We start from the raw sequence: 53,649 nt of genomic DNA on the forward strand, positions 1-53,649 counted from the left end.
GTCGGACCTGATGGCGCGCTGCGCCTTCCAGCTCTTCGGCGACCTGCCGCCGGGCATCGGCCGCGTGCAGGCGATCGTGGACTGGATCCACGACAGCATCACCTACGAGTCGGGCAGCACCGACTCGACCACCACGGCGCGCGAGGTCTTCGTGCAGCGCGCCGGCGTATGCCGCGACTTCGCGCACCTGGGCATCACCTTCTGCCGCGCGCTCAACATCCCGGCGCGGCTGGTGGTGGGCTACGTGGCCTTCGAGGAACCGCCGCAGGATTTCCATGCCGTGTTCGAGGCCTGGCTCGGCGGGCGCTGGGTGCTGTTCGACGCCACGCGCATGGCGCCGGTCGACCGCCTCGTGCGCGTGGGCACGGGGCGCGACGCGAAGGACGTGGCTTTCTGCACCATCTTCGGCAGCGTGAGCATGCGCGACAAGCAGATCGTGGTGACCGAGCTGCAGGACCAGAGCGTGGCACCGCCCGTGGAACCGCCAGCCAGCGGGGCGCTCGTGGGCATCGAGAAGCCGGTGCCGGTGGTGGAGCTGGCCACCTCCGCTTGATTCCGTGGATGGTTTGCTATTAAAAATATAGCAAACTATCGGGTCCCATAGAGGCTTGGCGGACTTTTAGAGTTGCACGACCAGCTTGTCCCCACAGTGGGCGCGAGCAGGGAGGGCCGATTAAAATCATGGCCCTCCTTTGCGCCGCGCACGCGTCAGTGCGCCCCCTCTCATGCTTTATCCCGAAGAATTCGACGTGATCGTCGTCGGTGGCGGCCATGCCGGCACCGAAGCCGCGCTCGCTGCCGCCCGCATGGGCGCGAAGACGCTGCTGCTGTCCCACAACATCGAGACCTTGGGCCAGATGAGCTGCAACCCCTCGATCGGCGGCATCGGCAAGGGTCACCTGGTGAAGGAGGTCGACGCGCTCGGTGGCGCGATGGCGATCGCCACCGACGAGGCCGGCATCCAGTTCCGCATCCTCAACTCGAGCAAGGGCCCGGCCGTGCGCGCCACGCGTGCCCAGGCCGACCGCGTGCTCTACAAGGCGGCGATCCGCCGCCGGCTCGAGAACCAGCCGAACCTGAGCCTGTTCCAGCAGGCGGTCGACGACCTGATGGTCGAGGGCGACCGCGTGGTGGGCGCGGTCACGCAGGTTGGCATCGCCTTCCGCGCGCGCACCGTGGTGCTGACCGCGGGCACCTTCCTCGACGGCCGCATCCATGTCGGCCTCGACAACTACCAGGCCGGCCGCGCGGGCGATCCGCCGGCCGTGAGCCTGTCGGCGCGCCTCAAGGAACTCAAGCTGCCGCAGGGCCGGCTCAAGACCGGCACGCCGCCGCGGCTCGACGGCCGCAGCATCGACTTCTCGAAGTGCACCGAGCAGCCCGGAGACGGCATGCCCGGCGGGGCAGGGCCGATGCCGGTGTTCAGCTTCCTCGGCAAGGTCGAGATGCATCCGCAACAGATGCCGTGCTGGATCACGCACACCAACGCACGCACGCACGAGATCATCCGCTCGGGCTTCGACCGCAGCCCGATGTTCACCGGCAAGATCGACGGCGTCGGTCCGCGCTACTGCCCGAGCGTCGAGGACAAGATCAACCGCTTCGCCGACAAGGACAGCCACCAGATCTTCCTCGAGCCCGAGGGCCTGACCACCAACGAGTACTACCCGAACGGCATCTCGACCAGCCTGCCTTTCGACATCCAGTACCAGCTGGTGCGCTCGATGCCCGGGCTGGAGAACGCCCACATCCTGCGTCCCGGCTACGCGATCGAGTACGACTACTTCGATCCGCGCGAACTCAAGAGCAGCTTCGAATCCCGCGCGATCCAGGGCCTGTTCTTCGCCGGGCAGATCAACGGCACCACGGGCTACGAAGAGGCGGCGGCCCAGGGCCTGTTCGCTGGCATCAACGCCGCGCTGCAATGCCGGGGCGAAGACGCCTGGCTGCCGCGCCGCGACGAGGCCTACCTCGGCGTGCTGGTCGACGACCTGATCACCAAGGGCGTGACCGAGCCCTACCGCATGTTCACGAGTCGCGCCGAGTTCCGGCTGCAGCTGCGCGAGGACAACGCCGACATGCGCCTGACCGAAGCAGGGCGCAAGCTGGGCCTGGTCGACGATGTGCGCTGGGATGCTTTCAGCCGCAAGCGCGACGCTGTTTCACGTGAAACAGAGCGGCTCAAGTCGATCTGGGTGAACCCGCGCAACCTGCCGGCGACCGAGTCGGTGCGAGTGCTCGGCAAGGCGATCGAACACGAGTACAACCTGGCCGACCTGCTGCGCCGGCCCGACGTGAACTACCAGACCCTGATGTCGCTGGACGGCGGGAAGTACGGCGCCGAAGCCCCGCTCAGCGAGACCGAGATCGAGCAGATCGAAATCTCGGCCAAGTATTCGGGCTACATCGAGCGCCAGAACGACGAGGTGGAGCGCGCCGCCCACTTCGAGAGCCTCAAGATGCCGGCCGATTTCGACTATGGCCAGGTCAAGGCCCTGAGTTTCGAGGTGCGGCAGAAGCTTGCGAAGCACAAGCCCGAGACCTTGGGCCTGGCCTCGCGCATCTCGGGCGTGACGCCGGCGGCCATCTCGCTGCTGTTGATCCACCTGCGCAAGGGCGGCCACAAGGCCTTTTCCGCGACCAAGGAAGCAGCCACCGAGCCGCAGTCGGCCGAATGACGGCGACGATCAAACGGCTGCGCGCGGGCGCAGAGACGCTGGGCGTGGCTTTGTCCGAACGCCAGGCCGAGCAGCTCACGGCCTATGGCGCGCTGATGCTCAAGTGGAACAAGGTCTACAACCTCACGGCGCTGCGCGATCCCGACAGCGTGCTGACCCACCACCTGCTCGACAGCCTCGCCGTGATTCCGCCGCTGCAGCGCGAGTGGGCAGGGCAGGGCAAGCTGCTCGACGTGGGATCGGGGGCTGGATTACCGGGGGTGGTCATTGCGATCCTGCGGCCCGATCTCGACGTCACCTGTCTCGATGCGGTCGCGAAGAAGATGGCTTTCGTGCAGCAGGTGGCCGGCGAACTGGTGCTGCCGAACCTGCGCGGGCTTCACGCCCGGGTCGAAAAGCTCGAAGGCCGTTTCGACCTGATCAGCTCGCGCGCCTTCGCGTCGCTGCCCGATTTCTTCTCAGGCTCCTCGCACCTGCTGGCCGACGGCGGCAAATGGCTCGCGATGAAGGGCAAGAATCCGGCCGATGAGCTCGCCGGACTGCCGGCCGAAGTCGCGGTGTTTCACGTGGAACAACTGACAGTGCCCGGCCTCGACGCCGAGCGGTGCATCGTCTGGGCACGAAAACAGGCCTGATCCGTGCCCGGCAAGACGGCCGCGCCCGCCGTCTTGCCAAAAGAAACGCGCGGGCCGCGCAAAACCGGCCGTTCGGCCAATCGCCGCGCCACCTGCCTCGCTTAGACTCGACGGCTCCCCTTTCCCTCTTTCCACGAGGCAATTCCCATGTTCGGCATCGCTGACTACGGCGCGTTCGTCGCCGCCATCATCCTGTTCCTCCTGATTCCCGGCCCGGGCAACCTGGCACTGATCACGTCGACCAGCAAAGGCGGAATTCACGGCGGCCTGGCGGCGACCCTCGGCGTGATTGCCGGCGACCAGGTGCTGATGTGGGCCGCGGTGGCCGGCGTGTCGGCCGTGCTGGCCGCTTATCCGGCCGCCTTCAAGGCGGTTCAGTGGCTCGGCGCCGGCTACCTGGCCTGGCTGGGCTTCAAGATGCTGCGCGCCAAGCCCGGCTCGGCGCCTATCCTCAACATCCGCCCGAGCCACTTCATGCGGCAGGCGCTGATGATCACCTTGCTGAACCCCAAGGCGATCGTGTTCTACATGGCTTTCTTCCCGCTGTTCGTCGATCCGGCCCGCCACCAGGGCCTGGTCACCTTCGGCGCGATGGCGGTCACGATCGCGGCGCTGACCTTCCTCTACGGCCTGACCTCCACCTTGCTGACCCACTTCCTGGCCGAGCGCATCCGCGCCAATCCGCGGATCTCGGCCGTGCTCGAGAAGCTGGCCGGTGTCTTCCTGATCGCCTTCGGCGTCAAGCTCGCCGCCTCGAACTGATCCTCCTCCATGGCCAAGATTTTCTGCATCGCCAACCAGAAGGGCGGCGTCGGCAAGACCACCACCACCGTTAACCTCGCCGCCGGCCTGGCCAAGGTGGGCCAGCGGGTGCTGATGATCGACCTCGACCCGCAGGGCAATGCCACCATGGGTTCGGGCATCGACAAGCGCCAGCTCGAGACCACGGTGTACGACGTGCTGCTCGAGTCGGCCTCGGTGGCCGAGGCGCGGGTCAGGGCCGACAAGCTGGCGGAGGGCGGTTACGCCTACGACGTGCTGGGCGCCAACCGCGAGCTGGCCGGTGCCGAGGTCGAGATGGTTGCGCTCGACCGCCGCGAGAAACGCCTGCGCACCGCGCTGGCCGCGGTCGGTGCCGAGTACGACTTCGTGCTGATCGACTGCCCGCCCAGCCTGAGCCTGCTGACGCTCAACGGCCTGTGCGCGGCGCATGGCGTGATCGTGCCGATGCAGTGCGAGTACTTCGCGCTCGAGGGCCTGACCGACCTGGTCAACACCATCAAGCAGGTGCACGCCAATCTCAACAAGAACCTGCAGATCATCGGCCTGCTGCGCGTGATGTTCGATCCGCGCATCACGCTGCAGCAGCAGGTCAGCGAGCAGCTCAAGGCGCACTTCGGCGACAAGGTGTTCGACACCGTGATCCCGCGCAACGTGCGCCTGGCCGAGGCGCCGAGCTACGGACTGCCGGGCGTGGTCTTCGATCCGGCGGCGCGCGGCAGCCAGGCCTTCATCGCCTTCGCCGAGGAGCTGATCGCGAAGATGCCCCCGGCGAGCGCTTTCGCCTCGGGCGCGGTGGCGCCCAGCACGCCGCCGGCACCGGGCCGCACTTCGCCCGACCTGCCGATTCCCGAGGACGTGCTGGCACCGGTGGGCGAGCCCAAGTCCAGCAGCGAAAACAACGCCTGACCCTGATACAGCTTATATAGTTAGCTATAAAAATAATAGCAAATGAGCACTGAACCTCGTGTCCTTTTGCTGCCAGGCTGGCAGAACAGCGGCCCCGGCCACTGGCAGACCCTCTGGGAAGAAAAGCACCACGACCACCGCGTGGAACAGCATGAATGGATGCGGCCTCTGCGCGGCGACTGGTCGGTGCGGCTGGAGGAGGAAGTGCTGGCTTCGCCCGGCGACGTGGTCTTCGCCGCCCACAGCCTGGGCTGCATCCTGGTGGCCGCCTGGGCCGCCCATTCGCGCCACACCGCGCGGGTACGCGGCGCGCTGCTGGTCGCGCCCGGCGACCTCGAGCGCGAGGACGTGCGCCAGATGATCCCGGGCTGGGCGCCGATCGTGCGCCGGCCGCTGCCTTTTCCCGCCGTGCTGATCGCCGCCAACGACGACCCGTACTGCGAGGCCGCCCGCTCGCGCCAGATGGCGAGCGACTGGGGGGCGCGCTTCGTCGACGCGGGCGCGCGTGGCCACCTGAATGCCGAATCCGGCCTGGGCGACTGGCCCGAGGGCCGGCAACTCCTGAACGACGTGTCGAAAGAAAAGAACTGATGGCGACCAAGAAACCCAAGGGCCTGGGCCGCGGCCTCGAAGCGCTGCTCGGCCCCACGGCCGCCCCTTCCAGCGACAACGCCGGCGACGGCGGCTCCGGCGAGAACGGAGCGCCGCAGAACCCGAGCAGCCTGCGGCTCGACCAGATGGTGGCCGGCGTCTACCAGCCGCGCACCCGCATGGACGAGGGCGCGCTCTACGAGCTGGCCGAGAGCATCAAGGCGCAGGGGATCATGCAGCCGATCCTGGTGCGCCGGCTCGACGAGGAGTCCGCCGCCGCCAAGAACGCCGAGTTCGAGATCATCGCGGGCGAACGCCGCTTCCGTGCCGCCAGGCTGGCCGGTCTCGAGAGCGTGCCGGTGCTGGTGCGCGACGTGCCCAACGAGGCCGCCGCGGCGATGTCGCTGATCGAGAACATCCAGCGCGAGGACCTGAACCCGCTCGAAGAGGCCCAGGGCCTGCAGCGCCTGGTCAGCGAGTTCGGCCTCACGCACGAGGCCGCCGCCCAGGCCGTGGGCCGCTCGCGCAGCGCCGCCAGCAACCTGCTGCGCCTGCTCAACCTGGCCGAGCCCGCGCAGGCCATGCTGATGGCCGGCGACATCGACATGGGCCATGCGCGCGCGCTGCTGGCGCTCGACCGTGGCACCCAGATCACGGCGGCCAACCAGATCGCCGCCAAGAAGATGTCGGTGCGCGAGGCCGAGGCGCTGGTGAAGAAGCTCGCGGCCGAATTCAGCCTCACGGCCGCGCCGCGGCGCAGCGGCCAGAACGGCGAGAAATCGCGCGACCTCGAGCGGGTCGAGGAGGAGCTGGCCGACCTGCTGACCGCCGAGGTCGAGGTGCGGATCAAGAAGCGCAGCAAGCGCGGCGGCAAGATCGAGGAGAGCGGCGAGCTCGCGATCCATTTCGGTTCGATCGACGCGCTCAACGGCCTCATCGAGCGCATCCGCCGAACGGCCTAAGCCGTGTCGCGGCGTCCTCCGACGTCCGCTTGATTGTTCCGGTCATCCATTGCGCGTATCCTCGCCGCAGCTTTTTTCCACCCGACGATCTCGAGAGAGGGAGCCCGCCATGAAGTTCTTCACCACCCGTTTCCCGCTCGCGGCCGTGGCCGTGGGCGCGCTGCTGCTCACGGGCTGCGCCACCACCGACATGCAGATGGGCAGCCAGTCGGCCAAGACCATGGCCACCGGCAGCGCCGCCGGCGGTGCCACCTCGGGCGAGAGCAGCCAGCTCGAGCGCTGCGAATCGCCGCTGGGCACCGTCTCGCTGATCGAGAACGTCAACGCGGGCTGGTACACCATCCTCACGGGCGAATACCGCCTGCCGCCTACTGCAAACCTGTTGCGTTTGCTGGTGCAGCAATCGAACTGCTTCGTGGTGGTCGAGCGCGGCGCGGCCGGCATGAACGCGATGACGCGCGAACGCGCGCTGCAGCAGTCGGGCGAGATGCGCGGCGGCAGCAACTTCGGCCGCGGCCAGATGGTCGCGTCGGACTACGGCCTGTCGCCCGAGATCGTGTTCAGCAACAGCGACGCGGGCGGCCTCGGCGGTTCGCTCGGCGGCCTGGTGGGCGGCAACCGCGGTCGCGCGCTGGCCGCGATCGGCGGCAGCATGCAGACCAAGGAAGCCTCGGCGCTGCTGACGCTGATCGACAACCGTTCGGGCGTGCAGGTCGCGGCTTCCGAAGGCAGCGCCTCCAAGACCGACTTCGGCGCCTTCGGCTCCATCGTCGGCCGCAGCGCCGGCGGCGGCCTCGGCGGCTACACCAACACCGCGCAGGGCAAGGTGATCGCGGCAGCCTTCATGGACGCCTTCAACCAGATGGTCCGTTCGCTGCGCAACTACAAGGCGCAGACCGTGCGCGGCCAGGGCCTGGGCGGCGGTGGCCGGCTCGGTGTGGATGGCGGCGCGGCGCCGTCGCAGACCTACGTGCCGGCCGAGCAGCCGCAGCAGCCGGCGCGCCGCCGCAAGTAATCGGGAGTGGGGCCTTCGGGGCCCGCCCAGCAAAAAAGCCCGGGGCTTCCTTCGAAGCCGCCGGGCTTTTTGCCGGATGCGCGGCGTGCGCTCAGAGCTGGAAGATCTTGCCCGGGTTCATGATGTTCTTCGGATCGAGCGCGCGCTTGATCGTGCGCATCATGTCGATCGCGCCGGCACCGGCCTCGGTCACCAGGAAGTCCATCTTGTGCAGGCCCACGCCGTGCTCGCCGGTGCAGGTGCCCTCGAGCGCGAGCGCGCGGCTCACCAGGGCGTGGTTGAGCGCCTCGGCCTTCACGCGCTCCTCGGGCACGTTGGGATCGAGCAGGTAGCCGAAGTGGAAGTTGCCGTCGCCCACGTGGCCGACGAGGAAGTAGGGGATGCCGCTGGCATCGGCCTCGGCCACCGAGTCGAGCAGGCAGTCGGCCAGGCGCGAGATCGGCACGCAGGTGTCGGTCGAGATCACGCGGCAGCCCGGGCGCGACTGCACCGCGGCGAAGTAGCTGTTGTGCCGCGCGGTCCACAGGCGCGTGCGTTCTTCCGGCGTGCTGGCCCATTCGAAGGCATTGCCGCCGTGGCCGCTCGCGATCTCCTGCACCGTCTCGGCCTGTTCCTTCACGCCCGCCGGCGAGCCGTGGAACTCCATCAGCAGCATCGGTTCCTCGCGCAGGTTCAGCTTGGCGTAGGCATTCACCATGCGCACCGTGTTCACGTCGATCAGTTCCACGCGCGCGATCGGCACGCCGAGCTGGATGGTCTCGATGGTGGTGCGCACCGCGGCCTCGATGCTCGGGAACGAGCAGATCGCGGCCGACACCGCCTCGGGCAGCGGATAGATGCGCAGCGTGATCTCGGTGACCACGCCCAGCGTGCCTTCGCTGCCCACCATCAGGCGCGTGAGGTCGTAGCCGGCCGAGGACTTCTTCGCGCGCGTGCCGGTGCGGATCGTGTCGCCGGCGGCCGTCACCACTTCGAGCGCCAGCACGTTCTCGCGCATCGTGCCGTAGCGCACCGCGTTCGTGCCGCTGGCGCGCGTGGCCGTCATGCCGCCGATGGAGGCATCGGCGCCCGGGTCGATCGGGAAGAACAGGCCGGTGCTCTTGATCTCCTCGTTGAGCTGCTTGCGCGTGACGCCCGGCTGCACCGTGACCGTGAGGTCGTCGGCATTGACCGACAGCACCCGGTTCATGCGCGACACGTCGATGCTGATGCCGCCCTGCACCGCGAGCAGGTGGCCTTCGAGCGACGAGCCCACGCCGAAGGGGATGACCGGCACGCTGTGCTCGCTCGCGAGCTTCACGGCATCGGCCACGTCCTGCGTGCTCTCGGCGAACACCACGGCCGAGGGCGGCGGCGCATCGAACGAGGATTCGTCGCGACCGTGCTGCGTGCGTACCGCGAGCGCCGTGGAACAGCGTTCGCCGAAGCGGGCCTTGAGCGCATCGATCAGCACTGCCGGCACCTCGCGCAGATGAAGCTCCGGCAGCAGGTGCGAGGTCGAGGTCGGGGCGTTCATCGGAGGTCTCCTGGCTGTGGAAGAGGGGAAAAGAGGGGCGGGGGCGAACGGACCATTCTACGAAGCGGGGCGCGAACCGGCATCGGGCCGATCCCCGTACGGCAGTCGGGCGAGGGGGTTAAGCGGCCCTGACCTGGATGCCGATGCCGCAAAATCCTGCTCCCGCCTTTCTCCGCGGCCCGCGATGCACGGGCCGCGTGCCGCGATGACCATCGATCCCACGACCCTGCAGGCACTGGCCGCCTTTCCGGCCCAGCTCGAAGCCCACTACGCCGCGATCCCCGCCGCCGCGCGCGACTTCGCGCCGGCCTCGTGGGAGGGCGTGCCGAGCGAGCCCTTCACGCCGCTGCAGCAGGTCTGCCATGTGCGCGACATCGAGGTCGAGGGCTACCACCTGCGCTTTCGCCGCACGCTCGACGAGGAGCAACCGCTGCTGGTCTCGATCGACAGCGAGGCCGTGAATGCGCAGCGCCCCTACGGCGCGGCCGATGCCGAGCGCGCGCTGGCCGAGTTCCGCGCCGCGCGCGCCCACACGCTGGCGCTGCTGGGCACGCTCGATGCCGCGCAGCTCGCGCGCACCGCGGTGTTCGAAGGCTATGGTCCGCTCACGCTGCGCAGCCTGGTGCACTATCTGTGCAGCCACGACCAGCAGCACCTCGCGGGCCTGCAATGGCTGCGCGGCAAGATCGAGGCGCAGGCCGCCTCCACCCCCTCGGCATAGGAACGAACACACCATGGGCAACCGACTCTCGCAGATCGCCACGCGCACCGGCGACGACGGCACCACCGGCCTCGGCGACAACACGCGCGTGCCCAAGGACCACCTGCGCGTGCACGCCATGGGCGACGTCGACGAGCTCAACTCGCACATCGGCCTGCTGCTGTGCGAGCCGCTGCCCGAGGCGGTGCGCGAGCTGCTGGTGGACGTGCAGCACCAGCTGTTCAACCTCGGCGGCGAGCTCTCGATGCCCGGCTATGCGCTGCTCAAGCCCGAAGCCCTGCTGCAGCTCGACAACGCGCTGGCCGACCACAACGCCACGCTGCCGCGGCTGGCCGAATTCATCCTGCCGGCCGGCACCCGCGGCGCTTCGCAGGCCCATGTGTGCCGCACCATCGCGCGCCGCGCGGAACGGGCCGTGGTCGCGCTCGGCGCCTCGGCCACGCTCAACGACACGCTGCGCCAGTACCTCAACCGCCTGAGCGACCTGCTGTTCGTGCTCGCGCGCGTGCTCAACCGTGTCGATGGCGGCGACGACGTCTACTGGAAGAGCGAGCGCATGGCGCGCGCCGCGGCCGCGGGCGACGAGCCCGCTTGATGACGAACCCGATGCTTCGAGGAGATCTCCGATGACCCTTCGTTCCCGACTCCGTCTCGCGGCCGCCGCGTCGTTGGCCGCGCTGATGCTGCTGCCGGCCGCTTCGGTGCAGGCGCAGAGCGCCGACAACCCGCCGCGCGCGCAGCGCGCCCACACGCTCAAGCCGCCGCCGCGCGACAGCAAGGTGATCGGCGGCGTGCAGCGCGGCACCAACGCCGCGGGCCGTGGCATCGATCGCGCGGACGATGCCACGCGGCGCGGTGTCGACAAGGTGTCGGCACGCGCGAGCCGCCCGGTGCGCAACGTGGGCGAGGCCTTCGGCCGCAAGCTCGCGCCGGGCTCCAGCGGCCGCGCCGCGCCGCCGCCGGTCGGCCCGCAGGGCAACGCACCCTGATCGGCCGCGGCGCTCAGCGCCAGCCGGCTTTCTGCAACTGGTCGGCGATCTGCTGCGCGATCTTCTCGTAGCCCTGCGCATTCGCATGGATGCGGTCGGAGCGCAGCGCCGGATCGGACAGCACGCCCGCATACACCGCCGGAATCAGCAGCGCCTGCTCGGCGGTCGCGACTTCTTCGTAGAGCGGCGCGTCGCCGAGCGCGCCGATGGTCGCGCGCAGCAGTTCGGGCGCGGGCGTGGCGATCAGCGCCACGCGCGGCGTGTGCGTGCGCGCCTGCCGCACGATCGCCGCGATGTTGTCGCGCGTGGTCTGCAGCGGCACGCCGCGCAGCATGTCGTTGCCGCCGATGCCCACCAGCACCGCGTCATAGCTGTCGGCCGCGAGCAGCGCATCGAGCCGCTTCAGCGCACCGGCCGAGGTGTCGCCGTTGACGCCCTCGTTGACCACCTGCCAGCCCGTGAGCGCCGCGAGCCTCGCGGGCCAATCCTCGCCGGGCGGGGCACCGTACCCGAAGGTCAGGCTGTCGCCCAGCGCGAGCAGCCTGGCATCGGCCTTGAGCGCCGGCTCCGAGGCCTTGCGCCGGCCGCAGGCCGCGAGCGTGGAGGCGGCGATGCCGCCGGCGAGGAGCTGCAGCAGGTGGCGTCGGTTCATGGGTGCGTGGGGGTGGGAGTGAAGGCGGGCGCCAGCATAGCGGCGCATTTCGCGCGCGCCCGAAAGACCGTACCGGGCCTGGCGGCAAGCGGGCAGGGCGGGAAGAGGGCGGTCAGCGGCGCAGGTCCACCAGCGCCTCGAGCCGCTTCACGTCGGCCCAGGTCTCGCGCTTGAAGGCCTGGTGATAACGGTCGATGGCCTCGGCCGATTGCAGCGCGACCTGCTGCGCTTTCTCGTGCGAGGCGGCGCGCATGTAGTAGACGAGGAAGTCGCCCTCGGCACTGCTGTCGAGAAACACCGATTCGATCGTGACGCCTTCCGCGGCCAGCGTTTGCAGCGCCTCCTCGCGGTGTTCCTCGATGTAGCGGGCCCATGCGCGCACGCGCTCGAGCGATCCCGGATGCAGGCGCACGCGCGCGCAGACGGCGCTGTCCGCAGGCTGCCGTGCGGCGTCGCTCAATCGTTCGCCTCGCCGCCCGTGGCCACCGTGCGCTCGCGCAGCTGGAACACATTGCCCTCGGTGTCGTGCCCGTCGCAATAGCGATGGCCGCCGAAGGCCCATTCGGCCTCGGCCGGCTTCAAGGCCCCGCCGCGCTCGGCCGCCGCGCGCCGCGCATCGTGCAGGCTCGGGACCGGAAAGACGAACTTCAGCGCCGTGTTCTCGCGCCGTGCCGGCGGCTGCGTCACATGGACCCGGGCCGCGATGTCGCCATGCATCGCGACCACGAACAGCTGCAGCGCGGGCGACTCGAGCGTGTGGAAGCCGCCTTCGGCGTGGGCGAGCGAGAGCCCCGCGACATGGGTGTAGAAGCTGCTCAGCCGTGTCACGTCCTTGGCGTAGACGACGGCTGCCGCGACGGTGTGTTCGCTCATCCGGATCCCCTCGGTGCTGGTTGCTGCGTTGGGGCGGCATTCTGCCAGCGACCCTGCGCACCGCCGGTGACCGGAGGTGACGGCCGTGCTTCAGGCCGCACGGCCCTCGGCATGCGCGCGGCGTAGTTCCGCCTGCAGCTTCTTCCAGAGCGTGGGGCCGCCTTTCTCGAGCGCGGCGGCGTCGGCCGCGCTGTCCTTCGTGACCGGCGTGTGCTTGCGGCCCCAGATGCCGATCTGCGCCACCACCGGCAGCAGGTCGATGCCCATGGGCGTGAGGCTGTAGAGCGCCTTCTGCCGGTGCGTGGGATCGTCGCTCTTGCGCAGCACGCCCTGCTCGACGAGCTTGCCGAGCCGCTCGGTGAGGATGTTGGTGGAGATGCCTTCGTCGGACTGCAGGAACTCGCGGAAGTGGCGCTTGCCCGCGAACATCATGTCGCGCACGATCAGCAGGCTCCAGCGGTCGCCGAAGACTTCCAGCGCGAGGTTGATCGGGCAGAGGGATTTTTCCTGGGATGCCATGGCGCGCTCTCCTACGCTTCTCTTTCGAAACCGCTTGCATTCTTGCACCGGTCGGAAGACACTGCAACCGCGCGCCAAAACCGATTGCGATTCACAAGCGGTCTGGCGCCTCGATTCCTTCACGACCCACCCGGAGAACGCGCATGAGAAAGCTGATCCTTCAGATGCAGATGTCCGTCGACGGCTACGTGGCGGCCGCTCACGCCGACCTGCGCTGGCAGCTCTGGGGCTGGGGCGATCCCTGGCCCTGGGACGAGCGGCTCAAGCAGGACTTCAACACCGTGTTCGACAGCGTGGGCACCATCCTCTTGAGCCGCAAGATCGCGGAGGAGGGCTATATCGACCACTGGGGCCGCGCCGCGATGCGCTTTCCCGCCGACCGCCACTACGCCTTCGCGCAGAAGATCGTCAACGCCGACAAGGTGGTGCTGTCGAACAAGCTCGAGGCTTCGCGCTGGGAGCGCACGGCGGTGGTCCATGGCGACCTCGCCGAGGCGGTCGAGACGCTCAAGCGCGAGGAGGGCGGCGACATCCTCTCGATCGGCGGCGTGGGCTTCGCCTCGGCGCTGGTCGAGGCCGGCGTGGTCGACGAGTTCCAGTTCTTCGTTAATCCGGCCGCGGTGGGCGGCGGGCTCTCGGTGTTCAACGATCGCAGCAAGGGCCACCGGCTCGCGCTGCTGCGCTCCGATGCCTACGAATGCGGCATCGTCGTCAACCGCTACGTGCCGGGCCTGCCCTGAAACGGCACCATGGCGCCGCGCGGCTGTAGGAGCACAGGAGACGCGGATACCACCGCTTACCTTGTTTCACTTCGCGCCTACCTGAGCACCGGCTGACCGACACACGGGCCGCACACAATGGACTCGTCATCACAACAAACGAAGGAGTTCCAGATGTTCATCAACAAGACGAAGGGCATGGCCGTGGCCGCCGCGGCGCTCGCGATGTGCATGGCGGCAGGCAGCGCCTTCGCGCAGGGCCGTGGTCATGACGATCATCGCGGCGGCCCCCCCGGCCATCGGATGGACCATCGCGGCCCGCCGCCCGGCCACTGGGGCAACCAGGACTTCCGCGACGGACGCCAGTTCGATCGCCGCGGCTTCCCGCAGCCGCACGCCGAATGGCGCCGCGGTGGTCGCGTGCCGAGCGAGTACCGCACGCGCAACTACGTGGTCAACGACTACCGCGCCTACCGCCTGCAGCCGCCGCCGCGTGGCTACCAGTGGATGGGCGTGGGCGGCGACTTCGTGCTGGCCGCGATCGCCACGGGCGTGATCGCGCAGATCATCGCTGGCCAATAAGTGCCCACTGCCAGTGGGTTGCGCGAGCAGCCCGCGCAAAAGCCGCCGCAGGCTCAGGCCGCGGCGGCTTTTTCGTTGAGGGGCTTCAGACGAGCGCGGTGGGCGCGAGCTGCGCGCAGACGTTGCGGCCCGTGATCGTGAGCCGCAGGCCGCCGCCGTGCCATTCGAGCCAGTTGAGGTTCACGTAGGCGTCGATGTCGCTGTCGTCGATGCGGTCGGCATGGCGTTGCTGCAGCAGTTCCACCGTGGCGGGCAGCGCGCGTCGCAGGCGTTCGCGTTGTTCGCTGGCTTCGGCGGCCCTGAGGGCCTTGGCTTTCGCCATGGAATTCTGCTGCTGCGAAATCGATGCCATTGCTGATCCGTTCCGGAAAGCTGGGATGAATGCGAATGTACGCTCCTTGTGTGAAGCAACTGGCAGCTTTTTCATGCTTTCGTACGGAAGTCTTGCTGCTTTGGTCGACATCGTGACCAAAGCCTCGCATCCGGCGTGCGAAGTCCACGCGCCAAGCCCTTGTCGGGCCACGCTTTTCAGATTTCGTAGTGCGAAGCCCGGGTTTCGTCGGTCAGTGCCTTTTCCACCACAGCGCGCGTGAGGGTCGGCGCGAAGGACTCGATGAAGGCGTAGACGTACTTGCGCAGGTAGTTGCCGCGCCGCACCGCGAGCTTCGTGAGGTTGATGCCGAAGTGGCGCCCCGCGTCGATCGCGCGCAGCTGCGTGTCGCGCTCGGCCTCGTAGGCCACGCCGGCCACGATGCCCACGCCCATGCCCAGCTGCACGTAGGTCTTGATCACGTCGGCATCCATCGCGGCCAGCACGATGTTGGGCGTGAGCCCGCGCTGCGCGAAGGCCTCGTCGATGCGCGAGCGGCCCGTGAAGCCGGTGTCGTAGGTGATCAGCGGATAGCGCGTGAGCGCGTCGAGCGTGAGCGGCGCGTCCAGCAGCGGATGGCCCGGCGGCACGATCACCGAATGGGTCCAGCGGTAGCAGGGCAGGGCGACCAGCTGCGGGTAGTCGCCCAGCGCCTCGGTGGCGATGCCCACGTCGGCCTCGCCGTCGATCAGCATCTGCGCGATCTGCTTGGGCGAGCCCTGGTGCAGGTGCAGCTTCACGTTGGGGAACTGGGCGCGGAATTCCTGCACCGCCACCGGCATCGCATAGCGCGCCTGCGAGTGCGTGGCCGTCACCGACAGCAGGCCGCTCTGCTGCGCGACGAACTCCTGGCCGGCATGGCGCAGGTTGCTGCTCTCGAGCAGCATGCGCTCGATGATCGGCAGCACGTGGCCGCCGGGCTCGGTGAGGCCGGTGAGCCGTTTGCCGGCCCGCACGAAGAGCTCGATGCCGAGCTCCTCCTCGAGTTCGCGGATCTGCCGGCTCACGCCAGGCTGCGAGGTGTGGAGGGTATGGGCGACCTCGGTCAGGTTGAAGCCGCAACGAACGGCCTCGCGTACCGAGCGCAGTTGTTGGAAGTTCATCTGGCGCGGAAGGGTCATGTCCCGGAGCGGGACGGACCGCGAATTCTCTGCACAACGGCTTATGCGGGGAACGATGCGTTTGTTGGTTTCACATGAGCAAATCATCTTTGGAGCCTCCGACAAGGCCGTTCCCGCGTGGATTGTCATTTCGCACGACTGTGCTAAAGTGCGCCGCATGGACGCCAAGACCCAGAAGAGCGAACTGACCCGCGCCGCCATCGTCGGCGCGGCGATGGACCTCGCGCTGGCCGAGGGCCTGGAGGCGATCACGCTGCAGGCGATCGCGAGCCGGCTGGCCCTGTCCAAGAGCGGCGTGTTCTCGCGCGTGGGATCGCGCGAGGCGCTGCAGAAGGCCGTCATCGAGGAGTACGGCCGCCGCTTCCTGGCCGACGTGTTCGTGCCCGCGATGCAGAAGCCCAAGGGCCTGGCACGGCTGACCGATATCGTCGAGCGCTGGATCGCGCGCACGCGCGACGTCGAGAGCCAGACCGGCTGCCTCTACATGGCCGGTGCCTTCGAGTACGACGACCGCGAGGGCGAGCTGCGCGAGCTGCTGCTCGCCGAGATCACGCGCTGGCGCGCCGCCTTGCGCCGCACCGTGTTGCAGGCGGTGGACAGCGGCGAGCTCAAGGCCGGCACCGATGCCGCGCTGCTGGTGAGCGAGCTCAACGGCCTCGTGATGACCCTGCTGCACGACGCGCGCTTCCTGCGCGATCCGCTGGCCGGCGAGCATGCCGCGCGCAGCTGGCGGCGCATCCTTTCCGACTACCGCGCCTGAGGCAGGTCCCAGGTGCATGCCCTTCGTCTTTGCTCGTTCATATTTCGCACAGTCGTGCGATAAAAAGGAGAAACACCATGCTGATCATCGTCCTCTGCCTGGCCGTCTACGCGCTGGCCCTCGGCATCGAAACCCTGCGCGAAGCCCTGCGTGCGCTGCCCGGCAGCAACCAGGACTGGGTCTTGTACTGAAGGAGCGCAGCGCATGACGAGCAGCGCTACGCCTTCGGCCTCCACCCATGCCGCGCGTTCCGGCTACTACGGCGCCAGCCTCCGGCTGCGTGCCGTGCGCTGGACGCTTGGCGCCATCGAGCGCCTCTGGCCCGCGCTCGGCGTGCGCGCGGCCAGCCGCGTGTTCCGCACGCCGCTGCCGCCCAAGTGGCTCTACCGCGGCCAGGGGCCGGGCGCCGAGTGGCGGCGCGAGACCTGGGCCTTCGAGCAGGGCAGCCTCGGCCTCTACCACCTCGCCTCGCAGGCCTCGGCCGTCGACGAGACGCCCGTGGTGCTGCTGATGCACGGCTGGGGCGGCCATGCGGGCCAGATGCTGCCGCTGGCCCAGGCCATCGCCGCGGCGGGCCTGCGGCCGGTGCTGCTCGAGCTGCCGGCGCACGGTCGCAGCGCGGGCTGGGCCAGCAACCTGCCGCAGTTCGCGCGCGCGCTCGAGTACGTCGCGGCGCGGCTCGCGGCCGAGGGCCATGTGCTGCGCGCGGCCATCGCGCACTCGATGGGCGGCAATGCACTGGCCTACGCGGCGGCGCGCGGACTGCCGGCCGACCGGCTGGTGCTGCTGGCACCGCCCGCCTCGCCGCGCGAATACACGCGCTACTTCGCCCACGTGTTCGGCCTGCGCGAACGCACGCGCGCCGCGATGCAGCGGCGCATCGAATCGCGCGAGGGCATCCTGATGCCGCAATTCGAGCCGCCCGCCGTCGGTCCGCGCATCGCGCGGCCGACCCTGATCGTGCACGACCGCGACGATCGCGTGAACCGCTTCGCCGACAGCGAGGCCTACCGCGATGCGATCGCGGGCGCGCGGCTCGTCGCCACGCAGGGGCTGGGGCACCGCCGCATCCTCAAGGAGGCCGAGGTGATCGAGCGCGTGCTGGGCTTCGTCGCAGGCTAGGGCCCGTTACCAAGCCGGATGCACCGGCACGAACACCGGCCGGAACAGGTGCCGCCGCACGATCTGCCCGTAGCCGCGGTAGTAGAAGTGGCCGTTGGCCGCCAGCACCGCCGCGCGGTGGCGCCGGAAGTACACCGGGATCTCGTACCAGGGCATGGTCGGCGCGCGGTGGTGCACGTGGTGCAGGTTGTTGAAGAGGTAGAGCAGGCCGAACACCGCGTTCGATTCGACGATCGCCACGCGCTCGTGCGGCGTGTCGGCCCAGCGGTGCTCGGTGAAGGTGCGCAGCGAGCCCAGCATCATCCCCGGGTAGACGAAGCACAGCAGGTACTCGCCCAGGCTCATGCCGGCCACGTCGATCACGAAGTACAGCACCGGCGCCACGCTCAGCGCATGCCAGCCCCAGGTCGGCAAGCGCGAGAAGTCGCCGGCCGCGACCCGGCCGGTCTCGAAGCGCACCAGCTTCCACAGCCGCAGGAAGGGCCCCAGCACGACGCGGAAGGCCACCGTCTGGTTCGCCAGATAGATCCAGCGCCAGAAGCGTCCGTAGCCGGCCCAGGCCGGTGCCGAGTGGTAGGCGCTCTCGGTGTCGCGCTCGGGATGCGTGAGGTGGAAGTTGACGTGGTGCGCGCTGTGGCCGCGGTTGTAGAACGGGTACGGCAGCCACAGGTTGAGCGGCGGCCACACCACGGCCCAGCGCAGCCACTGCGGCAGCTGGCGCATCGCGTGGATGCTTTCGTGCTGCAGCGAGAAGTGCAGCTGCGCGAGGTAGCCGCCCGCGACGAACAGCGCCCAGCCCGGCAGCGCCGCATGCCACCAGACCAGCGCGGCCCAGGCCAGGTAGAGCGCGCCCGCGAGCAGCAGGGTGGGCACCTCGTAGTGCCACCACCAGTGGCGGCGGCCCCGCACGGGGGCCACCGCAACGGCGGGCGTGGGTTGCAGCGGCTGGGTGGAGGTGCGGGCGGCGGTGTTCATGAGGAGGCGGTCCGGCCTGCGATGCTAGGAAGCCCCGGCCGCATCGCATGCGCCCATTCCGCATAAGCAAGGGTGCGAAACTTCGTTCGCGCCGCCGCCCTCGCGCCCTAGGCTCGCTGGCTTTTTGCGTCGTCCCATGAACACCCTCCCCTCGCGCGGCCTCGCCGCCTTGCTGCTCGCCCTGTCGACCGTGCTGCCGGCCCGGGCCGCCGCGCCCGACGACTATCCGCAGCGCACGGTCCGCGTGGTCGTGCCCTACCCCGCGGGCGGCATCGCCGACAAGATCGGCCGCGAGGTTGCCGAGCAGCTGCAGCAGCGCCTGAAACAGCCCGTGGTGGTCGAGAACCGCAGCGGCGCGGCCGGCAACATCGGCTTCGACTACGTGGCGCGCCAGCCGGCCGACGGCTACACGCTGCTGCTCGCGCCGGCCTCCAACCTCACGGTGCAGCCCGCGCTGTTCAGGCAGCTGAGCTACGACCTCGCGCGCGACTTCACGCCGGTGTCGCTGCTGGTGCAGACGCCGCAGCTGCTGCTGGTCAATCCCAAGGTGCCGGTCGACAGCCCGCGCGAGCTCATCGACTACTCGAAGAAGAACCCCGGCAAGGTCAACTACGGCATCAGCGTGGGTGCCTATTCGCACCTCGCGGGCGAGCTGCTCAAGTCCCGGACCGGCGCCGACTTCACGCCCATCCCCTACCAGGGCAGCGCGCCCGCCCTCAACGACCTGCTCGCGGGCCAGACCCAGTTCATCTTCAACGAGGTCGTGACCGCGATCCCCTTCGTCAAGGCCGGCACGCTCAAGCCGCTGGCCGTGGCCTACCGCAGCCGCGCGCCCTGGCTGCCCGAGGTGCCCACCGCCGCCGAGGCCGGCCTCGGCGACTTCGAGGTCACCTCGTGGTACGGCGTGGTGGTGCGCAGCGGCACGCCCGCGCCGCTGGTGCAGCGCCTCTCGCGCGAGCTGCGCGAGATCGTGCAGTCGACCGACTTCCGCAAGCGCTACGACGACATCGGCGCCTTCACCGTCGGCAGCTCGCCCGAGGAGTTCGCGCGCTTCATCCAGTCCGAGACCGTCAAGTGGACCGCGGTGGTGAAGCAGGCCGGCATCCAGCCGAACTGACGATGAGCGCGCACGACCGCCCCACCCTCGACGCTGCGGCGCTGCATGCGCTGCTGCTGGCCGCCGACGGCCCCGAGCTCGCGCTGCTCGACGTGCGCGAGACCCGCCACTACGTCGCGCGGCATCCGAACCTCGCGCGCAATGCGCCGCTGAGCGGCCTCGAGCCGCAGGTCGCCACGCTGGTGCCGCGCCGTTCCACGGCGATCGTGCTCTACGACGACCGCGCCGCGCCCGATGGCCCCGCGCACGAGGCCGCGGCCGTGCTCGAACGGCTGGGCTACACCGATGTGCGCCTGCTGGCCGGCGGCATCGAGGCCTGGGCCGCGCAGGGGCTGCCCGTCATCGACGGCTACGGCACGCTGGTCAAGGCCTTCGGCGACCGCGCGCGGCTGCATTTCGGCACGCCCTCCGTCGGCGTCGAGGCGCTGCGCGAGCGGCTGCGCGACGGCCGGCCCATCACCCTGGTCGATGCGCGGCCGCGCGCCGAATTCGAGTTCCTCTCCTTGCCCGGCGCGCGCAATCACCCCGGCACCGAGCTCGCATTGCGGCGCTTCGATGCGCCCGCCGCTGCCGACCATCTCTGGGCCATCAACTGCTTCAGCCGCACGCGCGGCATCGTCGGCGCCACCACCCTGCGGCTGCTGGGCCGCGCGCGCGACGCGGTGTTCGTCGAGGACGGCGTGATGGACTGGGGCCTGCACGGCGGCCCCGTGGTGCAGAACGCCGCGCCGGCCGACCTGCTGCCGGCCGAGTCGCCCGAGCGGCTGCGCGAACTGGCCGACGGCCTGATCGCGCGCCACCGCCTGCCGCTGGCCGATGCCGCGCAGCTCGCGCGCTGGCAGGCCGACCCGCGGCGCAGCCTCTACCTGTTCGACGTGCGCCCGCAGCCCGACCCGGCCTTCGCGGGCACGGCCGTGCAGCAGGTGCCCGGCGGGCAGCTCTTGATGCATTTCGAGAACCTCGTGGGCACGCGCGGCGCGCGCATCGTGCTCATCGACGATCCGGCGCACCGGCTGCGCGCCGCCATCACGAGCTTCTGGCTCACGCAGCTCGGCCAGGCCGAGGTGCATGTGTTCGATGGCCCGCTGCCCTCCCAGGGCCTGCCGCCGGCCCCTTCCACCGCGATCGCCGATGCCCCGCCCGCCATCGAGGCCGAGGCGCTCGAAGGCGCCACGGTGGTCGACGTCGGTCCGAGCCTCGACTACGAGCGCGGCCACCTGCAGTGCGCGCTCTACCTGCTGCCGGCCTCGCTGGCGCCGCTCTCTCCATGGATCGTGCCGGGCCGCACGCTGGTCTTCACTTCGCCCGACGGCATCGCGGCGAGCCGCGTGGCGCGCGATGCGCAACGCCGCTGGCCCGGGGCCGGCGCGCGCTTCGGCTGGCTCGCGGGCGGCACCCAGGCCTGGAAGGCCTCGGGGCGGCCGCTGTCGACCACGCTCGATCCGGCGCGCCTGCTGACCCCGTTCGACGACGACTGGGGCTCGGTGATGCGCGTGTTCGGGCCTCGGCGCGACCCGGCCTGGGCCGACTACCTGGCGTGGGAGCGCGCCCTGTCGGCGCGCGTGGTCGCGGACCCGACGGTCCGCTTCCGCTTCTTCGCGCCGGACTGACTCAGCGCGCCGGCGTGGGTGCCGGGTCGGGCAGCTCGATCTTGATGTCGAGCACTTCGAGGTTGTCCTGGGTTTCCAGGTGGACCTTGATGTCGTCGGGATTGATGGCCACGTACTTCGAGATCACCGCCACCAGCTCGCGCTGGAGCTCGGGCAGGTAGTCGGGCCGCTTCTTGCCGCTGAGGCTGGAACGCTCGTGGGCGAGGATGATCTGCAGGCGCTCCTTGGCAACGCTTGCAGTCTTCTTCTTCTCGCCAAGGAGGAACGAGAGGAACGACATGCCTTATCTGCCTCCGAAAATCCGCTTGAAGAAGCCCGGCTTCTCGGCCTCGACGAAACGCATCGGCTTGTCCTCGCCGAGGAAGCGCGCCACCACGTCGCTGTAGGCCTGGGCCACGTCCGTGTCCTTGTCGTGGATCGCGGGCACGCCCTGGTTGGAGGCATGCAGCACGCTCTCCGACTCGGGGATCACGCCGATCAGCGGAATGCGCAGGATGTCCTGGATGTCCTCCAGCGAGAGCATCTGGCCGCCCGCCACCCGGTTCGGGTTGTAGCGCGTGATCAGCAGGTGTTCCTTGACCGGGTCGCCGCCGTCCTTGGCGCGCTTGGTCTTGCTGCTGAGCATGCCCAGGATGCGGTCCGAGTCGCGCACCGACGAGACCTCGGGATTGGTCACCACCAGCGCCTCGTCGGCGAAGTGCATGGCCATCATCGCGCCGGTCTCGATGCCCGCGGGCGAGTCGCAGACGATGTAGTCGAAGTCCATCGCGGCCAGGTCGGCCAGCACCTTCTCCACGCCTTCCTGCGTCAGCGCTTCCTTGTCGCGCGTCTGCGAGGCGGCGAGAACGAACAGGTTCTCGCACTGCTTGTCCTTGATCAGGGCCTGGCTCAGGTTGGCCTCGCCCTGGATCACGTTGATCAGGTCGTACACCACGCGGCGTTCGCAGCCCATGATCAGGTCGAGGTTGCGCAGGCCCACGTCGAAGTCGATCACGGCCGTCTTCTTGCCCGCGAGCGCGAGGCCCGAGGAGAAACTGGCGCTCGTGGTCGTCTTGCCGACGCCGCCCTTGCCCGAGGTCACCACCACTATCTTGGCCATGGCCATTCCTTCTTGTTTCGATTCGGTTGTTGCTGGATCGCTGCCGCGTTGTCCCGGCTTGCCGTCAGGCAATGGGCTCGATCACGATTTTCTTGCCATCGAGCCGGATCTGGGCCGCCTTCGCGAGCACCGTGTCGGGCAGCGGCACTTCCGAGGTCCGGTAGATGCCGGCCACCGCCACCAGCTGGGCTTCGAGGCAGGTCGAGAAGATCCGCGCCTCGGTGTTGCCGCGCGCCCCGGCGATCGCCTTGCCGCGCAGCGGCGCGTACACGTGCACGTTGCCGTCGGCGATGACCTCGGCGCCATGGCTCACCACGGCCGTCACGATCACGTCGCCGCCACGCGCGTAGACCTGCTGGCCCGAGCGCAGCGGCCGGTCGATCAGGAGCGTGCCGTTGGCCGGCACCGGCACCTCGCGCACGATCTGCGGCGCGGGCGACGGGGCCGCCGGCGGCGGCTCGGCCGGGCGCGGGGCCGGGGCGGCGGGCATGTCGGTCACCACCAGGCCGGCGGCGCGGGCCGCGGCGTGCTGGGCCTCGCTGCCGCCGCGCACCGCGATCGGCTGGGTCTGGTGGCGCGCCAGCAGGCCGCGCAGCGCCTCGAAATCGAGCGCCCCGGCCTCGGCGGAGGCTTCCGGCAGTTGCGAGAGATCGATGACCACCGGTTCCTGCTCGAAGAAATCGGGGGAATCCGCCAGCTGGGCGTCGAGCGCCTCGGCCAGCACGCCCAGATCGGTCGTCTTGAGGATGACCGCGATCAGCGGCAGCGTGGCGCTCTTGAATTCGAATACCGCCTTGGTGCGCGCGGCGGAGACATCGGCCATTGGGGAAACGTCTGGAAAACGTCGGTGCGAAAAGCCTGGGAGTCTAACGGGCGCGGGCCGCGCGGCGGTGGTGCGCCGCGGCCCGGGCCGCCCTGGAAGCACATTTATTGCACGAGGTTTCACTTTGGGGGCTTGCACGGGCCCCCGGAAGCGGCTCAGTTCTTCGTGCGGCCCAGCAGTGCGTAAAGAATGATGGCGCCGAAGGTGGCGGTGCCGATGCCGCCGAGCGCGAAGTCGCCGAACTTCAGCGTGAAGTCGCCGGTGCCGATGATCAGCGTGATCGCCGCCACGATCAGGTTCTTGTTCTGCGAGAAGTCGACCTTGTTGTCGACCCAGATCTTGGCGCCCGCCACCGCGATCAGGCCGAACACCACGATGCTCACGCCGCCCATCACCGGCAGCGGGATGGCCTGGATCAGCGCGCCGAACTTGGGGCTGAAGCCCAGCACCAGCGCGATCACCGCCGCCACCACGAACACCGCCGTCGAGTAGATGCGGGTGGCGGCCATCACGCCGATGTTCTCGGCATAGGTGGTCACGCCGGTGCCGCCGGCCGCGCCGCTGACCACCGTGGCGATGCCGTCGCCGATGAAGGCGCGGCCCATGTAGCCGTCGAGGTTGCGCCCGGTCATGGCCGTCACCGCCTTCAGGTGGCCCAGGTTCTCGGCCACCAGGATGATCGCCACCGGGGCGATCAGCAGCATCGCGTTGGCCGTGAACACCGGCGCGGTGAAGGCCGGTGCGCCGAACCAGGCCGCGGCGGCGATGCCGCCGAGGTCCACCGGCTTGCCCAGGCCCATGCCGTTGGTCAGCACGGCATAGACGACGGTGGCCAGGATCAGCCCCACCAGGATCAGCAGCCGCTGCACCATGCCGCGCGTGAACACCGCCACCAGGCCCACGCAGAGGAAGGTCAGCGCCTGCATCCAGGCGTCGAAGTTGCCGGCCGCCATGTTCTTGATCGGCACGTTCGCGAGGTTGAGCCCGATCACCGCCACCACCGCGCCGGTCACCACCGGCGGCATGAAGCGCTCGATCCAGCCCGTGCCCACGGCCTGCACGATCGCGCCGATCAGGATGTAGACCACGCCGCAGGCCACGATGCCGCCCAGCGCCACCGCGATGTTGGCGTTGGGCCCCTTGCCGGCGTAGCCGCTGGCCGCGATCACCACGCCGATGAAGGCGAAGCTCGAGCCCAGGTAGCTGGGCACCTTGCCGCCGGTGATCAGGAAGAAGATCAGCGTGCCGATCCCGCTCATCAGGATCGCGATGTTGGGGCTGAAGCCCATCAGGATCGGTGCCAGCACGGTGGCGCCGAACATCGCGATCACGTGCTGCACGCCCATGAATCCGGTCTGGACCCAGGGCAGGCGTTCGTCGGGCGCGACCACGCGCCCCTCGGTGGCGGCGACTTCGCGCCAGGTGAATGGATTGCTCATGGCTTGTCTCCTCGTGTCGTGGTCCAGGCTTGTAGGCTGCCGGTCGTGCTCAGCCCTTGGGCTGGAGCACCGCCATTGTGATGCGCGAAACGCAGGTCAGCTCGCCCGTCTCGTTGGTCAGGTCGATCTGCCAGACCTGGGTGCTGCGCCCGCGGTGCACCGGGCGGGCCGTGCCGATCACCCAGCCGCTCGAGGCCGAGCGGATGTGGTTGGCGTTGATGTCCAGGCCCACGGCGCGGTCGCCCTCGGGCGCCGAATAGTGGGCGCCGCACGAGCCCAGCGTCTCGGCCAGCACCACCGACACGCCGCCGTGCAGGATGCCGTAGGGCTGGCGCGTGCGGTTGTCGACCGGGCAACGTGCGCGGATGAAGTCGTCGCCGACCTCGAGGAATTCGATGCCCAGGTGTTCCACGGTGGTGCCGACGTGGCTTTGGGTCAGGGCTTCGACCGAGATGTCTTTCTTCCAGATGCGCATGGCGTGCTCGTCTTTCGTCTTGGTGTGCTTCGAAAAGGGTGGCGGAAACTAGGGCCTGTTAACTCTATAGAAGGGGTCGCGAAGCTTGCCATAGCCCGCCCATCAAGGCGCGCGACGACGCGTGTGCGTCCGCACACGCTAGGAGCGCAACGCCGAGGGGCGGGCTATGGCAAGCTTCCCTCCGGGCTGCTTCTATAGAGTTAACAGGCCCTGGCGACGGCGGCTGACATCGGCAGTCGCCTAGGCGTGCTACGTTGGGCCCATGAAATCCCCCTCCCGGCGCGTCCGGTTCTGGCTCGCCGGCTCGGCCCTGGTGCTGCTGGCGGGCGCCCTCGCGCTGTGGGGCGCGGCGCGCTGGCTGCTGCCCAGCGACGCCGAGGTGTCGCAGCGCATCGCCGAGGGCTTCGAGAAGCACTACGGCATCGGCCTCAGGATCGGCGGCGCCCACTGGTCGCTGCTGCCCATGCCGGTGCTGGTGCTGACCGACGTCGCCACCGACCAGCCGCGCCCGGTCACCGTGCACCGCATCGCGCTGCGGCTGCAGCTCGCGCCGCTGTGGAGGCGCGTGGTCGCCGCCGACACGCTCGAGGTCGAGGGCGCGGTGCTGCCGGGCGAGGCGATCCGGGCCTTCCGCGGCCGCGCGCCCGAGACCATCGAGAAAGGCCGGATCGCCCTGCCCGCGCCCTGGACGCTGGCCGAGACGCCGCTCGAGCGGCTGCGCTGGCGCGACGTGCGCTGGATCGACCGGCGCGACATCGAGCTGGCCTACGACGGCCAGATCGACTTCGACCCCGGCTGGCGCCCGCGCCATGCGCTGGCCGAGCGCGCGGGTGCCTCGCCGCCGGCCCGGCTGCGGCTGGACCGCGAGGGCCGCAACGACCGCTGGCAGACCCGCATCGACGTGGCGGGCGGCAGCTGGAACGGCGTCAGCCGCTTCGAGTCGCTGGACAACGGCCGCCTGCGCGTGTCGGCCGAGCTCGTGCCGCGCGACGTCGACATCGAGGCGCTGGTCCAGACCTTCGGGCGCCGCACCTTCGTCGCCGGCAAGCTGCACGGCCAGACCACGCTGACGGCCGAGGCCGACAAGGCCGGCGCCCTGATGCGCGGCCTGCGCACGCGCACCGTGTTCTCGGTCAGCCCGGCCACCCTGACCAAGCTCGACCTCGCCAAGGCCGTGAGCACCGCCGGCATCAGCCGCGGCGGGCGCACCGTGCTCGACGAGCTCAGCGGCACGCTCGACACCGAGGCCACGCCCGACGGCACCGTGCTGCGCTACACCAACCTCAAGGCGCGCTCGGGCGTGCTCACCGCCAGCGGCAACGTGCGGCTGTTCAACCGGCGCATCCAGGGCGATGCCGCGGTCGACATCGTCGACGGCGTGGTCGGCGTGCCGCTCAAGATCGGCGGCACCATGAGCGATCCCGAGCTCTCGCTGACCGGCGGCGCGCTCGCGGGCGCGGCCGTCGGCAGCGCGGTGCTGCCGGGCGTGGGCACCGCGATCGGCGCGCGCGTGGGGCAGCAGGTGGAGCGGCTGTTCGGGCTCGACGAGCCGCCCGGCTCGAAGAAGAAACCGAAACCCTAGCCGATCGCCTTCAGCACCGCCGGCACCGTCAGCACCGCCGTGTAGTAGCCCATGAACTGCACCCCGGTGTTGAAGCCGATGGCGCGCGACAGCAGCCCGCCGAGCAGGCCCATGGTGAGGATCACGAACAGCCCCAGCAGCTGCCCTTCCCAGACGCTGATCACCACGATCAGGCCGACGAAGGTGGCGATGATCGCCTCGTGGCTGACCTTGCGCGAGACGAACAGCGCCGCGCGGCGCGCGAAGTTCATGGTGAAGGGATAGGCCACCAGCGCCGCGAGGACCACCGCCAGCATGCCGTAGCCCAGGAACTCCCAGTGGCTCAGCAGGTTGTGCAGGTTGTGGGTCTGGCCGGTGGCGGCGTCGATGGTGAACACCGGCGGCGCATTGAACAGCGGCGCGGCCGGCCCCGCGGCCACCGGGCTCAGCGGCAGGCCGATCGCGATCAGCGGGATCAGCGCCTCGGCCACGTAGGTGGCCTCGGTCACGCCGTTGCGCGCGGCCAGCGTGGTGGTGAGCCGGTGGTAGGCATGCTTGATGCGCGAGCCGACCAGCTCGCCGAGCACCACCGTCATCGCGACCGGGCTGAACACGAAGGTGGCGCTCGAGATGGTGGCGGTGGCCAGCGTCCACTTCACCTGGCCGCGGTCGAGCACCTTGAAGGGGTTCGGGAAGTAGCCGCTCCAGCCCTTCACGTCGGGCGCCAGCGAGAAGGTGCGCACCTTCTCGCGCGCCATGCGCGCCCTGGCCGTCGGCGACAGCACCGAGAACAGGTCGGCCACCAGCGGCCCGATCGCGATGCCGAGGAAATAGCTGATGCTGAGCTTCACGCCGTACTTGGCGGTCAGCGACTGCAGCGCCACGATCACGATCACGAACGGCACCAGCGTCGCCACCGAGGCCCAGCGCCCGCTCGAGAACCAGGCGATGGCGACCGCCGCCACCACGAAGATCCACGGCGCCGCCTTGGTGATGGCCGCGCCGTAGGGCGCGAGCAGCACCGCGAACAGCACGGCCAGCGGCACCGCGACGAAGGCCGCGATGATCGCGCCCGACACCATCTTGCGCAGCGCGATGTGCGGCACGCCGAGGTTGCGCAGCATGTTGGCGTCCTGCAGCAGCGGCGTGGCCATGGTGTCGCCCGGAATGCCCAGCAGCGCCGTCGGCACCGCGTGCGTCATGTGCTTGGCCACCGCGGCCGCGAGGAAGAAGGTGAACACGCCCGCGGGCGGCACGCCCAGCAGCACCACCAGCAGGGTCAGCGGCGCGAGCGTGGTGGTCTCGTCGGTGCCCGACACGAGGCCGATGGCGGCGAACACCACGGCGCCCACGAGGCCCATGCCGGTGGCGACGAGGATCTGGTTCAGCAGTGCGGCGTCGATCACGAGGCGGCTCCTTCGGCGGCGGCGCGGGTGCGCGGGCGGTGGTTGGCGAACAGGTCGTGCAGGCCCAGCTCCTGGAGCTCGCGCAGCGCGGCGGGCGGCAGGTCGCTCATCGCGCCGAGTTCGCCGTGCTCGCCGGCCAGTTCGGCCAGCACCTCCTCGCGCCAGTGCGGATCGGCCGCGCCGCCTTCGACCACCTCGCGCTTGGGCGCGAACAGCAGCGCGCAGATCAGGCCCGCGATCACGCAGCCCGCGAGGCCCGCGAGCATCGCGTAGGCGCGCGCCAGTTCGGGCGAGCGCACGGCGCCCGCGAGCAGGCGGTTGGCCAGCAGGAAGCCGGCCAGGCTCACGGCGATGCCGATCGCGATCGCGCCCGCGAGATGGCGCAGGTCCGCCGTGTCGCCCCAGATTTCCACCAGGCGCCATCGCGCCTGCGTCGTGCCGTTCGGGTTCATTGCTTGTCTCCGTTCTTGCTGGTGTGACGGCACGCGCCCCGCGTGCCGCCGCGGTATCGGCCGCGGTCCGTGGTGCGGGACCTTCCCGCGATCCGTGAGATTCAGTTTTTGGCGCGCAGGGCTTCGAGCAGCGCCACCGCGCGATCGGTGCGCACGTCGTGCTCGGTGGCCATCTGTTTGGCGACCGCATCGATCTCGTCGCCCGTGGCACCGGCCACCAGCGCGATGTTTCGCGCATGCAGCGCCATGTGGCCGCGCTGGATGCCCTCGGTGGCGAGCGCGCGCAGCGCGCCGAGGTTCTGCGCCAGGCCCACGGCCACCGCCACCTCGCCGAGCTCCTGCGCCGACTGCACGCCGAGGATCCTGAGCGCCAGCCGCGCCAGCGGATGGGTCTTGGTGGCGCCGCCGACCAGCCCCACGGGCATCGGCATCTCGATGGTGCCGACCAGCGAGCCGCTCTTGTCCTTCTCCCAGGTGGTGAGCGAGCCGTAGCGGCCATGGCGGCAGGCATAGGCATGCGCGCCCGCCTCGACCGCGCGCCAGTCGTTGCCGGTGGCGACGATCACCGGGTCGATGCCGTTCATGATCCCCTTGTTGTGCGTGGCCGCGCGGTAGGGGTCGACGGCCGCGAAGGTGTAGGCGTCGAGCACGCCCTCGACGATCTCCTCGCCGCTGCGCTCCGCGGTCTTCAGCACCGCGGGAGTGAGCCGCACGCGGGCGCGCGCCAGCCGCAGGTCGGCCAGGTTCGAGAGGATGCGCAGCCGTACCGTGCCGCCCGTGAGCTGCTCGACCAGCGGCGACACCGCCTCGGCCATGGTGTTGACCGTGTTCGCGCCCATCGCGTCGCGCACGTCGACCACCAGGTGCAGCACCACCATCGCGCCGCGCGGCGTGTCCTCGAACACGTGCACCTCGATGTCGCGGCAGCCGCCGCCCAGGCCGATCAGCACCTTGTCGCGGCTGTTCGCCACCTCGAGGATGCGATCGCGCGCGCGCAGCAGCGCCAGCCGCGCGCCATGCGGATCGCCCAGGCCCAGCAGCTGGACCTGCGCGCGCATCAGCGGCCCGCTGCTCGAGGCCTCGAAGCCGCCGCCCTCGCGCGCCAGCTTGGCCATGAAGGAGGCGGCGGCCACCACCGAGGGCTCCTCCACCGCCATCGGCACCAGGTACTCGCGGCCGTTGACCGTGAAGTTGCCGGCCACGCCCAGCGGCAGCTCGAAGGTGCCGATCACGTTCTCGACCATGCCGTTGGCGCGCTCGATGCCGAGCGCGCCGGGCGTGGCGAGCAGCGCCTTCTCCTCGGGCGTGAGCGCAGCGGCCTGCGCGATGTGATCGAGGCGCTGCGCGGGTGTCAGGGCTCGGAAATTGGGGAGGCGGGCGTCGGCGACCATCGTTCGTGCTTCGGTTCGTGCAAGGGGTGGATTCGGAAGCGTGCGAATCTAGGCCCGCTGTACCAGCCTCGGCAGGCACAGTTTCGCGGGACAGTCGGGACAGTGCGACGCGTCCAGTGCCCGCTGTGTCACAGTCGCCAGTCATGAGCGCACCCTCCCGAAGCGGCCCGCGCGCCGCCCCCATCGCCGATTCGCTCGCCGAGGCCCTCGCGCGCCAGATCGCCAGCGGCGCCTACAAGGCCGGCGACAAGCTGCCCTCGCTGCGCGAGCTCGCGCAGCTGCACGGCTATGCCAAGAACACCGTGGTGGCGGCCTTCGAGAACCTGGTCTCGCGCGGCCTGGTCGAGCCGCGCCGCGGCTCGGGCTACTTCGTGCGCGCGCAGCCGAAGCCCGCGGGCGCGAAGCCGCCCGAGGACGATGCCGGCAGCCTGGGCCGCGCGATGGACATCGTGTGGCTGATGCGCGAGCAGCTCAAGACCGAACCCGACGCGGTGGCCGTGGGCGACGGCTTCCCGCCGGTCGAATGGCTGGCCGACGTGCGGCTGGACAAGTACCACCCGAAGGTGGTGCGCACGGGGCTTGGCGCGCTGTTCCGCTACGGCAGCCGCTTCGGCTACGGCCCGCTGCGCGAGCACCTGGTGCGCAAGCTGGCCGACTTCGGCATCGGCGCCGAGCCGCGGCAGATCGTGCTCACGCACGGCGCCAACGAGGCCATGGACATCGTCATCCGCTACTTCGTGCCGCCCGGCGGCAAGGTGCTGGTCGACGATCCCGGCTACTACCCGCTGTTCGGCAAGCTCAAGCTCGCGGGCGCGCAGATGCTCGCGGTGCCGCGGCTGGCCGACGGGCCCGACCTCGAGGTGCTCGAGCAGTTGCTGGTGGCCGAGCGGCCGCGCCTGTTCTTCACCCAGTCGCTGGCCCACAACCCGACCGGCTCCGACATCTCGCCGGCCAAGGCCTTCCGCGTGCTGCAGCTGGCGCAGAAGCACGACCTGCTGATCGTCGAGAACGACCCGCTGGCCGACTTCAAGCCCACCGCGCTGCCGCGCCTGGCGGCGCTCGACCAGCTCGAGCGCACCATCTACATCGGCAGCTTCTCCAAGTCCTTCTCGGCCGCGCTGCGCGTGGGCTTCGTCGCCTGCGGCGCCGACCTCGCGAGCGACCTCGCCGACCTCAAGGCGCTGATCCACGTGAGCAGCTCGGAGTACGCCGAGCGCACGGTCGACGTGATCCTCAGCGAGGGCCACTACCAGCGCCACCTGAACCGGCTGCAGAACCGCCTGGGCGAGGCCACGCGCGAGGCACTGCGCTTCTTCGATGCGGTGGGCGCCGAGGTGTTCGCGCGCAGCCCGCAGTCGCTCTACGTCTGGGCCGCGCTGCCGGGCGTGGCCGACTCGCTGGCCTTCGCCAGGGAGCTGCTGCCGCGGCGCATCGTGATGGCGCCGGGGCGCATCTTCAGCGTCGACTCGACGCAGCTCTCGCGCTGGTCGCGCTTCAACGTCGGCGCCATGGCCGACCCGCGCTTCGCGAAGGCGATGCGCGCCACGCTCAAGCGCGTGGGCGGCTGATCAGCCCCGGTGGCGCTCGCGCAGCGCGCGCCGATTGAGCTTGCCGACCGCTGTCTTCGGAATCTCCTCGGCGAAGATCACGCGCTGCGGCTTCTTGTACGAGGCGAGCCGCCCGGCCACGTGCGCGATCAGCGCCGCCTCGTCGACGGCCTGGCCCGCGCGCGGCACCACCACCGCCGTGACCACCTCCACCCACTTCTCGTGCGGCAGGCCGATCACCGCGCACTCGCGCACCGCGGGGTGCGTCATCAGCGCATCCTCGACCTCGCGCGGGTAGACGTTGTAGCCGCCGCTGATGATCATGTCGGAGGTGCGGTCCTTCAGGTGCAGGAAGCCGCGCGCGTCGAACACGCCGACGTCGCGCGTGCGCACCCAGCCGCCCGCGACGAAGGTCTCGGCATTGAGCGCGGGTGCATCGTGGTAGCCCGCCACGGCCGAGGGCGCGCGCACCGCGATCTCGCCCGGCGTGCCGGCGGGCACCTCGTTGCCGGCCTCGTCGACCAGGCGCATCTCGACCTCGAGCGCGGGCTGGCCGCAGGCGCCCAGCAGTTCGTCGACATGGTCCTCGGGCCGCAGCACCGCGAGGCACAGCGGCACCTCGGTCTGGCCGTAGTACTGCCAGAAGCGGTGCCGGCCCCAGGCCGCCATCGCGCGCTGGATCACGCTGCGCGGCATCGGCGAGGCGCCGTAGATCACGTAGCGCAGCGCGCTCACGTCGGTGGCCGCCAGCTCCGGGTGCTCGAACAGCATCTGCAGCATGGTCGGCACCAGGTTGATCGCCGTGATGCGCTCGGCCTGCAGCGTGCGCAGGAACAGGCCCGGCTCGAAGCCCGGCAGGATCACGGTGCGGCCGCCGCGCAGCCAGAACGGCAGCACGAACACGCCGCTGGCATGGATCAGCGAGGCCGCGTGCAGCATCGCGTCCTCGGGCGTGGCGTTCAGCAGGTTCAGCAGCACGTTGCGGCAGATCGCCGCGTACGAGGCCTGCGTGTGCTGCGCGGCCTTCAGCGTGCCGGTGGTGCCCGAGGTGAAGAGCGTGAGCACCACGTCGTCGGGCGAAGGCTCGAAGTCGGGCGCCGTGGCGGGCAGCGTCGCCGCCCGCGCCAGCAGGTCGGGCGCGCCCTCGAGCGCCGCGCCGAGGCCCAGGCAGGCCAGGCCCGGTGCCGCCTCGCGCAGCGCCGCCGCGCGCTCGGCCAGGTCGGGGCCGAACACCAGGTGGGTGCAGCCGGTGTCGGCCAGCATGCGCGCATGCTCGGCCAGCGAGAGCCGTGCATTGAGCGGCACGCGGTTGATGCCGGCCTTCACGCAGGCGAAGTCCAGCGGCACGCTGTGCAGGCCGTTGTTGAGCAGCAGCGCCACGCGCGTGCGCGGCGCCGCGCCGGCCGCGTGCAGCGCATGCGCGAGCCGGCTGCTGAGCTGGTCGACCTCGGTGAAGCTCAGGCTGCGTTCGCCGAACACGATGGCGGTGCGCGGGCCGTGCTGCAGCGCGCCGCGGCGGATCAGTTCGAGGTAGGTGGTTTGGTGCAAGTCCATGTCTCCTGTGTGTTCTTCGGGTGGGGGCGCGCTCAGCGCCCGAACTCGCCGTGGCGGCCCGCGCCGCCCGCGAAGCGCGCGGCGCCCGCCTCGCCCTCGGCCGCGACGATCGGCACGCCGCGCGCGCCCTCGCGGCGCAGCGCCTCGGCCAGCGGCAGGTCCCATTGCTCGAAGGCCGAGCGGCGGTCGGCCAGCATGCATTGCTGCGGGAAGGCGGCGATCTGGCGCGCCAGCTCCTGCGCCGCGGCCAGCGCGCCGCCGGGCGGCACGACGCGGTTCGCGAGGCCCATGGCCAGTGCCTCGGCCGCGCCCACGGGGCGGCCGGTCAGGATCATGTCGAGCGCGCGGCCCATGCCCACCAGCCGCGGCAGCCGCACCGTGCCGCCGTCGATCAGCGGCACGCCCCAGCGGCGGCAGAACACGCCGAACACCGCGTCCTCGTCGGCCACGCGCAGGTCGGCCAAGAGCGCGAGCTCGAGCCCGCCCGCCACCGCGTAGCCGTTGATCGCGGCGATCAGCGGCTTGGACAGCGCCATGCGCGTGGGTCCCATCGGTCCGCTGCCGCCGCCCTCGGGGTCGAGCTCGTTGCGCCGCGCGGGGTCGCCGACGGCAGTGAGGTCGGCGCCGGCGCAGAAGTGGCCGCCCGCGCCGGTCAGCACCGCCACGCGCAGGGCGTCATCGGCCTCGAAGCGCTCGAAGGCCGCGCGCAGCTCGGCGGCCACCGCGCCGTCGACCGCGTTGCGCCGAGCAGGCCGGTCGATGGTGACGGTCAGGATGGCGCCGTCGGATTCGGCGCGTACACAGGGGGTTTGTTCGGATGCCATGGACGGGCTCCTTCGGACACAAAATTACGGAATGGATCGGTCCCGGTCATCGTAGGAAACATTTCATCATTTCGCAAACATGGACAAGATATGTAATGTCTCCGTCAGCCTGCCGAGCGCGCCCGACCTGATCCTCGACCTGCTGGTGGCCGACGGCGGCACGCTGAGTTCGCAGGCGCTGTGCCGCGCGGGCGCGTTGCTGGGCATCGGCGAGACCACGATGCGCGTGGGCCTCACGCGGCTCGCGGCCGAGGGCAAGATCGCGCGCGGCGAGCGCGGCAACTACCGGCTCGAGCGCGAGGGCCCGGCGCTGTCGCGCGCGGTCGACGGCTGGCTGCACAAGCAGGCGCAGGCCGTCGGCTGGCGCGGCGACTGGCTGGCCGTGCACGACGCCGGCGTGGCGCGCGCCGACAAGACCGCCTGGCGCCGCCACGGTCTCGCGCTCTCGCTGCGCGGCTTCGCGCCGCTGCGGCCCGGCCTGCAGATCCGGCCCGACAACCTCGCGGGCGGCCTCGAGGCCGAGCGCCGCAAGCTCAAGGAACTGGGGCTCTCGCCGGGCGCGCCGGTGTTCCGGCTCGCCGACCTCGACGAGGCGGCGCAGGCGAGCGCGCGCCGGCTGTGGGACGTGCGCGCGCTGGCCGCGCAATGCCGCCGCCTGCAGGCCGGCCTCGAGCGCAGCGAGCAGCGCCTGCGCACCCGGCCGCTCGAGACGGCCGTGCGCGAATCGCTGCTGCTGGGCCGCGCGGTGATCGCGCACCTGATCCGCGATCCGCTGCTGCCGGCCGAGCTGATGCCGCCTGAGCCGCGCGCCGAGCTGCTCGCGGTCACGCGCCGCTACCAGGACACGGCGCGGCAGCTGTGGCGGCAGTGGCTGGCGCTGCCGGTGGCCTGAAGCTCAGGCCAGTCGCACCACCTGCGCATCCTCCGGCGCGCGCGCATGCAGCCGCTGCACGTCGCTCGCGCGCCGCACCAACACCGCGCGCTGGTTGATGTAGCCCTTGTCGGTGATCTCGCCCGCATCGAGGCTCGGCGGCTCGCTCAGCACCAGCGCGCAGGCCGGGCATTGCGAGGAGCCCGCGCCCTCCGCGCGCAAGGTGCGCAGCACGCCCGCGATGCGCTCGGCCATCGCCTCGGGCGCGAGCGCCGCGCCCTGCGGGCTCGCGAACACCAGCATGCCGATCTCGTCGCGGTCGTGGCCCGTGAGCACCACGTCCTGCGCATGCGGCGCCAGCAGCGACACCAGCTTCACGCGCAGCGTGCCCACCGAGACCCAGGTGCCGGTCGAGAGCTTGAAGTCCTCGGCCACGCGGCCGTTGAAGATCACGCCGCGCACCGGATCGGCGGGGTCGGCCAGGAAGCCCGCGTCGCCGAGCCGGTAGTAGCCCTCTTCGTCGAAGGCCTGCGCGGTCTCGCGCGGCGCGCCACGGTAGCCGGGGAACACCGACACGCCCTTCACGCGCATCTCGAGCTTCTCGCCGTTGGGCACGAACTTCAGTTCCAGCCCCGGCAGCGGCGCGCCGATGCAGCCCGCGCCGTCGAGCTTCCAGTGCGCCGAGGTGATCGCGGGCGAGGTCTCGGTGGCGCCCCAGGAGGTGGTGAGCCACAGCGGCCGGTCGGGCCGCACGCGCCGCGCCACCGCCTCGAGCCGCTGCCAGGTCGAGGGCGCGAGCGCCGCGGCCGCGTAGAAGGCCAGCCGCAGGCGCGAGAACACTTCGGTGGCGAGCGCGTCGTCGGCCTCGAGGAAGGGCAGCAGCATGTCGTAGCCGCGCGGCACGTTGAACAGCAGCGTGGGCTTGACCTCGCGCAGGTTGCGCACCGTCTTCTCGATCAGTCCCGGCGCGGGCCGGCCCTCGTCGATGTAGAGCGCGCCGCCGTTCGCCAGCACCATGTTCAGGTCGTGGTTGGCGCCGAAGGTGTGGCTCCAGGGCAGCCAGTCGACCAGCACCGGCTTCTCGTGCGCAAGGAAGCGCCAGGTCTGGGCCATCATCTGCTGATTGGCGCACAGCATGCGGTGGGTGTTGATCACCACCTTGGGCTTGCCGGTCGAGCCCGAGGTCAGCAGGTACTTGGCATGGGTGTCGGGCAGCACAGCCTCGAAGGCCTGCAGCACGGCGGGCGTCTCGGCGCTGGCGAGCAGTTGCGCGAAGGCCAGCGCGCCGGGGTGCGCGTCGGCGTTGCGGCTGAACACCGTGACCGCCTCCACGCCACTGCCCGCGAGCGCGGCGCCGTAGGCCTTCGCATCCGAGGCATAGACCAGCCCCGGCCGCAGCGCGCGCAGCATCTCGTGCAGCCGCGAGGGATCCTTGGCCATGCGCGAATAGGCGCTCGACAGCGAGCAGGCCGCACGGCCGATGTGCATCGTGGCCAGCATCAGCACCGCATGGTCGATCGCGTTGTCCGACAGGATCACGACCGGTGCGTCGGCCGGCAGGTCGAGGTCGAGCAGGCCCTGCGCCACCGCGCCGACGGCCTGGCGCAGCGCGCGGTAGTCGAGCCGGCGCCAGTCCGCGCCGCTGTCGTCGCGCTCGGCGAAGGCCAGCGCATCGGGCGTCTCGCGCGCCCAGCGCTCGATCCATTCGCCGATGCAGCGCGCATAGGGCTTCAGCGCCTGCGGCGAGCGCAGCGCGAAGGAGCCGTCGTCGAAGTCGATGCGCACCGTGCGGGGCGGGGCGATGAAGTTTTCGTCTTGCAGGAAGTCAGTCATCTCGGTGATCTGTTGCGCTGAGGGGCGGCTGCCGAAAGCGGGAGCGGACTTCCGGACGCAGAGGACGCGAAGGTCTCGCGAAAGACGCAAAAGGAATTCAGAAAAAATCTTTGGATTTCTCTTTCGCGTTCTTCGCGAAACCTTCGCGTCCTCTGCGTCCGGCTGTTGGTGTTCGTTTCAATCCAGTGTGCCGGTGCCGGCCTTGGCGCGAATCAGGTTCAACAGCAGGGTGTCGCGCGCGGCCTCGAGCTCGGCCGTGCGGCGCGCGCCCAGCTCCTGCGCCACGCCTTCGCTCACCTGCGCCTGGAGCGCAGGCGTCATCGACGGCGCGCCCAGGTCCTTCCACCAATCCTCGATCGGCCCGCCCAGGTGCGCGAGCACGTGCGCGATGCCGCCCGCGCCGCCCGACAGGTGCAGGTTCATGAACGGTCCCATCACGGCCCAGCGCAGGCCCGGGCCATGCGCGATCGCGGTGTCGATGTCGGCCACCGAGGCCACGCCCTGCTCGACCAGGTGGAAGGCCTCGCGCCACAGCGCGGCCTGCAGCCGGTTCGCGATGTGGCCCTTGACCTCGCGCTTCACGTGGATCGGCCGCTTGCCGATGGCCGCGTAGAAGGCCATGGTGCGCTCGATGGCGTCGGCCGATGTGAGCTCGCCGCCGATCACCTCCACCAGCGGGATCAGGTGCGGCGGGTTGAACGGATGGCCCAGCACCACGCGGTCCGGATGCGCGCAGCCCGACTGCACGCCGCTGATCGCCAGGCCCGAGGAGCTCGAGGCCAGGATCGCGTCGGGCGGCGCGGCCGCGTCCATGCGGCGGAACAGCTCGATCTTGAAGTCCATGCGCTCGGGGCCGTTCTCCTGCACGAAGTCGGCCACGGAGACCGCGTCTTCCAGGCTGTCGTGGAAGCGCAGCCGGTCGACCGAAGCGCCCGCGGCCAGCCCGAAGCGCTCGAGCGTGGGCCAGTGCTGCGCCACCGCCTGGCGCAGCCGTTCCTCGGCGCCCGGCGAGGGATCGGTCGCGTTGACATCGAGGCCCTGCGCGAGGAAGTAGGCGGTCCAGCTCGCGCCGATCACGCCGGTGCCGACCACCGCGACGCGCCGTACGCCGTGCGCCGCGCTCATGACTTCCACCGCGCGCAGCGGCTCTCGGCCTTGGTCGTCCAGGCAGCCTCGCCGCGGATCGCTTCCACCACCTTGTAGTAGTCCCAGGGCTCCTTCGATTCCTCGGGCGACTTCACCTGCATCAGGTGCATGTCGTGCACCATCAGGCCGTCGTCGCGCAGCCAGCCGCCCTTGACGAACATGTCGTCGAACTTCGTCTTGCGCAGCTGCGCCATCACCTTGTCGGCATCGTCGCTGCCCGCGGCCTTCACGGCCTGCAGGTACTGCAGCGCGGCCGAGTAGTCGCCGGCATGGAAGGAGGAGGGCATGCGCTTGTGCTTGTCGAAGAAGCGGCGCGCCCAGGTGCGTGCCTCGGGGCTCTGGTTCCAGTACCAGCTGTCGGTCAGGTACATGCCCTGCGAGGCCTTGAGGCCCAGCGCATGCACGTCGTTGATGGTGATGATCATGCCGGCCAGCTTCATGTTCTTGCCGATGCCGAACTCGGCCGCCGACTTGATCGCGTTGACCGTGTCGCCGCCCGCGTTGGCCAGCGCCAGCACCTGCGCCTTCGAGCTCTGCGCCTGCAGCATGAAGGACGAGAAGTCGCTCGCGCCCAGCGGGTGCTTGACCGAGCCCGCCACCGTGCCGCCGTTCGCCAGCACCGTCTTGGTCGCGTCGTTCTGCAGCGCGGCGCCGAAGGCGTAGTCGGCCGCCACGAAGTACCAGCTCTTGCCGCCGGCCTTGACCACCGCGCTCGCGGTGCCGCGCGCCATCGCCACCGTGTCGTAGGCGTAGTGCACCGTGTAGGGCGAGCAGTACTCGTTGGTGAGGCTCGACGCGCCCGAGCCCACCACGAAGTAGGGCTTCTTCTTGTCCGCCGCCACGCCGGCCATGGCGATGGCCGCGCCCGAGTTGACGCCGCCGATCAGCATGTCGACCTTCTGCACGTCGAACCACTCGCGCGCCTTGGCGGCGGCGATGTCGGGCTTGTTCTGGTGGTCGGCCGTGACCAGCTCGATCTTCTTGCCGCCGATGGCGCCGCCCATGTCGGCGATCGCCATGCGGATGGCCTCGGCGCCGGCCGGGCCGTCGTAGTCGCGGTACAGGCCCGACATGTCGCTGATGAAGCCGATGCGGATCGTGTCGTCGGACACCTGGGCCGATGCGCTTGCGGAAAAGGCGACGCCGAGCGCGAGGGCCAGGGCGGTGCGGGAAAGGTTCATTCGATCTGTCTCCGTTCGTTGTTCTGGCGGGTGCGGGTTCAGCCGAGCGCGAACTCGGGCCGCGGCGTGCCCACGCGCGGCAGGCCCATGAGCTGGCGCGCCTCGGCGGGCGTCGCCACTTCCATGTCGAGCTCGCGGATCACGCGCACGATGCGCTCGGTGAGCTGCACGTTGGTGGCCAGCTCGCCGTGGCGGAAGTAGAGGTTGTCCTCCAGGCCGACGCGCGCATGGCCGCCCAGCAGCAGCGCCGCCACGTTGGCCTCGAGCTGCGAGGTGCCGATGCCGCTGACGCCGAAGATGCTGCCCTTGGGCAGCGTGTCGACCATCATCTGCAGGAAGCGCGGCGAGTAGGGCATCGCGTTCTGGAAGTTGCGGTGCACGTTCATCACCAGGTTGATGAAGTAGGGCTCGTCGTCGTGGCCCTCGCCGATCAGCGTGGTCGCGTCCTGCAGGATGTGCGTGGGGCTGAACACCTCCCACTCGGGCTTGATGCCGCGCGCCTTCATGCCGGCGGCGAGTTCGCGCCCGCGCGTGATCGGCGTGTCCATCAGGATCTGCCTGCCCTCGAAGCTGAGGTTCAGCGTGGTGGCGTCGAGCGTGCACATCTCGGCGCCCGCGTCCATGCCCTTGATGCGTTCCTCCCAGGCGATCTCCCAGCGGTCGCCGGCCAGCGGCTTGACCATGTCGCCGTGCACGCCGCCGCCGGTGGAGTTGTTGAGCACGATGTCGCAGCCGCCCGCGCGGATGCGGCTGTTGATCTCGCGGTAGACCTCGGCGTCGCAGGTCGCGCCGTCGTCGGGGCGGCGCGCATGGATCGCCGCCACGCTGGCGCCGGCGTTCCAGCAGCGCAGCACGTCGGCCGCGATCTCGGCGGGCTGGGTGGGGAGGTGGGGGTTCTGGGACTTGTGCGCCATGCCGCCGGTGGGGGCGATGGTCACGATCACTTTGCGCTTCGACATGGCGGGGTTCCTGGAGTCCTTCGTGGAGCGCGCCATTATTTTTGGCGCGGGCAGCGCACTCAGTCATCGCGACGACATTCGGGGGCAGGGTTTACGCGGCGTGCAGAGGCTACAGTCGCCCCTGTCGTTCGCATTCATCCACAACAAGGAGCGCTCATGAAACTGTCATCGCTGATCCTCGCGGCCGCCGCGGTCCTCGTATCGGGCCAGGCTTTCGCGCAGGGCGGTCCCGAGGCGGGCTGCGCCGCCAAGCGCGAGGCCATCTCGCGCGACATCGAAGCCGCCAAGGCCGAGGGCCAGGACCACCGCGTGCGCGGCCTCGAACGCGCGCTGGCCGAGGTGCGGCGCAACTGCAGCGATGCCAGGCTGGCCGCGCGCCACCAGGAGCGCATCCGTGGCGAGGAGCGCAAGGTCGCGCAGCGCGAACGCGAGCTGGCCGAGGCGCGCCGCAAGGGCGATCGCGACAAGATCGCGCGCCGCGAGGACAAGCTGCGCGAAGCCCAGGCCGAGCTGCAGCGCGTCAAGGACCTGCCCTGAGCCTCGAGAGAAGATGCCCGCTGCCCGGCCTGTTCCTCCCCCAGCCTCGCTGACCCTGGCTCAACTGCTGCAGGGATCGGCCTGGTTTCCGCAACTCGGCGTGGCCGCCGGCGAGCGCGTGCTCGAGGAGATGCGCGAGGTCGAGGTGGCGACCGGCGCCGCGCTGTGCCGCTGCGGCGACACCCCGCTGCACTGGTACGGCACCATCGACGGCCTGCTCAAGTGGTGCGTGAGCTCGCCCGACGGGCGCTCGGTCACCCTGGGTGGCCTGTCGACCGGCAGCTGGTTCGGCGAAGGCACGTTGCTGCGCGGCGTGCCGCGCACCGCGGACATCATCGCGCTGCGCCCCAGCCGGGTGGCGCTGATGCCGCTGGAGACCTTCGAGTGGCTGCGCGCCACGCACCGCAGCTTCGACGACTTCCTGCTGCGCCAGATCAACGAGCGCATGCACTGGTTCCTCGGCAACTTCGCCGCCCACCACCTGCTGGACACCGACAGCCAGGTCGCGCGCGCGCTCGTCGGCCTGTTCCACGAGTGGCTGCATCCGGGCAGCGATCCGCACCTGGAGGTGTCGCAGGAGGAGATCGCCAACCTCTCGGGCCTGTCGCGCCAGCGCTGCAACGCGGCGTTGCGGCGGCTGGCATCGGCCGGACTGCTGCGCATCGAGTACGGCGGCATCACCGTGACCGATCTGGACGGCCTGCGCCGCCGCATCGACGGCTGAGCGCCTCGCGCTCAGCGCCGGTGGTGCGAGGGCGCGAGCTCGTACACCGGCGTGTCGAGCCCTTCGGCGCGCGCCTTGAGCTGCAGCGCGAGGAACTGCGAGTAGTGGCGCGACTGGTGCAGGTTGCCGCCGTGGATCCAGAGGTTCGGCACCTGCGTCGGCTTCCACATGTTGCGCAGCTCGCCTTCCCACGGGCCCGGATCCTTCGGCGTGTCGGAGCCCAGGCCCCAGCACTTGCCGACCCGGTCGGCGACCTCGGGCGAGATCAGGTCGGCCAGCCAGCCGTTCATCGAGCCGTAGCCGGTGGCATAGACCAGCAGGTCGGCCGGCAGCTCGCTGCCGTCGGTCAGCGTCACCGAGCGTTCGTTCACGCGCTCGATGTTCACGCCGCTCCTGAGCTTCACGCTGCCGTTGGCCACCAGCTCCGAGGCGCCCACGTCGATGTAGTAGCCCGAGCCGCGCCGCAGGTACTTCATGAACAGGCCCGAGCCGTCGGCGCCGAAGTCGAGCATGAAGCCCGCCTTCTCCAGCCGCGCATAGAGGTCGGCATCGCGCTTCTTCATCTCGTCGTAGACCGGGATGTGGAAGGTGTGCATCACCTGGTAGGGCACCGAGGCGAAGATCAGGTCGGCCTTGTGGTGGTCGATGCCGCTCTTCACCGCCTGCTCCGAATACAGGCCGCCGAGCGCCAGTTCCATCAGCGAGTCGGAGGGCGCGATGTGGGTCGACGAGCGCTGGATCATCGTCACGTCGGCGCCGTGCTCCCACAGCGCCGCGCAGATGTCGTGCGCCGAGTTGTTCGAGCCCAGCACCACGCACTTCTTGCCCGCGTAGGCCTCGGGCCCGGGGTGCTTGCTCGAATGGTGCTGGTCGCCCTGGAAGTTCTCGGCGCCCGCGAGCACGGGCACGTTCGGGTAGCCCGACACGCCGAGCGCGAACACCAGCTGCTTCGGCCGCAGCACCACCTCCTTGCCCTCGCGTTCCACGCGCACTTCCCAGCGCTGCGTGGCCTCGTCGAAGCGCGCCTTCTTCGCCGTGGTCGAGCTCCAGTAGTTGAGCTCCATCACCTTGGTGTACATCTCGAGCCAGTCGCCGACCTTGTCCTTGGGCGCGAACACCGGCCAGTCGTCGGGGAACGGCATGTAGGGCAGGTGGTCGTACCAGACCGGGTCGTGCAGGCACAGCGACTTGTAGCGGTTGCGCCAGGAGTCGCCCGCGCGCGCATTGCGCTCGATGATGATCGTGGGAACCCCGAGCCGGCGCAGCCGCGCGCCGAGCGCGATCCCGCCCTGGCCGCCGCCCACGATCACCACCTCGGGCTGCTCGGTGTAGCCCAGCGTGCGGGCTTCCTCCTCGCGCTTCTCGAGCCAGCTCTGGCGGCCCTTGTGCACGCCGTGCTCCGCGCCCTTGATGCGGTTCGCGCCGGTCTTCTCCTCGAAGCCCTTGAGCTCGGTCATGGTGGTCAGCAAGGTCCAGGCCTTGCCGCCGCGCAGCCGCAGGTGGCCGCGGCCGCGCGCCACCCGGGTCTCGAACGTGAACCAGGCCTCTGTCACGCCGTCGGCCTCGCTGGCCTCGCCCTCGAGCGCGAAGTTCGACGGCTGCGTGTCGGCCAGCCGCGCCGCCAGCATCGCGCGGATCGCGCCCGCGCCTTCCTGCGTGCGGATGTTCCAGGTGAAGGCCACGAGGTCGCGCCAGAAGCCCTCGGCCTCGAACAGCGCGACCGTGGCCTCGACGTCGTTGCGCGCGAGCGCGGCGCCGAAGTCGGCCAGCCAGGTGGCGGCAGCCCGCGTGGGGGCGGCGGTGGATGCGGTCATCGAATGTCTCCGTGTATGAATGGATGAGAACGAACGCTGCGCCGCGGACGGCGCGGGTTGCGTTGCGCAGCTTTCGTGCCGCATGGCGGCGCACGGTGAATCAGGGACTTGGCGGGGGTTTTGTCGCGGGTGGGCTGCGTTGTCGCGCTCCCGGTGCGACGGGGATGAGACGGCGAGACGGCCCGCCGCTTTTGCGAAGTCCCTTCAATCACCCATTGGGAGGAGCGTTGCCACAGGGCGACGACCACGTTTCATGATGATGCGAAAGTATTCCGTCGCGGATAGATTTGGCCGCCGTCTGCCGACGAGGTCGGCGGGGCAACGAGTCAATCCAACAGAAAGAGATGAGGACATGAGGAGCACAACAACGAAGGCCCTGTGCGCCACGGCACTGGCGGCGGTCATCGCGGGATGCGGTGGTGGTGGGGGAGGTGGCGGCGGCGGGCTGCCGTTCGCCGTGGTGCCGCAGACGCCCGCCGAGTCGGAAGCCAAGCTGTCCGTCGAGGTCGACGGCAGCGCCGCGAGCCCCGACAGCGCGGGCAAGTACCAGGTGGCTCCGGGCCAGCTCGTGACGGTCAAGTCGAGCGATGGCAGCGAGATCACCTGGACCGGCGACAGCCGCAGCGGCGTGGCCCAGCGCGTCGAGGTCGATACCTCCGGCTCGCAGTGGCTGTCGCGCTTCAAGAACCCCAACGCGACGGGCAGCGCCGAGTTCAAGCTGACGGCCAGCGCATCGGGCAACCGGCGCAAGGAGCTGAGCTTCTCGGTCGGCACCGGCGACTACCGCAACGGGCGCTACACCGTGTATGCGGCCAATGGCTCGCGCCAGACGCTCGCCATCGATTTCGACAAGGCCACCTACACCTTGACCGACACGGCGGGCGATGGCAGCTCGGGCACCCTGACCGCGGGCGCGTCGCGCGACGGCGACTGGAAGGTGCAGAGCAGCCGCAGCACGAGCAAGGTGCTCGCGCTGCGTGGCCTCGGCGACAACATCGTCGGCGCGCTTCCGTTCGCGGTGGGCTACACCTCGCCGACGGCCTATGCGCCGTTCCCCTTCATCGCATCGCGCGCATTGCTGCTCCAGCAGGGCAAGCTCGACGGCACCTACGACCGCGGCCGGATCGACTTCTCGCCCGCGGGGGGGCAATCGGCCATCGCGCAGATCCAGAATCTCGGGTGGCGGCAAGGTGATGAAGCAGTGCCTCAACCTCGTCATCTACAAGATCGAGCAGTGCCCGAGCGCCGACGTGTCCGTCAGCAACATCGAGCCCGATCCGCAGCAGCCCGGCGTGTGGACGATGAAGAGCGCCGTCGACGGCACCCTGTTCGGTCGCTTCGCGCTCGCCGACTTCGGCGGCGAGAAGATCTATCTGAGCGCGGGTCCGTCGCCCACGACCAACACCCAGGTGCTGGCGGTGGGCGTGCCGGCCGCATCGGGCTACGCGGACTTCAGCAGCAAGGGCTGGTCGACGGGCGGCACGGCCGATGTCGTGGTGGCCGCCGGCTCGACGTACTCGCTGACCGGCACGGACGGTGCGGCCACCGCGCAGGCCGATCTCGCGCTGGCGGTCCAGCCATCGTTCGGGCCGACGGGCATGCGCACGGCGACGAAGGGCAGCTCGGTCTACTTCGCGATGCGCTCGAAGCAGCTCGAGCTGCTGATCGGCGCGCGCACCCCGTCGCTGAACGCCGGCTTCCTGCACCTGGGCCTGGTCGACTGATCGCATTCGCCCCGCGACGAGCCCGCGCCCGCCAGGGTGCGGGCTTTTTCTTTCAGGGGTGCCGCATGCCTGCCGGCCGTGGCGGCGCGGGGCCGCGAGGCGGCGCCACGATCCCGAGCCGCTTCATGTGCCGGTACACGGTGGCCCGGCTCAGGCCCAGCGCATCGGCCGCCTGCGCGACGCGCCAGCGGTGCTGGCGCAGCGCCGCGAGCAGACGCTCCGATTCGGCGGCCGTGTCCTCGGCCTCATCGACCATCGCGGGCATCGTCGTCGCGACGCGCTCCGGCAACCGCAGGTCCTCCACCACGACTTCACGCCCCGTGCACAACGCCAGCGCCAGCCGCAGCACGTTGCGCAGCTCGCGCAGGTTGCCGGGCCAGCGGTGCGCCATCAGCGCCTCGATCGCTTCGGCCGAGAGCCGCGCGTTCGAATCCACGGCGGCGGCCTCCTCGGCGAACAGGCTGTCGATCAGATGGCGGCGGTCGCGGCGTTCGCGCAGCGGCGGCAGCTTCAGCACGGCGCCGCACAGCCGGTAGTAGAGGTCCTCGCGGAAGCGGCCTGCCGCGACGAGTTCGCTCAGGCCCCGGTGCGTGGCGGCCACCACCGCGAGGTCCACGCGCTGCGGCGCGTCGCCGCCCAGCGGCAGCACCTCGCCTTCGGACAGCACGCGCAGCAGCCGCGTCTGCAGGGCCATCGGCATGTCGCCGATCTCGTCGAGGAACAGCGTGCCGCGGTCGGCCTGCGCGATCAGGCCCTTCATGCCCTTGCTGCGGCCGCCGGTGAAGGTGCCGGGCAAATAGCCGAACAGCTCGCTCTCGATCAGCGAATCGGGAATGGCCGCGCAGTTCACGGCCACGAAGGGCAGGGCCGCGCGGCGGCTCGCGCCGTGCAGCGCGCGCGCCAGCACCTCCTTGCCGCTGCCGGTCTCGCCCTCGATCAGCACGTGGATGCCGCGGTCGACCAGCCGGCGCGCCTGCGCCAGCAGCGACTGCATCGCGGGATCGTCGCCCGCGATGCGCTCGAGCGGCGGCAGCCGGTCGACGCCCGGCACGGTGGCCTTGCGCTCGGTCGCGGCCGTGCGGCGCGCCACGCGCGGCGCGAGCAGCGAGGCGTGGTACTCGCCGCCGTCCGGCAGCAGCACCGTGTGGGCGAAGGGCATGGCCGATGCGCTCGCGCCCAGGCGCCAGATCGCATCGAGCGGCATGCGCAGCAGCTCGGCCACGCCGGTGCCGACCGGATGGGCCGCGAACAGCCGCCGCGCGCTGCTGTTCGCGCCGACCACCGTGCCGGCCTCGTCGAGCGCGAGCATCAGCTCGCCGGCCACGTCGACCAGGCCGAAGGCGCTGCCCAGCCGCAGCACCCAGTGGCCGCGGAAGTGGCGCAGGAAATCGGCGTCCTCGATCATGCGCGCGTAGATCGCGACCAGGTGCCGCACCAGGTGCTGGCTCTCCTTGGCCTCGGGCGAATGCAGCGCCGACACGTCGAGCACCGCCGTGAGCCGCCCGCCATGGTCGAACAGCGGCGCGGTGGTGCAGGTCAGCGCGATGTGGGTGGCGTCGAAGTGCTCGGTCTGGTGGCAGGTCATCGGTGCCTGCTCGACCAGGCAGGTGCCCACGCCGCAGGTGCCCGCATGCGCCTCGTTCCAGTCGGCGCCGAGGTAGAGGCCGGCCTTGCGCAGCTGGTCGTCCCAGGCCGGGTTGCCGATGTAGTCGACCGTGATGCCCTCGGCATCGGTCAGCAGCACCATGTAGCCGAGGTCGGCCACGCGGCGATAGATGTCCTCCATGCCCGCGCGCGCGGTGCACAGGAAGTGCTCGAGCTGCTGCTGGTGCGCGCGCACCTCGTGCGCCGGCAGGATGCGCGCGGGCGTGGGCCGCGAGGGATCGAGGCCATGGTCGCGCACGCAGCGCGCCCACGACTTGTGGACCAGGCTGGTCGCCGGATCGGCCAGCGCGGTGCCGGTGGCGATCGAATAGACGTTGTCGATGTGGCGCGATTGCAGGGAAGGCATGCTCGACCTCGCGATGGCGCGCGGCCGCCGGAAGATCGGGGCGCGGCCGCGCAGCCGGACATCATTCGGCTGTCGCGCTGTCGCGGCACAGAGGTGAAACCCGGTGGTCGCCTAGCCTGCTTGCGTTACCGATACGCTTGGGGAAAGGGCTTGGCAAGACGCACGCTCTTCAATTCGTCAGTGAGATCAATCTTCTTACTTTTGAGGAGCCAGAACTTGAAGCTCTCGGACTTCATCTTCCAGTATCCAGTCGGCATCAGCTCTCGCAGGCAATGCCTTTGTCGGGTTCGCATGTTCACTGCCTCGCAGGGGGCGGTGGTCTTGCTCCTGACGGACATCGGTGAACTCGGCCTTGGGTCGTCGATCATGAATCACATCGAGCATCTTTGCGCGGCACTTGCCGTCCGGGGCTTTTTTCCGGAAGGTGCGCGAGTTGTCGAGCACCATGAGAGAGGCGGGGCTGTCGACGATGAGTTCTATCTGGTGGCGTTCGACGCGTCGGGGTCACCTTCGTGGGAGGAGGTCACGATGGAGCGCATCATCGTCATGCTCGAATGCCAGGCAGACGAATTCACGAAGCCAACTGCACACGATCAACGTCTTGTTGGGGAAATCGAGCGTCTACGCAACGCGGTCGACCCATTTTTCGACGCCCCGGATCTCGAGGCTCCAGAGATCGTCAACCGTCGAGGGGACATCGAAGACCAGATGGTGTCGAAAGCGATGCTCCTTCAGGTGATCGAATCAGGTGCCACTGAGCGGGAGTTGCAGCAGCTGTTCAAGAAGGATCCCTCCTTTTTTGGTGAGGTCTATGCAAGTCCGTACGAGGAGTACATCGTGCTGTCGGAATATCCGCTGGCCGATGGCTTCGTCGACTTTGTCGTTCTTACAGGTCGATCTCGCATGGAAGTCGTCCTGATCGAGATCAAGGGCGCGGACTTCTTCCTGGTCAATGCCGACAGCTATGGTGAGTTCGCTCAGAAGATGAATCAAGCTGCCGGTCAGATACGACGCCGGATCGGCGCAATCTACAGAGACATGTCGACGTTCAGGAAAAACATCCACAAAGTTCGTCGTGCGGTTGAGTCTGGGGCATCACGTCATGGTTCTTTCGTTGGACCTCGCCCGGGGCTTCTGGTCGATCCTGACAAGGACATTGAGCTGCGAACCGTCATCATTGGTGGAAGAACGCGCGACGACGTGGTTGAAAGCGGGAAGCGGCACGAGTTCGAGCACGGCGTCTCGCCTCCCGTACGAATCGAGTCGTGGGATACCTGGGTTCGAAAACTTCAGCGCCAGTAAAAACTTCGTGTCGAGTCATCGAGTCATCCCCCCAACCCGCTGGATCTACATATGAACATGCTTCAGTTCGAACTCTTCGCCGACTACTTTCAGTTCTACATCCAGGACGAATCCGCCGAAGGCGATCTTTCCGATGCATGGAGCGACGAGGCCGTGGAACGCATGCTCGTGACCGCGCCCGGCGTGGTCGGCATCGGCACGGCGCGCAACATGAACGTGCCGGTCACGCTCGAGATCCTCGAGGCCGCGCCGCCGCTCGATGCCGATGCGTGGGACCACGTGGTCGAGTGCACGCTCGCCACGACGAGCGGGCGCCTCGCGATCGCGGGTTGCACCGATTACCTTCCCGATGCGGCGCGCATGGCGATCGCGCCGGGCACCTACCGCGTGCGCGCCTGCTACGCGGGGCTCGCGACGCTGTCCGAGGACGGGCTCGAGGGCGAGGACCGCTACCACCTCGCGCTGTGGCCGGCGCCGGCCATCGAGCCCACGGTCGTCAAGCAGCGCGCGGCTTGAGCGCACCGCTCAGCGGCAGGCGAAGCTCTCCGCCTTCGAGGTATCGCCGCCCAGGTACGCGATCTTCTTCGGATAGGTGCACAGCGGCCGCGCGAGCGACTTGTCGCTGTTGCTCAGCACGATGTTCTCGGGCGGGATGCCCTTCTCGACCCAGTCGGTGAGCGCGGTGAACAGCTGGTTCGGCGCGGGCAGCGGCGGGTTGGCCGCGGGGCTGGTGCCGGGCAGGCCGTCGACCGAGCCCACGCCCAGGCAATGGCCCATCGCGGGGATCTCGAGGTAGCGGTAGAACTTCTGCAGCGCATCGATGCCGCCCATCGCGCCGGCCGCGCGCTCGTAGTAGTGGGCGGTGCCCGAGTTCGGGATCAGCTGGTCGGCCAGGCCATGGTAGGTCAGCATCTTCGCGCCGCGGTCGCGGAAGCGCGCGAGGTCGGGGTTGTCGGTGTCGATGTTCGCGAGCGCGTGTTGCAGCGCCTTGCCGCGGTCGCTGGCATTGGCGAGCTGCGCGTAGCCCAGGCCCTTCCAGCGGTCGGCGCCGTTGCCGGTGGCGTTGATGAAATCGGGCGTGGCGAGCGTCGGGTCCTGCAGGTTCAGCGCGACCTGGTGCACGGCGACGGGGAAGGGCGCGGGCACGCCGCCGGCCGAGCCGGCCAAGCCCGAGAGCGCGGTGCCGCGCGGGAGGCCGTACCAGAGCTGGTTCGACGCCAGCACGGGGCCGTAGCCGATGTCGGCCGCGGCCGGCGGCACGCTGCCGTCGCGGGTCTGGCCATACCAGATCTTGTTGACGGCCTGCGCCTGCGCGGTGCTCAGGCAGGCGGCGGTGGCATTGCTGCCGCCGCTCGCGGTGCACAGCACGGCCTTGTCCTGCACCGGGTCGTAGCGGCAGGCGGCGGGGTCGCTGATGAAGCCCTCGTGCTTGCCGGTGAGCTGGCTGTCGCAGGCGCTGACCGCGGCCGAGGACACCAGCGTGGCCTGCGCGGGCGCGAGCGGCGTGCCGCCGAGGTCGCGCTGCATCACGACCTGGGGATAGAGCTCGGCCGTGATGAAGCGGGTCCAGTTGATCGCGCTGTTGCCCGCGAGGATGCCGTCGAAGTCGTCGGGATTGGCCTGCGCCTGCATGTGGCCCTGGCGGCCGCCGGTGGAACAGCCGTCCCAGTACGAGTACTTCGGCGCCGCGCCGTAGAAGCCGGCCGCGAGCGCCTTGGCCTTGACCGCCATCTCGTGGATGCCGCGGCTCGCGAAGTCGGTCCACAGCGCGGTGTTGATGGTGCCGTCGGGGTTCATCGCGAAGGAGCCGTCGGCGCCGGCCACCGGGTTCGACGAGGCATGGCCGGTGTCGGTGACGGCACTGACCGACCCCTCGATGCCGGCGACGAGCGCGGGCGAGTTGAGGCCGGTGGAACTGCCGGTGCGGTCGAGCGCGCCGATCGAGGGTTCGCCCGCGAAGCCGCCGCCGCCGAGCACGCGCACGCGCTGGTTCCACGCGGCCCTGGCCGGCAGCCAGACCTCGATGCCGATGCCCGGCGAAGTCGAGGGCGCGCCCGCGGGGCCCGGGTTGCCCGGGCCGACGTTGAGCTTGACCATGCACAGGTCGCTGGCCGCGAGCGTGCCGGTGGCCTTGCCGTCGAGGTTGAGGTCGTCGCCTTTCCTGAACTGCTTCACCAGCCGCACGGTGGTGTTCGCATCGGGCTTGAACGCGGTCTTGAGGCTGTCGTCGCAAGTCAGCGCGACCGGTGCGGCGGGTGGCGGCGCGGCCGGCACGATCGGCAGCACGGTGCCCGACGAGCCGCTGCCGCCGCAGGCCGAGAGCGCGGCGGCCGCGGCGAGGCACAGCAGGGCGATGGAGGGTGGAACGGAACGGGTGTGGGATCTGTTGTCGTGGCGCATCTTCTGTCTCCTGTGTTGGCAGACATCGAATGTGCCGAGCGTGCCTCGCACGGTCTATCGACATGCGATCGGCGCTTGCAGGATTCCCTCAACCGGCCTTCGGACTTACCCGCGATGCACGCGTGCGCGCGGGCGTGCTGCCCACGAGCTGGCGGAACACCTGCGTGAAATGCGCCTGGCTCGAGAAGCCCACCGCCTGCGCGATCTCGGCCAGCGCGAGCGGGCCGTCGAGCAGCGCCAGCGCCTGTCGCACGCGCTGCTCCATCACGTAGCGATAGGGCGTGGCGCCGGTGCTGGCGCGAAAGAGCCGCGTGAAGTGCACCGCGCTCAGCTGCAGCTCGGCCGCGAGCGCGTCGATGCCGAAATCCTCGGCCAGGTGCGCCATCACCCAGTCGTAGACGCGGCGCAGGTCGGCCTGCGAGAGCCGCCCGCGCGGGCGCTGCACGTTGCGCGCGCAGCCGTAGCGCGCCTGCAGGTAGCTCGCGAGCGCCATCGACAGCCCCTGCGCATGCAGCCGGCCCGAGCTGCAGCCGCGCTCGATCTCGTCGCGCATGGCGGTGGCCAGCAGCTGCAAGGTGGCGTCGGTGGTCGACAGCTGGGTCTGCAGGTGCAGCTCGCCGTCGCTCTCGGGCATGAGGCGGCGCAGCGCCTCGGGGCGGATCTCGATCGCCACCATCTCCTCGATGCGGCCGGTCCAGCTCGCGCGGTCGACCTCGTAGCCCCGCTCGAAGATGCTCATGCCGCCCGCGCGCGTTTCGATGCGATGCGAACGCCGGCCCTGCGTCATGACGCCGTGCACATGGCCGCGCACGCACAGCGCGATCAGCGGATGCGGGTTGTAGCAGGCCGGGTTCTCGCCGTCGCCGATCATCGAGCGGACCTCGAGCGCGAAGCCCTGCCACGGCGTGGCGCCCGCGTTCAGCAGCAGCCGGCCGTCCATGCGCAGCGGCTTGCCCGTGGTGTCGAGCAGGCTGATCTCGCGCGTCATGGCACGTTCTCAGACCCCGAGCAAGGCCTCCAGCGCCTGCGGCTGCGCGAGCAGCGCGCCCGAGGCGCCCTGGCGCACGATCTGGCCCTTCTCCATCACCACCGCGAGCTCGGTGTGGGCCAGCACCTTGCGGTAGTCGCGGTCCACGATCAGGGTGGCGATGCCGGTCTGGCGGATCTGCTCGATCACGCGCCAGATCTCGGCCACGATCAGCGGCGCGAGGCCCTCGGTCGCTTCGTCGAGGATCAGCAGGCGCGGGTTGGTCATCAGCGCGCGGCCGATCGACAGCATCTGCTGCTCGCCGCCCGAGAGCTGCTGGCCGCCGTGCGACAGGCGCTCGGCCAGCCGCGGGAAGGTGGCCATCACGCGCTCGAAAGTCCAGGCGCGCCGGCCGTCGATGCCCGCGCGCTCGCTCATCACGAGGTTCTCGCGCACCGAGAGGTTGGGGAAGATGCCGCGGCCCTCGGGCACGTAGCCGATGCCCAGGCGTGCCATCTTCTCGGGCGGCAGGCCCGTGACCGTGCGGCCGTCGACCTGCACCTCGCCCGAGGCGGGGCGCACGTAGCCCATGATCGTGCGGATCAGCGTGGTCTTGCCCATGCCGTTGCGGCCCAGCAGGCCGACCGAGGTTGCGGCCGGGATCTCGGCATGCACGCCGCGCAGGATGTGGCTGTTGCCGTAGTAGGTGTTGAGGTCCTTGACGTTGAGCATCAGAGGCCTCCCGCCGGGCCGCCCCAAGGCAGGCCTGCGCCCCCCCGGGGGGCAGCGATGACACGAAGTGCGGAGCGTGGGGGCATCAGTGTTCCTCTCCCAGGTAGGCGGTGCGGACTTCGGGGTTCTCGCGGATCGCGTCGGGGCTGCCGGTGGCGATCACCGTGCCGTTGACCATCACCGTGATGCGGTCGGCCACGCGGAACACCGCGTCCATGTCGTGCTCCACCAGCAGGATGGCGTGCGTGGCCTTGAGCTGCGCGAGCAGGTTCAGCATGCGGTCGGTCTCCTCCGCGCCCATGCCGGCCAGCGGCTCGTCGAGCAGCAGCACGCGCGGATGCGTGGCCAGGCACATCGCCACCTCGAGCTGGCGCTGCGCGCCGTGGCTCAGCGTGCCGGCGATGTGGTGCGCTTCGGCGGCGAGGCCCGCGGCCTCGAGCGCCGCGTCGGCCGAGGCCGAGCTCGCGGCGCAGCCGCGCGACGACTGCCAGATCGCCCAGGGCCGCGGCATGGCCGCCTGCGCCGCGAGGCGGCAGTTCTCGTGCACGCTGAACTCCGGGAAGATGGTGGTGCGCTGGTAGCTGCGGCCCACGCCCGCGAGCGCGCGGCGGAACTGCGCGCGCGTCGTGATGTCCTCGCCGTCGAGGCGGATGCGGCCGGCCGAGGCCTCGATTTCGCCCGAGAGCATGTTGATCAGGGTCGACTTGCCCGCGCCGTTGGTGCCGATCACCGCATGCACCTCGCCCACGTGCAGGTCGAGCGTGACCGCGTTGACCGCGACCAGGCCGCCGAAGCGGCGGGTCAGGCCCTCGACGGACAGCAGCACGGAATCGTTCATGCCCCGCTCCTCGGCGACAGCCGCTGCACCAGCCCGATCAGGCCCTTGGGCAGCAGCGCCACGAACACGATGATGGTCAGCCCCAGCGTGAGCTGCCAGTGGTCGGCCAGCGGCCCGAGCAGCGCATGGGTCGAGAAAATCTCCTTGAGCAGCGTGAAGGCGATGGCGCCGATCACCGCGCCGCGCAGGTGGCCCAGGCCGCCGAGGATCACCATCAGCAGCACCTCGCCCGAGTTGTGCCAGGCCATCAGCTCGGGGTTGACCACGCCGTCGCGCGAGGCCAGCAGGAAGCCCGCGAGGCCGGCCAGCGCGCCCGCCAGCACGAAGGCCGCGAGCTTGTAGGCGTAGGTGGGGAAACCCGCCGCGCGCATGCGCTGCTCGTTGACGCGGATGCCCGCGAGCGCCGCGCCGAAGCGCGAGCGGCGCAGCAGCGCGAGCAGTGCGTAGGTGAACACCAGCGCCGCCAGCACCACGTAGAACAGCACCGTGCGGTTCTCGAGGTCGAGCGCGCCGAGGGCCGGGCGCACGTAGAGGTAGATGCCGTCGCTGCCGCCGCCGACCTTGGTGTCGTGGAACACGAAGAAGGCCATCTGCGCGAAGGCCAGCGTCACCATGATGAAGTAGACGCCGCGCGTGCGCAGGCTCAGCGCGCCGACGAACAGGGCATAGAGCCCGGCCGCGCCCATGGCCGCGGGCAGCAGCAGCGCGAAGTTGCCGCCCTCCGCGCCCGAGGCCAGCACCGTGACGTAGGCGCCGATGCCGTAGAAGGCCGCGTGGCCCAGGCTCACGAGGCCGGTCATGCCGACCAGCAGCTCGAGGCTCA

56 protein-coding genes (2 of these 56 only partly in view) are annotated in these 53,649 nt (G+C 70.1%); 25 read left to right on the top strand and 31 right to left on the bottom strand.

Going from position 1 to position 53,649, the window contains the following annotated elements; translation table 11 throughout:
* The 8 genes from AC1HIL_RS04070 to AC1HIL_RS04105 all read left to right on the top strand — a co-directional run.
* Window positions 1-553 carry the 3' portion of a transglutaminase-like domain-containing protein gene (locus AC1HIL_RS04070; protein ID WP_479671206.1) on the top strand. It extends 332 nt beyond the left edge of the window, so only the last 553 of its 885 coding nucleotides appear in the window; the start codon falls outside the window, past its left edge; the stop codon is at window positions 551-553.
* Window positions 554-725: 172 nt separating this feature from the next.
* Window positions 726-2,678 (top strand): tRNA uridine-5-carboxymethylaminomethyl(34) synthesis enzyme MnmG, encoded by a 1,953-nt coding sequence (gene mnmG / locus AC1HIL_RS04075; protein WP_057591811.1) that lies wholly within the window; start codon window positions 726-728, stop codon window positions 2,676-2,678.
* On the top strand, window positions 2,675-3,313 hold the full coding sequence (rsmG, locus tag AC1HIL_RS04080; protein ID WP_479671207.1) for a 16S rRNA (guanine(527)-N(7))-methyltransferase RsmG: 639 nt from the start codon (window positions 2,675-2,677) through the stop codon (window positions 3,311-3,313). Before mnmG ends, rsmG begins: the two co-directional genes overlap by 4 nt.
* Before the next feature lie 147 nt (window positions 3,314-3,460).
* Window positions 3,461-4,075 carry a LysE family transporter gene (locus AC1HIL_RS04085; protein ID WP_479671208.1) on the top strand — a complete coding sequence of 205 codons (615 nt, stop codon included), beginning with the start codon at window positions 3,461-3,463 and terminating at the stop codon, window positions 4,073-4,075.
* Between the two features lie 9 nt (window positions 4,076-4,084).
* Window positions 4,085-5,002 (top strand): ParA family protein, encoded by a 918-nt coding sequence (locus AC1HIL_RS04090; protein ID WP_057591808.1) that lies wholly within the window; start codon window positions 4,085-4,087, stop codon window positions 5,000-5,002.
* A 42-nt stretch (window positions 5,003-5,044) separates the two neighbouring features.
* Window positions 5,045-5,593, top strand: coding sequence for an RBBP9/YdeN family alpha/beta hydrolase (locus AC1HIL_RS04095; RefSeq protein WP_261212152.1), 549 nt, complete (start codon window positions 5,045-5,047; stop codon window positions 5,591-5,593).
* The gene (locus AC1HIL_RS04100) at window positions 5,593-6,555 is read left to right on the top strand and encodes a ParB/RepB/Spo0J family partition protein (RefSeq protein ID WP_057591806.1); all 963 of its coding nucleotides are present in this window, start codon (window positions 5,593-5,595) and stop codon (window positions 6,553-6,555) included. The genes AC1HIL_RS04095 and AC1HIL_RS04100 overlap by 1 nt, the downstream gene beginning before the upstream one ends.
* Window positions 6,556-6,664: 109 nt before the next feature.
* The gene (locus tag AC1HIL_RS04105) at window positions 6,665-7,570 is read left to right on the top strand and encodes a CsgG/HfaB family protein (RefSeq protein WP_057591805.1); all 906 of its coding nucleotides are present in this window, start codon (window positions 6,665-6,667) and stop codon (window positions 7,568-7,570) included.
* A gap of 91 nt (window positions 7,571-7,661) precedes the next feature.
* On the opposite strand, the gene AC1HIL_RS04110 is transcribed toward AC1HIL_RS04105, so the two are convergent.
* Entirely contained in the window at window positions 7,662-9,086 is a 1,425-nt protein-coding gene (locus tag AC1HIL_RS04110; protein ID WP_057591804.1) for an FAD-binding oxidoreductase, read from the bottom strand.
* A 211-nt stretch (window positions 9,087-9,297) separates the two neighbouring features.
* Between AC1HIL_RS04110 and AC1HIL_RS04115 the strand changes: the two genes are divergently transcribed.
* From AC1HIL_RS04115 to AC1HIL_RS04125, 3 genes are read left to right on the top strand one after another with little or no spacing between them, the layout of a single operon-like run.
* The gene (locus AC1HIL_RS04115; RefSeq protein ID WP_479672468.1) at window positions 9,298-9,807 is read left to right on the top strand and encodes a DinB family protein; all 510 of its coding nucleotides are present in this window, start codon (window positions 9,298-9,300) and stop codon (window positions 9,805-9,807) included.
* Between the two features lie 13 nt (window positions 9,808-9,820).
* On the top strand, window positions 9,821-10,402 hold the full coding sequence (locus AC1HIL_RS04120) for a cob(I)yrinic acid a,c-diamide adenosyltransferase (protein WP_479671209.1): 582 nt from the start codon (window positions 9,821-9,823) through the stop codon (window positions 10,400-10,402).
* Window positions 10,403-10,433: 31 nt separating this feature from the next.
* Entirely contained in the window at window positions 10,434-10,796 is a 363-nt protein-coding gene (locus tag AC1HIL_RS04125) for a hypothetical protein (RefSeq protein ID WP_479671210.1), read from the top strand.
* Window positions 10,797-10,809: 13 nt separating this feature from the next.
* Here the strand turns inward: AC1HIL_RS04125 and AC1HIL_RS04130 are convergent, their stop codons facing one another.
* From AC1HIL_RS04130 to AC1HIL_RS04145, 4 genes are all read right to left on the bottom strand, one after another.
* A complete protein-coding gene (locus AC1HIL_RS04130) occupies window positions 10,810-11,448 on the bottom strand; it encodes a GDSL-type esterase/lipase family protein (RefSeq protein WP_261212157.1) in 639 nt (212 codons plus the stop codon).
* Window positions 11,449-11,560: 112 nt separating this feature from the next.
* Complete coding sequence (locus AC1HIL_RS04135; RefSeq protein WP_479671211.1) at window positions 11,561-11,908, bottom strand: DUF6176 family protein; 348 nt, start codon at window positions 11,906-11,908, stop codon at window positions 11,561-11,563.
* Window positions 11,905-12,321 carry a VOC family protein gene (locus tag AC1HIL_RS04140; protein WP_057591800.1) on the bottom strand — a complete coding sequence of 139 codons (417 nt, stop codon included), beginning with the start codon at window positions 12,319-12,321 and terminating at the stop codon, window positions 11,905-11,907. Before AC1HIL_RS04140 ends, AC1HIL_RS04135 begins: the two co-directional genes overlap by 4 nt.
* Before the next feature lie 90 nt (window positions 12,322-12,411).
* Window positions 12,412-12,840: a winged helix-turn-helix transcriptional regulator gene (locus AC1HIL_RS04145; protein ID WP_057591799.1), complete on the bottom strand. Its 429-nt coding sequence runs from the start codon at window positions 12,838-12,840 to the stop codon at window positions 12,412-12,414.
* A gap of 143 nt (window positions 12,841-12,983) precedes the next feature.
* On the opposite strand from AC1HIL_RS04145, the gene AC1HIL_RS04150 reads away from it, so the two are divergent.
* Together AC1HIL_RS04150 and AC1HIL_RS04155 are read left to right on the top strand one after the other, a co-directional pair.
* Window positions 12,984-13,580, top strand: a complete 597-nt coding sequence (locus AC1HIL_RS04150; RefSeq protein ID WP_057591798.1) for a dihydrofolate reductase family protein — start codon at window positions 12,984-12,986, stop codon at window positions 13,578-13,580.
* Window positions 13,581-13,733: 153 nt separating this feature from the next.
* Window positions 13,734-14,141: an RcnB family protein gene (locus tag AC1HIL_RS04155; RefSeq protein ID WP_057591797.1), complete on the top strand. Its 408-nt coding sequence runs from the start codon at window positions 13,734-13,736 to the stop codon at window positions 14,139-14,141.
* A gap of 85 nt (window positions 14,142-14,226) precedes the next feature.
* Here the strand turns inward: AC1HIL_RS04155 and AC1HIL_RS04160 are convergent, their stop codons facing one another.
* The gene (locus AC1HIL_RS04160) at window positions 14,227-14,463 is read right to left on the bottom strand and encodes a hypothetical protein (protein WP_261212161.1); all 237 of its coding nucleotides are present in this window, start codon (window positions 14,461-14,463) and stop codon (window positions 14,227-14,229) included.
* A gap of 206 nt (window positions 14,464-14,669) precedes the next feature.
* Complete coding sequence (locus tag AC1HIL_RS04165; RefSeq protein ID WP_057591795.1) at window positions 14,670-15,614, bottom strand: CysB family HTH-type transcriptional regulator; 945 nt, start codon at window positions 15,612-15,614, stop codon at window positions 14,670-14,672.
* Window positions 15,615-15,789: 175 nt separating this feature from the next.
* Between AC1HIL_RS04165 and AC1HIL_RS04170 the strand changes: the two genes are divergently transcribed.
* Together AC1HIL_RS04170 and AC1HIL_RS04175 are read left to right on the top strand one after the other, a co-directional pair.
* Window positions 15,790-16,392 carry a TetR/AcrR family transcriptional regulator gene (locus AC1HIL_RS04170; protein WP_057591794.1) on the top strand — a complete coding sequence of 201 codons (603 nt, stop codon included), beginning with the start codon at window positions 15,790-15,792 and terminating at the stop codon, window positions 16,390-16,392.
* 204 nt (window positions 16,393-16,596) lie between these two features.
* Window positions 16,597-17,514: an alpha/beta hydrolase gene (locus AC1HIL_RS04175; protein WP_422099514.1), complete on the top strand. Its 918-nt coding sequence runs from the start codon at window positions 16,597-16,599 to the stop codon at window positions 17,512-17,514.
* Between the two features lie 6 nt (window positions 17,515-17,520).
* Here the strand turns inward: AC1HIL_RS04175 and AC1HIL_RS04180 are convergent, their stop codons facing one another.
* Window positions 17,521-18,489 carry a fatty acid desaturase gene (locus AC1HIL_RS04180; RefSeq protein ID WP_479671212.1) on the bottom strand — a complete coding sequence of 323 codons (969 nt, stop codon included), beginning with the start codon at window positions 18,487-18,489 and terminating at the stop codon, window positions 17,521-17,523.
* 136 nt (window positions 18,490-18,625) lie between these two features.
* On the opposite strand from AC1HIL_RS04180, the gene AC1HIL_RS04185 reads away from it, so the two are divergent.
* Window positions 18,626-19,606: a Bug family tripartite tricarboxylate transporter substrate binding protein gene (locus AC1HIL_RS04185; protein ID WP_057591791.1), complete on the top strand. Its 981-nt coding sequence runs from the start codon at window positions 18,626-18,628 to the stop codon at window positions 19,604-19,606.
* A gap of 2 nt (window positions 19,607-19,608) precedes the next feature.
* Window positions 19,609-21,216, top strand: a complete 1,608-nt coding sequence (locus AC1HIL_RS04190; RefSeq protein WP_479671213.1) for a rhodanese-like domain-containing protein — start codon at window positions 19,609-19,611, stop codon at window positions 21,214-21,216.
* Window position 21,217: 1 nt separating this feature from the next.
* Here the strand turns inward: AC1HIL_RS04190 and minE are convergent, their stop codons facing one another.
* The 5 genes from minE to AC1HIL_RS04215 all read right to left on the bottom strand — a co-directional run bounded on the left by minE (window position 21,218) and on the right by AC1HIL_RS04215 (window position 25,052).
* Entirely contained in the window at window positions 21,218-21,496 is a 279-nt protein-coding gene (minE, locus tag AC1HIL_RS04195; RefSeq protein ID WP_057591789.1) for a cell division topological specificity factor MinE, read from the bottom strand.
* Between the two features lie 3 nt (window positions 21,497-21,499).
* Window positions 21,500-22,315, bottom strand: a complete 816-nt coding sequence (minD, locus tag AC1HIL_RS04200; protein WP_057591862.1) for a septum site-determining protein MinD — start codon at window positions 22,313-22,315, stop codon at window positions 21,500-21,502.
* A 64-nt stretch (window positions 22,316-22,379) separates the two neighbouring features.
* On the bottom strand, window positions 22,380-23,138 hold the full coding sequence (gene minC, locus AC1HIL_RS04205) for a septum site-determining protein MinC (protein WP_261212167.1): 759 nt from the start codon (window positions 23,136-23,138) through the stop codon (window positions 22,380-22,382).
* A 155-nt stretch (window positions 23,139-23,293) separates the two neighbouring features.
* On the bottom strand, window positions 23,294-24,577 hold the full coding sequence (locus tag AC1HIL_RS04210) for a solute carrier family 23 protein (protein ID WP_261212169.1): 1,284 nt from the start codon (window positions 24,575-24,577) through the stop codon (window positions 23,294-23,296).
* Between the two features lie 49 nt (window positions 24,578-24,626).
* Window positions 24,627-25,052, bottom strand: a complete 426-nt coding sequence (locus AC1HIL_RS04215; protein ID WP_057591786.1) for a hotdog fold thioesterase — start codon at window positions 25,050-25,052, stop codon at window positions 24,627-24,629.
* Between the two features lie 262 nt (window positions 25,053-25,314).
* On the opposite strand from AC1HIL_RS04215, the gene AC1HIL_RS04220 reads away from it, so the two are divergent.
* A complete protein-coding gene (locus tag AC1HIL_RS04220; protein WP_479671214.1) occupies window positions 25,315-26,634 on the top strand; it encodes an AsmA family protein in 1,320 nt (439 codons plus the stop codon).
* On the opposite strand, the gene AC1HIL_RS04225 is transcribed toward AC1HIL_RS04220, so the two are convergent.
* The 3 genes from AC1HIL_RS04225 to AC1HIL_RS04235 all read right to left on the bottom strand — a co-directional run bounded on the left by AC1HIL_RS04225 (window position 26,631) and on the right by AC1HIL_RS04235 (window position 29,862).
* Window positions 26,631-28,019 carry a tripartite tricarboxylate transporter permease gene (locus AC1HIL_RS04225; protein WP_261212173.1) on the bottom strand — a complete coding sequence of 463 codons (1,389 nt, stop codon included), beginning with the start codon at window positions 28,017-28,019 and terminating at the stop codon, window positions 26,631-26,633. The genes AC1HIL_RS04220 and AC1HIL_RS04225 overlap by 4 nt on opposite strands.
* The gene (locus AC1HIL_RS04230; protein ID WP_479671215.1) at window positions 28,016-28,471 is read right to left on the bottom strand and encodes a hypothetical protein; all 456 of its coding nucleotides are present in this window, start codon (window positions 28,469-28,471) and stop codon (window positions 28,016-28,018) included. The genes AC1HIL_RS04225 and AC1HIL_RS04230 overlap by 4 nt, the downstream gene beginning before the upstream one ends.
* A 101-nt stretch (window positions 28,472-28,572) precedes the next feature.
* Window positions 28,573-29,862 carry a hydroxymethylglutaryl-CoA reductase, degradative gene (locus AC1HIL_RS04235; protein ID WP_479671216.1) on the bottom strand — a complete coding sequence of 430 codons (1,290 nt, stop codon included), beginning with the start codon at window positions 29,860-29,862 and terminating at the stop codon, window positions 28,573-28,575.
* A 143-nt stretch (window positions 29,863-30,005) separates the two neighbouring features.
* Here AC1HIL_RS04235 and AC1HIL_RS04240 point away from each other — a divergent pair, with 143 nt between their 5' ends.
* Window positions 30,006-31,430: an aminotransferase-like domain-containing protein gene (locus AC1HIL_RS04240; protein WP_479671217.1), complete on the top strand. Its 1,425-nt coding sequence runs from the start codon at window positions 30,006-30,008 to the stop codon at window positions 31,428-31,430.
* Here the strand turns inward: AC1HIL_RS04240 and AC1HIL_RS04245 are convergent, their stop codons facing one another.
* Both AC1HIL_RS04245 and AC1HIL_RS04250 read right to left on the bottom strand, forming a co-directional pair.
* Window positions 31,431-32,963 (bottom strand): class I adenylate-forming enzyme family protein, encoded by a 1,533-nt coding sequence (locus AC1HIL_RS04245; protein ID WP_479671218.1) that lies wholly within the window; start codon window positions 32,961-32,963, stop codon window positions 31,431-31,433. It lies immediately after the preceding gene.
* A gap of 32 nt (window positions 32,964-32,995) precedes the next feature.
* The gene (locus AC1HIL_RS04250; RefSeq protein ID WP_057591780.1) at window positions 32,996-33,787 is read right to left on the bottom strand and encodes a crotonase/enoyl-CoA hydratase family protein; all 792 of its coding nucleotides are present in this window, start codon (window positions 33,785-33,787) and stop codon (window positions 32,996-32,998) included.
* A gap of 79 nt (window positions 33,788-33,866) precedes the next feature.
* Between AC1HIL_RS04250 and AC1HIL_RS04255 the strand changes: the two genes are divergently transcribed.
* Window positions 33,867-34,679 carry a PaaX family transcriptional regulator gene (locus AC1HIL_RS04255; RefSeq protein ID WP_398500652.1) on the top strand — a complete coding sequence of 271 codons (813 nt, stop codon included), beginning with the start codon at window positions 33,867-33,869 and terminating at the stop codon, window positions 34,677-34,679.
* Window positions 34,680-34,682: 3 nt separating this feature from the next.
* Here AC1HIL_RS04255 and AC1HIL_RS04260 read toward each other — a convergent pair whose 3' ends face one another.
* The 4 genes from AC1HIL_RS04260 to AC1HIL_RS04275 all read right to left on the bottom strand — a co-directional run bounded on the left by AC1HIL_RS04260 (window position 34,683) and on the right by AC1HIL_RS04275 (window position 39,777).
* A complete protein-coding gene (locus AC1HIL_RS04260) occupies window positions 34,683-36,491 on the bottom strand; it encodes a feruloyl-CoA synthase (protein ID WP_479671219.1) in 1,809 nt (602 codons plus the stop codon).
* Window positions 36,492-36,668: 177 nt separating this feature from the next.
* Window positions 36,669-37,616, bottom strand: a complete 948-nt coding sequence (locus AC1HIL_RS04265) for a 3-hydroxyacyl-CoA dehydrogenase NAD-binding domain-containing protein (protein ID WP_479671220.1) — start codon at window positions 37,614-37,616, stop codon at window positions 36,669-36,671.
* The gene (locus tag AC1HIL_RS04270; protein ID WP_479671221.1) at window positions 37,613-38,818 is read right to left on the bottom strand and encodes an ABC transporter substrate-binding protein; all 1,206 of its coding nucleotides are present in this window, start codon (window positions 38,816-38,818) and stop codon (window positions 37,613-37,615) included. The genes AC1HIL_RS04265 and AC1HIL_RS04270 overlap by 4 nt, the downstream gene beginning before the upstream one ends.
* A 38-nt stretch (window positions 38,819-38,856) precedes the next feature.
* Window positions 38,857-39,777, bottom strand: a complete 921-nt coding sequence (locus AC1HIL_RS04275) for a beta-keto acid cleavage family enzyme (protein ID WP_413761905.1) — start codon at window positions 39,775-39,777, stop codon at window positions 38,857-38,859.
* A 156-nt stretch (window positions 39,778-39,933) separates the two neighbouring features.
* Between AC1HIL_RS04275 and AC1HIL_RS04280 the strand changes: the two genes are divergently transcribed.
* Both AC1HIL_RS04280 and AC1HIL_RS04285 read left to right on the top strand, forming a co-directional pair.
* Window positions 39,934-40,314, top strand: coding sequence for a DUF1090 domain-containing protein (locus AC1HIL_RS04280; RefSeq protein ID WP_479671222.1), 381 nt, complete (start codon window positions 39,934-39,936; stop codon window positions 40,312-40,314).
* 13 nt (window positions 40,315-40,327) lie between these two features.
* Window positions 40,328-41,038, top strand: a complete 711-nt coding sequence (locus AC1HIL_RS04285; protein WP_057595323.1) for a Crp/Fnr family transcriptional regulator — start codon at window positions 40,328-40,330, stop codon at window positions 41,036-41,038.
* 11 nt (window positions 41,039-41,049) lie between these two features.
* Here the strand turns inward: AC1HIL_RS04285 and AC1HIL_RS04290 are convergent, their stop codons facing one another.
* From AC1HIL_RS04290 to AC1HIL_RS04300, 3 genes are all read right to left on the bottom strand, one after another.
* Window positions 41,050-42,852 carry an NAD(P)/FAD-dependent oxidoreductase gene (locus AC1HIL_RS04290; protein ID WP_261212190.1) on the bottom strand — a complete coding sequence of 601 codons (1,803 nt, stop codon included), beginning with the start codon at window positions 42,850-42,852 and terminating at the stop codon, window positions 41,050-41,052.
* A 204-nt stretch (window positions 42,853-43,056) separates the two neighbouring features.
* Entirely contained in the window at window positions 43,057-43,626 is a 570-nt protein-coding gene (locus tag AC1HIL_RS04295) for a hypothetical protein (RefSeq protein WP_479672746.1), read from the bottom strand.
* Window positions 43,627-43,710: 84 nt separating this feature from the next.
* Entirely contained in the window at window positions 43,711-43,848 is a 138-nt protein-coding gene (locus AC1HIL_RS04300; RefSeq protein WP_479672747.1) for a hypothetical protein, read from the bottom strand.
* A 197-nt stretch (window positions 43,849-44,045) separates the two neighbouring features.
* Between AC1HIL_RS04300 and AC1HIL_RS04305 the strand changes: the two genes are divergently transcribed.
* Window positions 44,046-44,576, top strand: a complete 531-nt coding sequence (locus AC1HIL_RS04305) for a hypothetical protein (RefSeq protein WP_479672748.1) — start codon at window positions 44,046-44,048, stop codon at window positions 44,574-44,576.
* Window positions 44,577-44,628: 52 nt separating this feature from the next.
* Here AC1HIL_RS04305 and AC1HIL_RS04310 read toward each other — a convergent pair whose 3' ends face one another.
* Window positions 44,629-46,587 (bottom strand): sigma-54-dependent Fis family transcriptional regulator, encoded by a 1,959-nt coding sequence (locus AC1HIL_RS04310; RefSeq protein ID WP_479671224.1) that lies wholly within the window; start codon window positions 46,585-46,587, stop codon window positions 44,629-44,631.
* 216 nt (window positions 46,588-46,803) lie between these two features.
* Between AC1HIL_RS04310 and AC1HIL_RS04315 the strand changes: the two genes are divergently transcribed.
* Together AC1HIL_RS04315 and AC1HIL_RS04320 are read left to right on the top strand one after the other, a co-directional pair.
* Entirely contained in the window at window positions 46,804-47,889 is a 1,086-nt protein-coding gene (locus AC1HIL_RS04315; RefSeq protein WP_479671225.1) for a Shedu immune nuclease family protein, read from the top strand.
* Window positions 47,890-47,940: 51 nt separating this feature from the next.
* Window positions 47,941-48,405: a hypothetical protein gene (locus AC1HIL_RS04320; RefSeq protein WP_479671226.1), complete on the top strand. Its 465-nt coding sequence runs from the start codon at window positions 47,941-47,943 to the stop codon at window positions 48,403-48,405.
* A 9-nt stretch (window positions 48,406-48,414) separates the two neighbouring features.
* Here the strand turns inward: AC1HIL_RS04320 and AC1HIL_RS04325 are convergent, their stop codons facing one another.
* The 5 genes from AC1HIL_RS04325 to AC1HIL_RS04345 all read right to left on the bottom strand — a co-directional run.
* Window positions 48,415-50,289, bottom strand: a complete 1,875-nt coding sequence (locus AC1HIL_RS04325) for a tannase/feruloyl esterase family alpha/beta hydrolase (protein ID WP_479671227.1) — start codon at window positions 50,287-50,289, stop codon at window positions 48,415-48,417.
* 88 nt (window positions 50,290-50,377) lie between these two features.
* A complete protein-coding gene (locus tag AC1HIL_RS04330) occupies window positions 50,378-51,277 on the bottom strand; it encodes a helix-turn-helix domain-containing protein (protein ID WP_479671228.1) in 900 nt (299 codons plus the stop codon).
* Window positions 51,278-51,286: 9 nt separating this feature from the next.
* Entirely contained in the window at window positions 51,287-51,988 is a 702-nt protein-coding gene (locus AC1HIL_RS04335) for an ABC transporter ATP-binding protein (RefSeq protein ID WP_296740393.1), read from the bottom strand.
* A gap of 85 nt (window positions 51,989-52,073) precedes the next feature.
* The gene (locus AC1HIL_RS04340; protein WP_479671229.1) at window positions 52,074-52,826 is read right to left on the bottom strand and encodes an ABC transporter ATP-binding protein; all 753 of its coding nucleotides are present in this window, start codon (window positions 52,824-52,826) and stop codon (window positions 52,074-52,076) included.
* A protein-coding gene (locus AC1HIL_RS04345) for a branched-chain amino acid ABC transporter permease (RefSeq protein ID WP_057595311.1) crosses the window boundary here: on the bottom strand, window positions 52,823-53,649 show its 3' portion. 166 nt of this gene lie beyond the right edge of the window; 827 of the gene's 993 nt are visible here — the last part of the coding sequence; the start codon falls outside the window, past its right edge; the stop codon is at window positions 52,823-52,825. The genes AC1HIL_RS04340 and AC1HIL_RS04345 overlap by 4 nt, the downstream gene beginning before the upstream one ends.

This window comes from Variovorax sp. ISS6 (assembly GCF_056523145.1).

Excerpts from the sequence above, each read along its gene's own strand:
- AC1HIL_RS04245 (WP_479671218.1), bottom strand. The coding sequence starts at position 32,963 with ATGGACTTGCACCAAACCACCTACCTCGAACTGATCCGCCGCGGCGCG.
- AC1HIL_RS04120 (WP_479671209.1), top strand. The coding sequence starts at position 9,821 with ATGGGCAACCGACTCTCGCAGATCGCCACGCGCACCGGCGACGACGGC.
- AC1HIL_RS04280 (WP_479671222.1), top strand. The coding sequence starts at position 39,934 with ATGAAACTGTCATCGCTGATCCTCGCGGCCGCCGCGGTCCTCGTATCG.
- AC1HIL_RS04145 (WP_057591799.1), bottom strand. The coding sequence starts at position 12,840 with ATGGCATCCCAGGAAAAATCCCTCTGCCCGATCAACCTCGCGCTGGAA.
- AC1HIL_RS04300 (WP_479672747.1), bottom strand. The coding sequence starts at position 43,848 with ATGTTGTCGCCGAGGCCACGCAGCGCGAGCACCTTGCTCGTGCTGCGG.
- AC1HIL_RS04140 (WP_057591800.1), bottom strand. The coding sequence starts at position 12,321 with ATGAGCGAACACACCGTCGCGGCAGCCGTCGTCTACGCCAAGGACGTG.
- AC1HIL_RS04320 (WP_479671226.1), top strand. The coding sequence starts at position 47,941 with ATGAACATGCTTCAGTTCGAACTCTTCGCCGACTACTTTCAGTTCTAC.
- AC1HIL_RS04235 (WP_479671216.1), bottom strand. The coding sequence starts at position 29,862 with ATGGTCGCCGACGCCCGCCTCCCCAATTTCCGAGCCCTGACACCCGCG.
- AC1HIL_RS04100 (WP_057591806.1), top strand. The coding sequence starts at position 5,593 with ATGGCGACCAAGAAACCCAAGGGCCTGGGCCGCGGCCTCGAAGCGCTG.
- AC1HIL_RS04130 (WP_261212157.1), bottom strand. The coding sequence starts at position 11,448 with ATGAACCGACGCCACCTGCTGCAGCTCCTCGCCGGCGGCATCGCCGCC.
- AC1HIL_RS04250 (WP_057591780.1), bottom strand. The coding sequence starts at position 33,787 with ATGGCATCCGAACAAACCCCCTGTGTACGCGCCGAATCCGACGGCGCC.
- minD (WP_057591862.1), bottom strand. The coding sequence starts at position 22,315 with ATGGCCAAGATAGTGGTGGTGACCTCGGGCAAGGGCGGCGTCGGCAAG.
- AC1HIL_RS04275 (WP_413761905.1), bottom strand. The coding sequence starts at position 39,777 with ATGTCGAAGCGCAAAGTGATCGTGACCATCGCCCCCACCGGCGGCATG.
- AC1HIL_RS04255 (WP_398500652.1), top strand. The coding sequence starts at position 33,867 with ATGGACAAGATATGTAATGTCTCCGTCAGCCTGCCGAGCGCGCCCGAC.
- AC1HIL_RS04090 (WP_057591808.1), top strand. The coding sequence starts at position 4,085 with ATGGCCAAGATTTTCTGCATCGCCAACCAGAAGGGCGGCGTCGGCAAG.
- rsmG (WP_479671207.1), top strand. The coding sequence starts at position 2,675 with ATGACGGCGACGATCAAACGGCTGCGCGCGGGCGCAGAGACGCTGGGC.
- AC1HIL_RS04105 (WP_057591805.1), top strand. The coding sequence starts at position 6,665 with ATGAAGTTCTTCACCACCCGTTTCCCGCTCGCGGCCGTGGCCGTGGGC.
- AC1HIL_RS04185 (WP_057591791.1), top strand. The coding sequence starts at position 18,626 with ATGAACACCCTCCCCTCGCGCGGCCTCGCCGCCTTGCTGCTCGCCCTG.
- AC1HIL_RS04215 (WP_057591786.1), bottom strand. The coding sequence starts at position 25,052 with ATGCGCATCTGGAAGAAAGACATCTCGGTCGAAGCCCTGACCCAAAGC.
- AC1HIL_RS04285 (WP_057595323.1), top strand. The coding sequence starts at position 40,328 with ATGCCCGCTGCCCGGCCTGTTCCTCCCCCAGCCTCGCTGACCCTGGCT.
- minE (WP_057591789.1), bottom strand. The coding sequence starts at position 21,496 with ATGTCGTTCCTCTCGTTCCTCCTTGGCGAGAAGAAGAAGACTGCAAGC.
- AC1HIL_RS04180 (WP_479671212.1), bottom strand. The coding sequence starts at position 18,489 with ATGAACACCGCCGCCCGCACCTCCACCCAGCCGCTGCAACCCACGCCC.
- minC (WP_261212167.1), bottom strand. The coding sequence starts at position 23,138 with ATGGCCGATGTCTCCGCCGCGCGCACCAAGGCGGTATTCGAATTCAAG.
- AC1HIL_RS04175 (WP_422099514.1), top strand. The coding sequence starts at position 16,597 with ATGACGAGCAGCGCTACGCCTTCGGCCTCCACCCATGCCGCGCGTTCC.
- AC1HIL_RS04265 (WP_479671220.1), bottom strand. The coding sequence starts at position 37,616 with ATGAGCGCGGCGCACGGCGTACGGCGCGTCGCGGTGGTCGGCACCGGC.
- AC1HIL_RS04290 (WP_261212190.1), bottom strand. The coding sequence starts at position 42,852 with ATGACCGCATCCACCGCCGCCCCCACGCGGGCTGCCGCCACCTGGCTG.
- mnmG (WP_057591811.1), top strand. The coding sequence starts at position 726 with ATGCTTTATCCCGAAGAATTCGACGTGATCGTCGTCGGTGGCGGCCAT.
- AC1HIL_RS04240 (WP_479671217.1), top strand. The coding sequence starts at position 30,006 with ATGAGCGCACCCTCCCGAAGCGGCCCGCGCGCCGCCCCCATCGCCGAT.
- AC1HIL_RS04330 (WP_479671228.1), bottom strand. The coding sequence starts at position 51,277 with ATGACGCGCGAGATCAGCCTGCTCGACACCACGGGCAAGCCGCTGCGC.
- AC1HIL_RS04125 (WP_479671210.1), top strand. The coding sequence starts at position 10,434 with ATGACCCTTCGTTCCCGACTCCGTCTCGCGGCCGCCGCGTCGTTGGCC.
- AC1HIL_RS04220 (WP_479671214.1), top strand. The coding sequence starts at position 25,315 with ATGAAATCCCCCTCCCGGCGCGTCCGGTTCTGGCTCGCCGGCTCGGCC.
- AC1HIL_RS04190 (WP_479671213.1), top strand. The coding sequence starts at position 19,609 with ATGAGCGCGCACGACCGCCCCACCCTCGACGCTGCGGCGCTGCATGCG.
- AC1HIL_RS04325 (WP_479671227.1), bottom strand. The coding sequence starts at position 50,289 with ATGCGCCACGACAACAGATCCCACACCCGTTCCGTTCCACCCTCCATC.
- AC1HIL_RS04310 (WP_479671224.1), bottom strand. The coding sequence starts at position 46,587 with ATGCCTTCCCTGCAATCGCGCCACATCGACAACGTCTATTCGATCGCC.
- AC1HIL_RS04165 (WP_057591795.1), bottom strand. The coding sequence starts at position 15,614 with ATGAACTTCCAACAACTGCGCTCGGTACGCGAGGCCGTTCGTTGCGGC.
- AC1HIL_RS04305 (WP_479672748.1), top strand. The coding sequence starts at position 44,046 with ATGAAGCAGTGCCTCAACCTCGTCATCTACAAGATCGAGCAGTGCCCG.
- AC1HIL_RS04150 (WP_057591798.1), top strand. The coding sequence starts at position 12,984 with ATGAGAAAGCTGATCCTTCAGATGCAGATGTCCGTCGACGGCTACGTG.
- AC1HIL_RS04270 (WP_479671221.1), bottom strand. The coding sequence starts at position 38,818 with ATGAACCTTTCCCGCACCGCCCTGGCCCTCGCGCTCGGCGTCGCCTTT.
- AC1HIL_RS04210 (WP_261212169.1), bottom strand. The coding sequence starts at position 24,577 with ATGAGCAATCCATTCACCTGGCGCGAAGTCGCCGCCACCGAGGGGCGC.
- AC1HIL_RS04160 (WP_261212161.1), bottom strand. The coding sequence starts at position 14,463 with ATGGCGAAAGCCAAGGCCCTCAGGGCCGCCGAAGCCAGCGAACAACGC.
- AC1HIL_RS04155 (WP_057591797.1), top strand. The coding sequence starts at position 13,734 with ATGTTCATCAACAAGACGAAGGGCATGGCCGTGGCCGCCGCGGCGCTC.
- AC1HIL_RS04230 (WP_479671215.1), bottom strand. The coding sequence starts at position 28,471 with ATGAACCCGAACGGCACGACGCAGGCGCGATGGCGCCTGGTGGAAATC.
- AC1HIL_RS04260 (WP_479671219.1), bottom strand. The coding sequence starts at position 36,491 with ATGACTGACTTCCTGCAAGACGAAAACTTCATCGCCCCGCCCCGCACG.
- AC1HIL_RS04340 (WP_479671229.1), bottom strand. The coding sequence starts at position 52,826 with ATGAACGATTCCGTGCTGCTGTCCGTCGAGGGCCTGACCCGCCGCTTC.
- AC1HIL_RS04170 (WP_057591794.1), top strand. The coding sequence starts at position 15,790 with ATGGACGCCAAGACCCAGAAGAGCGAACTGACCCGCGCCGCCATCGTC.
- AC1HIL_RS04110 (WP_057591804.1), bottom strand. The coding sequence starts at position 9,086 with ATGAACGCCCCGACCTCGACCTCGCACCTGCTGCCGGAGCTTCATCTG.
- AC1HIL_RS04095 (WP_261212152.1), top strand. The coding sequence starts at position 5,045 with ATGAGCACTGAACCTCGTGTCCTTTTGCTGCCAGGCTGGCAGAACAGC.
- AC1HIL_RS04335 (WP_296740393.1), bottom strand. The coding sequence starts at position 51,988 with ATGCTCAACGTCAAGGACCTCAACACCTACTACGGCAACAGCCACATC.
- AC1HIL_RS04085 (WP_479671208.1), top strand. The coding sequence starts at position 3,461 with ATGTTCGGCATCGCTGACTACGGCGCGTTCGTCGCCGCCATCATCCTG.